Here is a 57,671-nt window from a genome sequence, read left to right as displayed (position 1 = left end):
CTGCAAGTAACGCCTATAACGCCTCAACCTATCGGGGTGCTATATTTATACCCAGGTATTAGCCGAGACGTAGTTAAAAGCTTAGTAAACGACAATATTAAAGCCTTGGTCTTACTTAGTTTTGGAGTGGGTAATGCACCTCAAGATCCAGAATTTTTATCGGTGCTAAGTGAAGCAAGTAAGCGCGGAATGGTCATCGTTAATTTAACCCAATGTTTAAAAGGTCATGTAAACATGGGGGTATGCAACAGGTAACGCATTATTAAATATTGGTGTTATTAGTGGATATGATATGACGTTAGAAGCCTGTTTAACTAAGTTGCATTACTTATTTAGTCAAAAGCTTGAAATTGAGACTATTCGCCATTTAATGCAAGACAATTTACGTGGTGAATTAAGCAGATAATAACGCACAACTAAAAACAAAAAGGCACGCTAATAAGCGTGCCTTTAAACTTTTAAACAATTGCTTATTATCTAACTTTAGCGTCTATCTCTACTAAATCTGTTAAATGGCACATTTCACCACTGTGGGTTTTAATACCGTGTTCACCAAAGTAATCACGCTGGGCTTGTACTAAATGCCCATTACTTGGTGTAGTTAACGTCGCTAAATAAGTTTGCGATGAGCTAAGCACTGGAAACGCTAAGCCAGACATAATTGCTTGGCCTGTTACCTTACGAAGTGCCGCAGCTTCTTTATCAAGAGAATCAATAAATTCAACGCCTTGCGCTACGCTATCTAAATAATCGGCGCGAATAATACAACCTGCGCGCCAAGTTTGTAATGTTTTAGATAAATCAACTTTCCATTGATGTGTACGCGATGCACCCTTTATAAGCGCTAAACCTTGGCGATAAGCCAATAAGCTTGCAAGCGTAAATGCATCTTTTAGCTCTTCTAAATCAATATCAACGTTGTTGGTTGATTTAGTTGCATATGTCATCTCTTGTGCGGCAGTTGTATCGCATGCATTGGTTAAATGGCGAGCTTGCACAGCAGCAACAAGTGAAGGGACAGCAATACCAAGTTCGAGTGCATTTTGCGCAGTCCAGAGACCGGTCCCTTTGGCGCCAACTTTATTATCAATTAAGTCCGCAAGCGGAACATTTTTTTGATTTTCAAGGGATAAGATATGGCTAGAAATCGAAAGCAGGTAACTATTTAATTGACCTTTTGACCAATCATCAAAAATAGCAGCCACTTCTTTGGGTGAACGGCCTGTGCCTAAACGAAGCAATTGGTACACTTCAGCGATTAATTGCATCAGTGCATATTCAATACCGTTGTGAACCATTTTTACAAAATGACCACTCGCAGACTGGCCTACACGCGCAAAGCATGAGTCGCCATTATAGCTTGCAGCTACTTTTTCAAACCAAGGTTCAATACGTTCCCAACCACCCTCAGAACCACTTGCCATCATTGCAGGGCCATGACGAGCGCCTTCTGCACCACCAGAAATACCCATAGTGGCAAATTCAAATTTATTTTGGTACTTAAGTTTACGCGTTATACCGTCTTTATAATTACTGTTACCACAATCAACAATCATGTCATTGCAATCAACGCCCGCATCCACCAGTTCATTACAAACTGTATCAACTAGCTCACCAGCAGGAACAAGCAGTAAGATTGAACGAGGTACTTCTAAACGCTTTACCATGTCTCTTAAATCAGAAACAATATGCAGTCTATCGGCCATACCTTGCGATTTAGCACAACTTAATAACTCTTCACCCGCATGCGGATTTTTGTCATAAGCGACTAGCGTAATCCCTTTTTCAATCAAGTTTAAAGCAAGATTTTTCCCCATAACGCCTAACCCGACTAATGCAACTTGCATTTAGTGTCCTCCTCGGTAACAACTATTTGGTTAGTGAATGTAAATAATACCGTGTGCATTATACTGATACAGTCATAAAAGACTAATCACATAACTAATACAACATGCTTTTTTAATATAGATAAATAAGCTACGCGATTATATCAAACATCAGTGCTCTCAGGGTGACAAAAAGCAATGCTATTTAAAATTTAAGAACATTGACGCATTCTGACACCGGTGTCATAATGATGACACAATAGTTTTGTATAAAATAGTGACAATAATACAAACATTGTCCATAACTAAAAATATTTTTACCTTTTTGTATTTGTATTTTAAATAACAAAACAACCGTTAACCCGCTTACATCTTAAGCACACAGGAGAATTTGATGCTAAGACGCACAAAAATAGTCGCTACCCTTGGGCCTGCTACCGATAGAGATAACAATTTAGAAAAAATTATTCGCGCCGGCGCCAACGTTGTACGTTTAAACTTCTCACATGGTATTGCACAAGATCATAAAGACCGTGCGCAAGCTGTACGCGATATTGCAAAAAAATTAGGCAAGCATATTGCCATCCTTGCTGACCTTCAAGGCCCTAAAATCCGCGTTTCTACTTTTAAAGAAGGTAAAGTAACGCTTGCTGTGGGTGCAAAGTTCACTCTTGATGCAAAAATGGAAAAAGGCGAAGGCGATGTTAACTCTGTAGGTATTGATTATAAAGAATTACCTAACGATGTTAGCCCTAACGACTTACTCCTCCTAAATGACGGCCTTATCCAACTAAGTGTTGATGAAGTAGCTGGGCACTTAGTACATTGTACTGTAACTGTTGGCGGTGTTTTATCTAACAATAAAGGTATTAACCGTTTAGGTGGTGGCTTAACTGCTCCAGCATTTACTGAAAAAGATAAAGAAGATTTAATCACGGCAGCTGAAATTGACGTAGATTATATTGCAGTTTCATTCCCTCGTAGTGGTGATGATATGCGCTACGTTCGCTCTCTAGCTGAAGCTGCTGGTTCAAAAGCACAACTACTTGCAAAAATTGAACGTGCTGAAGCCGTTGAAACACAAGAAGCGGTTGATGACATTATTTTAGCGTCTGACGCTGTAATGGTTGCTCGTGGTGATTTAGGTGTTGAAATTGGTGATGCTGCACTAATGGGCAAGCAAAAACTAATTATTCGTCGTGCTCGTTCATTAAACCGTACTGTAGTAACAGCAACGCAAATGATGGAATCGATGATCGATAACCCGATGCCCACTCGTGCAGAAGTTATGGATGTTGCAAATGCTGTTCTTGATGGAACAGATGCTGTAATGCTTTCTGCTGAAACAGCGGCTGGTGATTACCCTGAAGAAACAGTTGCTACAATGGCACGTGTTTGTTTAGGTGCTGAATCTCAAAAAGAAACACACGTTTCTAAACATCGTTTAGATAGTCGCTTTTCTAATAATGCTGAATCAATTGCCCTTTCTGCTATGTATGCAGCAAACCATTTAGATTCTGTTAAAGCAATCATCACACTAACTGAATCTGGCAGTACGGCTAAACTGATGTCGCGTATTAGCTCTGGTTTACCAATCTACTCGCTTTCACGTCATGCAAGTACGTTAGGTCAAACGGCACTTTATCGTGGTGTTTACCCAGTATTTTTTGATTCTACAAAAACTGAAAAAGACGGTATGGTAAAAGCAGCACTTGATACTTTAGTTGCTCAAGGCTCTTTAGAATCTGGCGATACAGTGATCATTACTCACGGTGACTCAATGGAAACCGTGGGCGCAACTAACACAATGAAAATCGTAACTGTTGTATAATTACTAAATATAAAAAATGCGAGCTTAGCTCGCATTTTTTGTGCCTGTAATAAAAACGTTGGCTTTAACTTGCTAATGCCGCTTTTACTTTATCTCGGTAGCTTCTGCTTACTTTTAGTTCTTGTCCATTTTCAAGCACCAACAAGTACTCACCACTAACTTGTGTAACCAATTTACTAATTTGTTTTGTGTTAACAATGGCACTTCGGTGAACGCGGACAAACAAATGAGGATCTAGCTCTTGCTCTAGCTCTTTCATTGTTTTACGTAAAATATGTGTTTGTCCATCTTGGCAATGTAGGCACATATAATCGCCAGCTGCATCTACCCATTGGATTGTTGCTGCCGGAACGCGAATAATTTCCCCCTGCTCTTTTACGGCTAACGACTCTGGGTAGCGTCTGTCTGTCAATGTATCGCCAGTGGCTAACTTCTTAAGTATTTCTTCGCAATTATTACCTGTAATACCGGCTACAAAACTCGCTAGTTTTTTCTTATGGGCGTTGTCTTGCTGCGTTTTTAAATAGGTATGCACTTTCTCTACCGCCTGTTTTAGTCTGTTATCGTCAACGGGTTTTAAAATGTAATCTAATGCATGAATCTCAAACGCTTTCACTGCAAATTGGTCAAATGCAGTTACAAACACAATCGCAGGTAATACTTTCGTACTTTCGCTAAGTGCTCGTGCGACTTCAAACCCATTCATGCCTGGCATTTGAATATCTAAAAATACCAAATCTATTTTTTCGTTTTTACATGTTTCAATTGCATCAGCACCAGAGCTACATAATTTAATTACTTCAATGTCTGTAAATTCTGCAAGCCTTACATCTAAACCTTTACGTGCCAATGGTTCGTCATCAACAATAAGTGTTTTTATTTTTATCATTTCTTCACAGCCTTCTCAAACGGTACTCGCAGATTAACTTTTAATCCACTTGGCGTATTATGTGATAATACAAACGAATAATTATTTTCGTAGAGCGTTTTTAATCTATCTTTTGTGTTTGCGACACCAACCCCTTGGGCATTGACGAGTTGGCCATCTTTTATTTCTGTTCCAGGACCATTATCGCCAACCTCTAACAGTAACTCATTAGCAAACACTTGCGCTTTAATATCAATCACACCGCCTTCTGTTAAGTGTGCAATAGCGTACTTAATTGAATTTTCTATAATAGGTTGCAAAATTAAGCTCGGCAATAATGCTTGCTTAGCTTCTTCGCTTACTTCAACGTTTACTTTTAATCGTTCGTCAAATCGCACACGTTCAATTTCAAGGTATAACATAAGCGCATGAAGCTCTTGCTCTAACGGAACTTTTTTAATCGGATCAGTATTCAATGTATAACGCAAAAAGTCACTAAGTTTAGAGACCATTAAATTAGCATCTTTATTTTCTTTCACCAAAATCAATGTAGAAATTGCGTTAAGTGTGTTAAACAAAAAATGAGGATTTAGTTGATATCTTAGCATTTTCAATTGCGCTTCATGTGCCATGGTTGTCGCTTTTAACGCCTTTTGCCGTTCACCTTGTAGCAATTGATAATACTTAACGCCAAAGTATAAACCACTCCAACACAGTATAATATAAACTGAATCTAAACCCTGTTGTAAGTAATAAAACCACTCTTCAGGTCTATATCCGTGTCGGTAAATTTCCCATAGATTGAACTTTTGAACCACCGCCCACAAAGTACCGGTTATGTAAGAGGCACCAAATACCACCAATATAAGCACCCAAGGGAGGCGTTCCATATTGTGCGATAGATATAACGAAGTGGCACTGTCATTAAACAGCCGGCATAAGCATTGAGTAAAATAACAAACACGTAAATATCACGCATTTCAAATACTTTAGAGCCGATGTAATTTACCAGTGCATAACCAATCCAGCCTGCAATTTGCAAAAGCCAAAAAAAGCGTTGTCGGTTATCAACTAACGATTGCCAGTTCAAAATTTACTTTTACTCCACAGTGTTAAAGCCTAATTATATAAAATCAACTTTTCGCTTGGCCTGATATTTTCTTATTTTGATAATAAAAAACAGCGTAAAATTAACTTTTAATAATAATTATATTTACACATTATATCGATTTATAAGAATGTTTAGCACTGCCAACTGTCTTAGTTTTTAAGAGCCTTAACGCAAAGTTCAGCACCGCTGATAATAAAAAAGCGAAAGGCCGTAACCTTTCGCTTTTTTAATGCTATTTATTGAATAAGTAATTATGCAAGCTTGTCTGAAGCAACTTTATAAGTTGGATCTTCAATAACATTCACTTCAACCAAATCGCGAGCTTTATGTAATAACTGAGTACAGTCTTTACTTAAGTGACGCAAGTGAAGTTGTTTACCGGCTTTTGTATATTTTTCAGCAAGCGTATCAATTGCTTCTATTGCACTGTGATCCGATACTCGGCTATGTTTAAATTCAACAATTACATTTTTAGGATCATTTTTTACGTCAAACAACTCAGAAAAGTTTTTAACCGAACCAAAGAATAACGGACCATGTAGCTCGTAGACTTTAGCGCCTTCTTCATCAATGTAGTTAGTTGTATATATTTGTTTAGCATGTTGCCAAGCAAATACAAGTGCTGAGACGATAACACCTACACACACCGCAATTGCTAAATCGGTAATAACCGTGACACCTGATACAAGCACAATTACAAACGCATCCGATAATGGTACACGCTTCATCATTTTAAAGCTTGCCCATTCAAATGTACCCAGTACAACCATAAACATTACACCAACAAGTGCAGCTAATGGGATCATTTCAATTAGGCTTGAGGCAAAAATAATAAAACCAAGTAACATAAGCGCAGCACTTATCCCTGATAAACGAGAGCGCCCACCTGAATTTATATTTATCATAGACTGGCCAATCATTGCACAGCCCCCCATTGCACCAAACATACCACAGGTAATATTTGCAGCGCCTTGACCTATACATTCTTTGTTGCTGTGGCCGCGTGTTTCTGTTATTTCGTCAATTAAACTAAGCGTTAATAACGATTCAATTAACCCAATAGCTGCTAAAATAAGTGCATACGGAAAAATAATTTGCAGTGTTTCAAAGTTAAAAGGCACCATAGGAATATGAAATTCTGGTAAACCGCCGGCTATTGTTGCCGCTTCGTCGCCCGTCATTCCTTTTAAGAAATCAAGCACGGTATGCGCTTCTAAATCAAAACCAATCACTAATCCTGTCACTGTTACTATGGCAACTAATGACGAAGGAACCGCTGTAGTTAGTTTTGGTAAAAAGTGAATTATTGCCATTGTCAATGCCACTAATCCCAGCATGATAAACAATGGACTGCCTGTCATCCACTCTTGCCCGCCCATACCGTCAGGCACTTTAAATTGCCCTAGCTGGGCTAAAAATATAACAATTGCTAAACCATTTACAAAACCCAGCATTACCGGATGAGGCACCATACGGATAAACTTTCCGAGCTTAAATATCCCCGCTAGTATTTGCAATATCCCCATTAGGAGTACGGTAGCAAATAGGTACTCTACACCATGATCAAGTACTAAACTTACCATAACAACAGCTAAGGCACCGGTTGCACCTGAAATCATACCAGGACGGCCACCAAATATAGCCGTAATTAAACCAACGATAAACGCGGCATATAGACCAACTAAAGGTTCTACATTTGCAACAAAGGCAAACGCAACAGCTTCTGGCACTAGGGCAAGCGCCACAGTCAATCCAGAGAGTATATCGTTTTTAGCAGAGCTTGGCGCCCTACTGAGTAAGTTAAACATTGAGTTCCTCAAATGGTATAATGGGTATAAAAAAGCGCTAAATTCTAACAAATTAGCGCTCAGTTAACAATTGTCATTATGTGGTTAAGCTAAACTAAAAGAGGTTTAGCTTTTAAAGAAGTGCTTTTATAAAGGAAGAGATGTACTACGTTTTACACATGTCATTGTTACATTAGAATGTACTTCTTGTACGTATTCCAAGCTTAGTAAATTATCGCGTACAAAGTGCTCATAACCTTCTATACCTTGTGAAATTATGCGTAGCATAAAGTCCATTGTTCCGGCCATGGTGTAACACTCTGTTACTTGATCATAACTCATTATAAGTTTTTCAAATTCAGCAAGGTTCTTTTTACCGTGATTTGATAAACGCACATGTGCATATACAAGCATATCAAAGCCAAGTTTTTTCTCATCTAAGAGAGCCACTTTGCTTTTTATATAACCATCTTGCTCTAGCTTGGCAATTCGACGCCAGCATGGAGATTGAGACAAGCCTACTTTATCAGCAATTTCTGCGGTTGATAAACTAGCATCTTGTTGTAAAAGTGCCAATATTTGGCGATCTACGTGATTTAGAGACATTTTATTTCTTATTTATCAAATAAACTGGTTAAATTATACAACCATTTTAAAACTCAGTCTGCTTATTTTTAATTTTTATGCAGTTTGCCAAACTTAAAATAAGTAACTTAACCAAACTTACCACTCACAAAAGGATTTGTTTGTTTTTCAAATCCAACCGTAGTGTCGCCCCCATGCCCTGCCAATATTTTAGTATTATCAGGTAAGGTTAGAATATGCGTCTTAATCGACTCTATAAGTTGTTCGCTGTTCCCCTTAGGGAAATCAGTTCGCCCTACTGAGCCTTTAAAAATAACATCACCTACAATAACGCATTCATAGTCTTGTTGATAAAACACAATATGACCAGGTGTATGCCCCGGACAATGCTTCACTAAAAAGCTAAGTTTACCTACGCTCACGGTGTCGTTATGGTTTAGCCAAATATCCGGATAAAAAGGCTCAATGGGTTTAAACCCGAACATTTGTGCTTGCATAGGTAAGTTTTCAAACCAGAAGTACTCATCTTTTTGTGGGCCAATAATTTGTACGTTAAATTGATTACGTAAAATATCAGCCCCACCCACATGGTCTAAATGCCCGTGCGTTAACCAAATAGCACTTAACTCTAGTTTATGCTCATTAAGGGCTGCTACTATTTTATCAGGGTCACCACCTGGGTCTATGACTACGGCTTGTTTAGTTTCACTACACCAAATAATACGACTATTTTGTGCAAATGCAGTGACGGGTATGGTTATAATTTGCATATTAGATTTCTTTATTTTTTTGATCCGGGATAACAACTTCTTCTTCGAATGACATCAGTATTGGGTACTTTAAATACGCTTGATCATAAAATGGGCTTTGCTCATATAACCAGTTTAATCTCGCTTCAGCGTCGCTTGCGAACAATTTATCTTTAAGCTTTTCATCAAACTTAAGCGCTAGCTTTGGATTATCTTTTAGCATTTGGCGTGCAAACGGAATTAGTGCATAGTTTTCCATATACTCAGTAGGCTGGAAAATAGTATTAAATTCCCCCATGCAAAAAACGAATCGGGTGCTTCAGGATGCAATAAATGCACAGCAAGCTCACCTGCTTTTTGTTGAGTATTGACTTGATACCAACCATCTAAATCTACATTTATAGCGGGGACATAATCGAAACTTGCTGACACTCTAAAACGGCCTTCAAATGGTGCTTTATCAAACGTATACTCTGCCACCTTTGCTACTTTTAAAGGCTGTGTGTTTGCCCCTTCAAGTTTATTAATAGAGACACCGTGTAACTTTAGTTTCTTAATAATATTGCGATATACAGGCGGAATAAAAAAAGCTTTAGGTACTTCAACTGTATGTTGTACATCTTTTTGCCAATAAATAGGTAAGTCGATATATGTATGTGCTTTACCTAAATATTTAACTTCTTTTTGGCCCGAGAGTGCACTCATGCTTGATGAATATTCGATACCTTTAAACTGCGCAATCGTGTCAGCATGCTTGGCATAGCCACGCTTTACTATTAACTGTTTAGGAACAAATTCTTGCTCTTTTTTTACTGCATTAGCTAACTCATGACTATGCTTTGATAGCGCAGTAATAGCACCATCTAAAAACACGTAAGTTCCTAATACACGTTGCTTGTAAGGTTTTAATGAATGATTTTCAACTAAAATAGTCGGTAATGACTTTAAATCACCCCAACCATTTGAAAAGCGCGGTGTAGCAACCCACCCCGCTAATCCTTTTTTAAAGTCGCGCTTATCCATAACAAAAATAAGTGGCCCTGGCATGTGCCCTTGCTTAGCGAGCGTATCGTCAATCAGAGGTTTAAAAAACTGGTTTAGTGCATCTGATACCGCAGGCGACTCGCTTGAAAAAACCGGGTTGTAGCCATAAGTCACATCGTATTGATAATCTGCGCCATCGGTAACGTGTACATCAATGTATAAATTTGGGTTGTAGTCGTTAATAACCTTTAAAACACTTCTAACTTCTGGGGTATCTAATTTAGTAAAATCACGATTTAAATTAAGGTTATTAGCATTTGTTCTAAAGCCCATTTTTGCAGGGCCCCGTTGATTAATGCGATTGAATGCACTGCTACGTTCGTGACCATCTACATTTAAAATAGGAATAAATAATATGTTTACCTTTTTTAAAATGTCACGGCGCTTACCCGTCGCTATATCTCTAAGCAGCATAAACATGGCATCTTTACCGTCTATTTCCCCAGAATGTATTCCTGCCTGAATAAAAATAGTTGGCTTAGTGCTATTAGCCATTTGCCTTGCTTCAAAAAAACCTTGCTCACTGGCAATTAGCATTTTTATTGCACGCTTACTATTACTATAGCCAATGGTTTGAGATTGAAACTGAGTAGGGTTTGCAGCAACTAATCTATCTACAAATGCCATTGTATTTGCATAATCGGGCGACGCTTCACCTTCTGACAACTCAAAGTCAGTAGTTAACGGCCCTTGTTTTTGTAAAAGCTCTACGCTTTTCCCCTGCCACTCAATGAGTGGAGGTAAGTGTGCGTCATACGCCACACTTACAGATAAAATTAGTAAACTTGCAAACATATAATTCTCTAACAAACGCCTTAATTATATAAATTATATCAACTAAATTTTTTATAATGAGGAAACTGCGGTGATTCAACAAAAAAATGCAGCCAACTACATGTCACTCATTCACACCTGTATTTTAAGGCTATATAACATTATTAATGTACAGTAATTCATTACATTACTATTTATACCAACTCGTAAAAATACTTAATCAATTTAAAGGATTACATCTGACGCTAACAGCGTCAAAAATGTCTGATATACGTCTGCATGGATCCAGGAGAGTGAGCAATGATGGAGCAATTGCCAAGAACAACTAAATAGTGAATTTCGCCCTGCTCTAACGTATCTTTTTATCGATAAATAGAGCTCATATAAGCAGATGGGTATTAATTTGAGAAAACTAATTTAGCTCAGCTATAAAAAAGTGTAAGTTATTAAATTACAGGCACAAAAAAAGGAGCCATAGGCTCCTTTTTTAATACTTATATGAAAAAGCTTAAGCGGCTAGGCCTTCTTTTGCTTTTTCTACAAGCGCTGCGAATGCAACTTGGTCATAAACAGCGATATCTGCAAGGATCTTACGATCGATTTCTACAGATGTCTTTTTAAGACCATTGATAAAACGGCTGTAAGACAGACCATTTTGACGTGAAGCAGCATTGATACGTGCAATCCATAATTGACGGAAAGTACGTTTCTTCGCACGACGGTCACGGTAAGCGTATTGACCCGCTTTAGTAACAGCCTGGAAAGCTACGCGGTAAACACGTGAACGTGCTCCGTAGTAACCTTTTGCTTGTTTTAAAACTTTTTTGTGACGTGCACGTGCGACAACGCCGCGTTTAACTCTTGCCATTTCTAAAACCCCTATTAAGCGAACGGTAACATACGTGAAACTAGACCATGGTCATTTTTATGAACCATCATCTTAGGACGTAGGTGTAACTTACGCTTAGAAGTTTTCTTAGTCAGAATATGACGAAGATGCGCTTGTTTACGCTTGAAACCGCCAGAAGCAGTCTTTTTGAAACGCTTAGCAGCGCCACTGTGACTTTTTAGCTTATAAGCCATTGCAATAACTCCAAATTGTATTGCTTTTAAATTAGTAAGCAGGCGTGAGATATATTTCTATAGCTCCACTTTTAGGCCTAACTTACTGCCATGTTCCGGTGAAGACCCAGCATAAATGCCGCAATCTTACTTTAATACCGGTTAACTCAGGTGAATATTCGCATATTACTTGCAGACCTGAGCTAATTTCGGTGCGTATTATCGCTTAAAAATTATTTTTTAGCAACAGGCGCCATCATCATAACCATTTGGCGACCTTCAACACGATTTGGGAAAGACTCAACTACTGCAAGTTCTTCTAAATCGGCTTTGATACGGTTTAATAATTCTATACCAATTTCTTGGTGAGCCATTTCACGACCACGGAAGCGGATAGTAATCTTAGCTTTATCGCCAGCTTCTAAGAACTTACGTAAGTTGCGAAGCTTAACCTGATAATCACCTTCATCCGTACCAGGACGGAATTTGATTTCTTTTATCTGGATTTGCTTTTGCTTCTTCTTCTGCTCTTTTAGTTCTTTGCTTTTTTCAAAGATGAACTTACCGTAATCCATGATTCTACAAACAGGCGGCTCAGCGTTTGGACTGATCTCAACAAGATCAACACCCGCTGCATCGGCCATAGTTTGCGCGTCTTGTAATGACTGAATTCCAGCTTGTTCGCCTTCAATGTCAATTAAACGAACTTCTTGCGCTGTAATTTCTTCGTTAATACGATTTTTTTGAGCTGTTTGTTGCCCTTTCTTGCCGCCTCTAATAGTACGTTCCTCCAAGAATATCAATAATATAAGCGTGTAATTGGCTGTTTGTTAATGCCTTACACGCTCGATTTTTACTGTCGATTTTTAATTTCTTCGCTAATTTTAGCTACAAAATCATCGACATTAAATTTGCCTAGGTCTTCACCTGTGCGAGTACGCACTGCTACTTCTTGTTGTTCAACTTCTTTATCGCCAACAACAAGCAAGTATGGAATACGCTTCAGTGTATGCTCACGGATTTTAAAGCCAATCTTCTCATTTCTCAAGTCAGCAGCGGCTCTAATTCCAAGTTTATTTAATTTTTGTACAACTTCTTTAACATAAGGAGCCTGTTTATCGGTAATATTCATAATTACCACTTGCTTTGGCGCAAGCCACGTCGGGAATAAACCAGCGTACTCTTCAGTTAAAATGCCAATAAAGCGTTCAATAGAACCTAAAATAGCACGATGTATCATTACAGGTGTACGACGTTCGTTATTTTCTGCTACATAAGTAGCGCCTAAACGACCCGGTAATGCAAAGTCTAATTGCACTGTACCACACTGCCACGCTCTGTCTAAACAATCGTATAAAGTAAATTCAATCTTTGGACCATAAAACGCGCCTTCACCCGGAAGATAATCAAATTCAATATCGTTTAGCTTAAGTGCTTCGGCTAAAGCAAGCTCTGCTTTATCCCACATATGGTCTTCACCAATGCGTTGTTCTGGGCGAGTAGATAGCTTAACTACAATCTTCTCAAATCCGAATGTTTCATATGTATCATAAACCATCTTAATACACGCTGACACTTCGTCCATTATCTGATCTTCGGTACAAAAAATGTGAGCATCATCTTGTGTAAAGCCACGTACACGCATTAAACCGTGTAGTGCACCTGATGGTTCATTACGATGACAACAACCAAATTCAGCCATACGAAGTGGTAAATCACGGTACGATTTTAAACCTTGGTTAAAGATTTGCACGTGACCAGGACAGTTCATTGGTTTAATTGCGTATTCACGTTTTTCAGACTCAGTGGTAAACATTGCTTCTGAATATTTTTCCCAGTGACCTGATTTTTCCCAAAGTGAACGGTCCATCATCATTGGACCTTTTACTTCTTCGTACTCATATTCGCGTAATTTTTCACGTACAAATTCTTCAAGCTCGCGGTAAATGCTCCAACCATCGTTGTGCCAAAATACCATGCCTGGCGCTTCTTCTTGCCAATGCCATAAATCAAGCGCTTTACCAATACGACGGTGATCGCGTTTTTCAGCTTCTTCAAGGCGTTTTAAATACGCTTTAAGTTGCTTTTTATCGCCCCACGCGGTGCCGTAAATGCGTTGTAGCATTTTGTTTTCTGAATCACCACGCCAATATGCACCCGCCACTTTCATTATTTTAAAGTTTTGGCAAAATTTCATGTTAGGAACGTGAGGTCCACGACACATGTCTACATATTCTTCGTGATGATATAACCCAGGACGGTCATCTTTAGCGATGTTTTCGTCCAAAATTTCTATTTTGTATGTTTCGCCACGCGCTTCAAATGTATCGCGTGCTTCTTGCCAGCTTACTGTTTTTTTCACTACGTCGTAGTTGGTTTTTGCAAGTTGCAGCATACGCTTTTCAATTGCTTCAAGATCATCTTGTGATAGTGAGTGTTCCATATCGATATCGTAGTAAAAACCGTTATCAATGGTAGGACCAATTGCCATTTTTGCGTCTGGGAAAAGTTGCTTAACTGCATGACCGATTAAGTGAGCACAAGAGTGACGAATGATTTCAAGGCCGTCATCGTCTTTAGCGGTAATGATCTCAAGACGAGAGTCATCACTAATTAAATCACATGCATCAACACGGTCGCCATTTACACGGCCCGCAATGGTCGCTTTAGCTAAACCAGGACCAATGTCGTTTGCAACATCAAGCGTGCTTACAGGGTTTTCAAAACTACGTTGACTTCCGTCTGGAAGAGTAATAACTGGCATTATAAATCCTTGCTACAGTGGTGACACCTACAATGTATCACGTGTATTTTTAATAAATTAAATGAGAATGACTCGACAACGCTTTTACGAATAAGCATTGACTAATATATGTAGATGAGGAGTCTATTCAACTACAAAGATATATTGTCGCGTGCCGCGCATTTAATTACAAGTTTAAAGGGGTGAAATCCACCCGTTTTATCCACAAAATGTAGCTTTTAAAGCAAAAAAATCATTTTATTAAAATATAAAAGCATCAATGCATTAATTACGCGCCTACAACTATACCCGCACTCGCATTTTAATGTGCGTTGCGTATAATACTGCGTAATTAAGTTATTTTAGAGAATAGACATGAGAACATGTGGTGTAGAAATTACCGGTAGTGATGTACTACTTTGTATTTTAAGTAAAGATAATGACGTATTTGATATTCGCGATGTGCGCCAAACACGCTTTACCTTAGGTAACGGTAACGACACTGAAGTAATGCGTAAATTTCAATTCGATTTTGCAAAACTAATGCAAGATTACCAAATTGATTCTGTTGCAATTCGTGAGCGTCAGCCTAAAGGTAAGTTTGCTGGCAGTGCAAAAGGCTTTAAAATGGAAACTGCAATTCAATTAATCGACAACTTAGATGTACGTCTATTTACTACAACTGAAGTTAAAGAGCAGTTAAAACGCAACCCCATCCCTATTGATTTTGAAGAAACAGGCCTTAAAAAGTACCAAGAAAATGCTTTTGTAAACGCTTACGTTTACATCATGAAAAAAACATACCGCAGCGACGAAATGTAAACTCATTACTCGTTTAAAAACGCGTACTTACAGTGTAAGACGCGTTTTTTTATGTCTAAAAAGTAGTATTAGCTTTTATTAATCTAATAATACATTAGTCTAACCGCACTTCTCTTTGTCGACAATATGTGTTTATTTTAACTTTGTAGTTTAATAACTCACACACATTTTCATGGAGAGAGCAATGCACACACACACTATTGTGGTAAAAGAAGTAGAACAAATAAATCACTTGCCGTTATCTCAAAGCTACTTTAAAGGTATACAAAGCACACCTTTAACAAATTCAACTATAGGCGAGTACTTTGACTTTATTGTCGACAAAAATCCAGGGGCGTTAGCTGTTGTAGTTCACCATCAGGGTATTCGCTTAACGTATAAAGAATTTCAAAAAGAAGTTAATCAGCTTGCTATGGGGTTACTGGCACTTGACGTAAAACCAGGTGAGCGCGTTGGTATTTGGTCTCCTAATAATATTGAGTGGTGCTTAACCCAATTTGCAACGGCAAAAATTGGCGCAATAATGGTGTGCATCAACCCGGCATATCGCCCTAACGAATTACAATATGCTTTAAATAGTGTTGAATGCTCTACTCTGATCACAGCATCAAATTTTAAAGGCAGTGATTACTTAGAAATGCTTAATTGTTTAGCGCCAGAACTTGCAACTTGCGATAAGTACACACTTAATTTAAAAGCACTACCCACTCTTAAAAATATAATCCGCATTGGCGATGAAGCATCACCTGGTATGCACTCTTTTAACGATGTTGTTAACTTGCCAACAGCTGCTCATGAGCTTGAATTAAAAGCAATAGGTGAAAACTTAAATGCTGAGCAAGACATCAATATACAATTTACATCAGGCACAACTGGCAACCCAAAAGGCGCAACGCTCACGCATAAAAATATTTTAAATAATGCGCTATTCGTCGCCGAATCTATGCACTTTACGAGCGATGACAAGTTATGTATCCCTATCCCGTTATATCATTGCTTTGCAATGGTATTGGGTAGCTTATTGTGTGTTAGTAAAGGTGCAGCAGCCATTTACCCTAGTGATTCGTTCGATGCAAAAACCACACTCGATGTAGTTCAACAAGAAGGATGTACAGCGCTGCACGGTGTACCTACTATGTTTATTAGTGAGCTTGAGCTGAGTAATTTTACCGATTATGACCTAAGCACTTTACGCACGGGTGTAATGGCAGGCTCTACATGCCCAGAGCAAGTAATGCGAAAAGTACAAACACAAATGAACATGCATCAAGTACTGATTGCTTACGGGCAAACGGAGTGCAGCCCCATAAACAACATTACCGAAACAGACTCTTCAATTGAGCGGCAAGTAACGACGGTTGGCCGCGCCCTTGCTCATACCGAGGTTAAAATAATTGACGAGCTGGGTAACATTCAAAAAATTGGTCAACCTGGCGAAGTGTGTAGTAAAGGTGCAGGCATAATGCGCTGCTATTGGAATGACGAAGCTAAAACAAAAGCCACTATAGATGACGAAGGGTGGCTGCACTCTGGCGATTTAGGTGTCATGGATACAGAAGGGTTTGTCACGATTGTTGGGCGTATAAAAGATATGATTATTCGCGGCGGCGAAAACATTTACCCTCGAGAAATAGAGGAAGTACTTTACACCTACCCGGGCATACAAGATGCTGCCATATTTGGTATAACTGATGAAAAGTATGGCGAGGAAGTATGCGCTTGGATCCAGCCAAAAGAAGATGCTGTGCTTGATGAGCAAGCAATTCGTGAGTTTTTGAAAGACAAGCTAGCCTATTTTAAAATGCCACGACATATCCGTTTTGTAGAAAATTACCCAATGACGGTAACAGGTAAACTGCAAAAATTTAAAATGCGAGAACAAATGCAAGAAGAGCTAAGCGACAAGGCCTTCTCTTAATTTTTCCTCTATAGAAAGCCTGAACTCTGAATAATAAATCTATCTCAAGTAATTCTTAAAAAGCACAGCCAATTGGCTGTGCTTTTTGTGTACTGAATTTATTATAAATTCAACATTCTCTTTTTTAAACGTTCTAAATCAATCGCACTCGAGCGCACTGTTAATTTAATATGGCTGTATTCATATTCTTCTTTAACAACACTCATACTCGATCGGATTTCGCCCACAATACCTTTGGCTGTGTACGGTATAACAATCTCTTCTTCAATCATGTCCTCTTGAGCAATACCAATAATGTATTTGTGCAATTTACTAATATCATCTGGATTACGCGTAGAGGTCATCATCGCATCAGGAAATTCATCCATTAGCGACTGCTGCTGCTCAGTACTTAATTGGTCTGACTTATTCAGTACTAATAATTTTTTGCTACCTTCTACCCCAACTTCTGCCAGTACTTTATGTACTACTTCAAGCTGTGAGCGAAAAGAAGGATCTGAAGCATCTACAACATATAACAGTAACGATGCATCATGTGCCTCAGCGAGCGTTGAATGAAATGAAGCAACCAAATCATGAGGTAATTTTTTAATAAAACCAACTGTATCTGAAACCAATATACGAGGCTGGGTAATCGGATACAGCGCGCGAACAGTGGTATCTAGCGTTGCAAAAAGTTTGTTTTCGCCTTCTACATCACTACCAGTAATTGCGCGCATCATTGACGATTTACCCGCATTGGTGTAACCAATTAAAGCCACTGAGAATAGCTCAGAGCGCTGCGTACGTCTGTCCATCATTACATCTTGAACACTAACAAGTTCGCGCTTTAATTCTGCTAACTGATCGCGCACCTTACGGCGATTAAGCTCAAGTGTGGTTTCACCCGCACCTTTACCCATTTGGCGTTCTTTATCACCTGTTGATGTTTCACGCAGTCGTGGCGCGACATAATTGAGGCGAGCAATTTCAACTTGTAATTTTGCAGTTTTAGTACGCGCATGACGGCTAAATATTTCAATGATAATACCTGTGCGATCAAATACTTCTACACCTAATTGGTTCTCAACATTACGCAGTTGAGAGGGCGTTAAATCGCAGTCAAATACCACTACATCGGCACATGCAAAATCTAAATCGTTTGATGGGATTTCTGACGATATTTCGGTTAAAGGGTCTTCATCAAGTAAATTATCTTCTTGCTCGTCTTCAACCATCCCTTTATTGCCGGTAAGGTGAGCTATTTCAGCTAGTTTACCTGAGCCCAGTACATTAACTTTTTGAGTTGAGCTTTGCTTTTGCGATTGCGTACCTACTACTTTAAATCCTAACGTAGTCACCAAACGCGCAAGCTCTGCAAGCGACTCTGTTGCTTCGTCACCTTTAAATTGTGGTGTGCTAATAGAAATAAGTAACGCATTAGGAAGTGATGGTTTTGCAGTTAGTTGCATAATTTTTTATATGTTAATGCACCTAAAGTGCAAACCTAATTTTCATTCGAAAGTAAGCTGATCCTACGCTGTTATGGCCGAGCTTTACAGCGTTATAGCTTACGAATACAATTATTATCTTCATTTTGCAAAAATTAGAGTAAATCTATGAACTATTTATACGGGGGCATTATAATTTTTACACGCAAGTAAACCAATAAGTAACTTGGTGTTGTTATAAATGTATTTAATTATTAAGTGTTGGGGTTTACCATTGATAATAGGCTTTATGTAGCATTGCGCATACACAAGCCCATTAACTAAAAACTAATTAGTTTTTAACTAATTAGCTAAAATCAATTACTCAGCAGACTCTTCTGGACGATGCTGCTTTTGTACACCGGTTAAAAACAAGCGTAATATTTGATCGTTACAAACACGGTAATGTTTGTTATCTACTTTACGAGAAAAAGCGCTTAACTCATGTTTACTTAAGTCAAAATCAACAAGTGCAAGTGTTGCTATAACATCTTCTGCTTTCATGTTTAAAGCAATACGTAGCTTCATAAAGATAATATTGTTGTTTAGCTTTTTCTCAGGTTCTGGTTGCTCACCTTCGCGTTTGCCACGTTGGGTATTAATAAACCCATTTAAAAAGCTAGCAAACTCAGTATCACTTATTGGGGTAAAAGCCTCTTCACCTTCTTTAGTTAACCATGCAATTACTTGCTCTTTAGTGACCGTATGCTCTGCTGATGCAAAAACATTGACCATAGCAGTATCAGTTAAGTTAAAAGTGTAGCGAATGCGGCGTAAAATATCGTTATTAGTCAAAGTAAATCCCAAAGTGAGGTATAGCAACCAAGCAGTTATTGCTTAATTTTAAATAAGCACCTAGTTTAACAGGTTTACTAATACCACCCTATTAATTTTTATCTGAGCTTCTTATACCTAGTTACCAAGCACCTTGGCAGGATCTACGCGCGTTGCTTGCCATGCAGGATAAATAGTAGCAAGTATCGCAAGCACAAACGTAACAATCACTGTAATACCAATGTCTTCAAGTACTAATTTACTTGGTAAAAACTCTATAAAATAAACGCCCTCAAGTGGATTAGCTCCAAATAATTGGCTTATCCACGTAAAAAGCTCACTTATATTAAGCGCTAATACCACGCCAATTAGTGTTCCTAGTGCCACGCCTACAAAAGCTTGCATTAAGCCTTGCATTACAAAGGTGGCTAAAATAGTACTGTCTTTCGCGCCCATGGTTTTTAAAATTGCGATATTGCCTTGTTTTTCGCGTACTTCCATTACCAAGGAGGACACAATATTAAAACTGGCTACCGCTATAATTAAAAACACCACAATATAAACAATGGTACGCACCATTTGAATATCTTGATAAAGGCTACCTTGGGTTCTAAACCAACTAGAAACATACACATAGTCGTCAATAGTTTGGCCCACTTTTAGCGCTATTTGATGCGCCGAAAACACATCATCAACACTTAAGCGCAGCCCTGTTACTTGAGTTTCATCGTAACCCAATGTTTGCTGTGCTTTGTTAAGATGTATAAACGCAGCGGTGCTATCAATGGGGCCGCCCATTTCTATAACACCTGCAAGGTTAAGTGTTACGCGTTTAGGCGCTAATAATGATTGACCTTTTTGACTAATTTGCGGAATAAGTAACGTAATGTTGTCGCCTACTTTGGCATCTAACTGTTTTACTATTTGCTTGCCTAATATAACGTCATCAAAGCCTAGCTGGCTGACTAATTTACCACTGGTAAACTGGTTTACCGCCGATACATTACTCTCGAACAATGGCTCAACACCCCGAATTTCTATCGCTTTTAGTTGGCTTTTATATTGCGCCATTCCGTTAACGGCAATAAATGGCGCAGCCCCTGTTACATTCGGTTGTGTTTGTAAATCCTCAACCTTTTGCGACCAATTCGCGATGGGTCTACTTGGTGCTACATATTCAACCTGCGGCACAACACTTAGCAATCTATGTACTAGTTGCTGCTCAAAACCATTAATTACCGACAGCGCCACAATTAAAACCGCGACACCTAATAAAATACCAATAGTCGACGCTTTAGCGATAAAACTAACAAAGCCGTTTTTTTCATCTTTGTGGCCTGAATAGGCTCTAAAACGTTTACTTAAAAATGCACTAAGCAACATGCTGCGACTCTTTAATAGCTAGTTTTCCATCGTCTAAATAAGCTATTTTGCCTAGCTTATCGGCAAGTTCTAAATCGTGTGTAACTACCACAAAACTGGTGTTTAAGCCTTGGTTAAGCTCATTAATTAAATCGTAAATTTTAATCGCATTTTGTTTATCTAAATTACCGGTTGGTTCATCAGCAAGCACAAGCGCAGGTTTTGTAACCAGTGCACGGGCAATAGCCACGCGTTGGCGCTCTCCACCAGAAAGCGCAGACGGTTTATGCGAGCTGCGATGTGCAAGGCCTACTTTTTCGAGCATATCGAGCGCTTGAGCTTTGGCTTCTTTTGCACTCAAGCCTTTAATTAGTAATGGCATAGCCACGTTTTCGACTGCGCTAAACTCCATTAATAAGTGATGAAATTGATAGATAAAGCCCAAATTTTGGTTTCTAAATGCGGCTTGCTCTGTTCGCGAAAGTTTTGCAACTTCTTGGTTTTTAATTTTAGCGCTACCTGAGCTTGCGGTATCTAATGTGCCAAGTATGTGTAAAAGCGTACTTTTACCAGAGCCAGAACTCCCCACAATAGCGAGCATTTCACCTTGCTGAAGCGCTAAATCAACGCCTTTTAATACTTCAACTTGGTTGCTGCCATCTTGATAAACCTTACTTAAATTTTCACAACTAATTACTAAATCATTCATAACGTAATACCTCTGCTGGTTTTACTTTTGCGGCTTTACGCGCAGGATATAAGGTAGCTAAAAAGCTCATAGCAATACTGGCAAACGCTATTATTACTAAACTCAAAATATCAAATTTTACCGGAAGCTCTATACCCGCCAATAAGTTTAAGCCCACTAATACAAGTAGCTCATTTATATATAAACTAAATATTACACCTAAAAATGCGCCTATTGCGGTACCAATTACGCCGTTATATAAGCCTTGCACCATAAACACTTTTTGCACTTGCGAAGGTGTTAAACCTAACGTTTGCAGTATGGCCACTTCACCTTGTTTTTCGCTTACCATCATGGTTAATGCCGATACAATATTAAATACAGCCACCAATACAATGAGGGCAAGCAACATAGACATAATGCGCTTTTCCATAGCAACGGCTGCAAATAGAGTACCTTGGGTACTGCGCCAATCACTGTAATTGTGATCTTTTAAAATACGTTGGCTTGCTTCAATAAATTCATCTAGTTCGAAAGGTTCGTGCAATGAAACACTTAAATTTGGGGCGGTGTTTTTATCCAGCTTTAATACCCGCTGTAGTGAAGCGCCACTCGTAAACGCAAGTGCCATATCTATCTCAGATCCGGTTTCGTATATTGCGGCAACTTTAAATAAACGCTGGCTGGGTACTCGCCCAAGAGGTGTATATGTTGAAGCATTAGGCATAATAACGCGAAGCTTATCACCCACGCTAACGCCTAATTTACGACTCAAATAACGGCTTATAGCAATGTTGTAATTTTTGTTTAATACAGTTTTCCAATCGCCTTGCACTATTTTATCGGTAATTTTATATAAAGAACCGCTGTCGTTATAAAGGCCTTGTAATAAAACGCCGTGCAAGTCTTTATTCGTTTGCAAAATAGCTTCGCCGTGGCGATATAAGCTTACATGATCAACATAAGGAGATTGTTCAAGGTCGGTTTTAAGGGTGTTCATTTGGGTGGCAGTGTTTTTACCTGCGCTAACTTCAACATGCGGAATAAGTCCAAGCATATTGGTTTTTAGGCTATTTTCAAACCCGTTCATTACACTGCTTACCGTAAATAATGCCATTAAACCAATAGCGATACCGGCAATAGAAAAAAACGAAATAAACGATATAAACGCATTTCCTTTAGAAGAGCGACTATATCTAAGCCCTATAAATAAGCTAACCGGTTGAAACATATTATTTTTAACACTTATCGTAAAAGTATTGAGCAATAGTAGCACGAAAAAAGTGCCTTTGGGTATGGCGTAAAATGTAAGAAATAATTTAAAAATCTGATACTTGGCTATATTTACAGCAATACATGTTTAACCATTAATTCGCGGTTAAGTTTTCAACCCTTTAACTAAATAATCGAGCAATACCCGTACATTAGTGGCCACAAACTGCCTTGGTGGATATACGCCCCATACCCCTTCTTGCTGTGGTTGATAGGGTGTTAAAATAGGCACCAATTGCCCTGAGTTAATTTCGTTCTCAATGTAGTAGTCTGGGAGTTGCACAATACCAAGCCCCTTTTTGCGCCATCCACCAGCGCCCAACCACTATTACATTGTAGCCGCCCCGCTATTTTAATGTGTTTATCGCGCCCATTTTCGTTTACACGCCAGTAGCTACTATTCCCAATTAAGCATTCATGGCTGTTTAGCTCGCCTAAAGTATGCGGCTCACCAAATCGCGTTAAATACTGTGGTGCCGCGCACATAATAAAACGCCGCGCACTTAACCTACGCGCTTTTAAGCTCGAATCTTTTAAATGCCCTAACCTTATGGCTAAATCAAATCCGCCCTCTAACAAATCTTCTTGTTCGTTACTTAATGTGGCAACAACTTCTACCTCGGGATGATCCTTCATAAAATTATGCACTATAGGCATAATGAACGTTTCCCCATACATAACTGGTGCTGTGAGCTTAATTTTACCCTTTGGTGTACTTTGTTGCTGAGCAAGGCCTTGAGTTGCCTCGTCCATGGCGTGTTGTAAGTGCTTTATTTGATGTAAGTACACTTCGCCTTCTTTGGTTAAAACCACTTTACGGGTTGTACGAGTTAATAGTTGTGTATTTAAACGTTGCTCAAGCGCTGTTACATGACGGCTAATATGCGCAACCGAAAGCCCAAGCGTTTTTGCAGCCGCAGTAAAGCTGCCCTCCTCCCCTACAGCTATAAACTCATCTATTCCATTCCAACGCGCCATTATTACCATACTGTAAAAGTGTTTTAATAAAATTGAGATTATCATTATTTGAGAAACAAATACAATAAGCCCATCACCCAAGCAAATTGGGTCTACAATTATTTTTTAATAGCCAGTTAAAGGAAATAAAACACATGTCTGAATTTATTAAATCAAAAGCTGCCATTGCTTGGGGTCCTAATCAACCACTTAGTGTTGAAGAAATTGATGTGATGATGCCTAAAAAAGGCGAAGTAATGGTAAAAATTACCGCTACAGGTGTGTGTCATACCGATGCATTTACATTATCGGGCCAAGATCCTGAGGGCATATTTCCTGCTATTTTAGGTCACGAAGGCGCTGGTGTTGTCTATGCTGTTGGCGAAGGCGTAACGAGTGTTGAAGTTGGGGATCATGTTATTCCTTTATACACTGCAGAATGTGGCGTGTGTAAAATGTGTACCTCAGGTAAAACTAACCTGTGCTCAGCCGTGCGCGAAACACAAGGTAAAGGCCTAATGCCAGACGGCACAACGCGCTTTTTTAAAGACGGCCAACCAATTTATCACTACATGGGTACATCAACATTCTCTGAGTACACAGTATTGCCAGAAATCTCACTCGCTAAAGTAAATAAAGAAGCATCACTAGAAGAAATTTGTTTACTAGGCTGTGGTGTAACAACCGGTATGGGTGCGGTAACCAACACAGCTAAAGTAAAGGCTGGTGACACCGTGGCTATATTCGGCTTAGGCGGTATTGGTTTATCGGCCATTATTGGCGCAAAAATGGCCGGAGCAAGCCGTATTATTGGTGTTGATATAAACACCACTAAATTCGATTTAGCTACAAAACTAGGTGCAACTGATTTAATTAACCCAAAAGATTTCGACAAGCCAATTCAAGACGTTATTGTGGAAATGACCGACGGCGGCGTTGACTACTCGTTTGAATGTATTGGTAATGTTGACGTAATGCGCTCAGCACTTGAGTGTTGCCACAAAGGCTGGGGTGAGTCGGTAATTATTGGTGTGGCCGGTGCAGGCCAAGAAATATCAACCCGTCCGTTTCAACTGGTAACTGGGCGTGTATGGCGTGGTAGCGCATTTGGTGGTGTTAAAGGCCGTTCTCAACTACCTGAAATTGTTGAGCGTTACATGGCAGGTGAATTTGCTCTTAGCGACTTTATTACTCACACAATGAGCCTTGAAGATATTAACGACGCGTTTGATTTAATGCACGAAGGCAAAAGTATTCGTACAGTCATTCATTACTAATAAACTGCATTCGTAAAATAGCTTATTAATAAGCCGTAATACTTTTAAGTTTACGGCTTTTAAGGATTAAGTATGTTAGAAAATATCTCAAGTGTAAAAGTGTCTGGCGGTTGGCATAAGCAATATACTCACAGCTCGAAAAGTACACATTGCACTATGCGCTTTGCCGTATTTTTACCACCTGGCGCAAGTGAAGCAAATAAAGTACCGGTACTTTATTGGTTATCGGGTTTAACCTGCACTGACGAAAACTTTATGCAAAAAGCAGGCGCATTTAAAAAAGCAGCAGAGCTGGGAATTGCAATTGTAGCGCCTGACACTAGCCCGCGCGGCGAAAACGTACCCAATGAAGACAGTTACGACTTTGCACAAGGTGCAGGCTTTTACGTAAATGCTACGCAAGCTCCTTACAACACACACTTTAATATGTACGATTATGTTGTTAATGAATTACCAGCACTTATTGAACAACATTTTCCGATAACAAGCACAAAAGCAATTAGCGGTCACTCTATGGGCGGGCACGGCGCTTTAATGGTCGCGCTTAAAAATCCTAAAGCATACGTTAGTGCATCTGCGTTTAGCCCTATTGTTAACCCAATAAACTGTCCTTGGGGCGAAAAAGCATTTACTGGTTATTTAGGAAATGATAAAGCGCTTTGGGCACAGTATGACAGCTGCGAGCTGATGAAAAACGCAGAGCAGGCTCATTACTTACCCATGTTAGTGAGTCAAGGTGATGCCGATGGTTTTTTACAAGAGCAACTTAAGCCAGAAAACTTAGTCGCTATTGCTGATAAAAAAGCTACCCGCTTACACTTGAAATGCAAGCAGGCTACGATCATAGCTACTTTTTTATAAGCAGCTTTATTGACCAACACTTATTATTTCATCATCAGTTTTTAACTGCTTAGCCTCATTAGTGTGTAGAGATGACTTTTCTACCTCTACACACTCTTTTAGACTTTTAGTGACCTGCCTACATACTTGCGTAGTAGTGCTTTCCCCTTTAACTAGGCTAACAAGAGCCGAATCTATCTTTAATCCCATATCAGTAAAGTTAAATCCGTTTTTATCTGTAGGTACTGGCTCTAGTGGGTTTTTATAAGGTGTTGACTGCGCCGGGCTAATACTATTTTTATCATTACGCGCCTGAGATTGTGCTTGCCCATCAATAATAGCGCCCGCAACTGTACAGCCAGAAAGGCAATAAAAAAACAAAAGTACAATAATTGTTTTCATCATTCATCCTTAACAAAATATTACCTAAATTGTATACGTTTTTTATTGTAACTCTGTAAAAAAATGTAAGTATTACTACCTAAAATCATTTATAAACTTTCTTGTAACACCCACCAGCTGCAATATAAAAAATGGCGACCCTAAATAACCTAAAATTTTATTAATGGTAGGTTGTAAGTGTTCTGTGAGAAGTTCAGGAAATAAAAAGCAAAAACAGATAACCCAGCGCAAAATAGTAACGCTGTTTTTTCAAGTTTAGTGGGTGTGATTAATGTTTTATTTAAAGGCAAAAGGTTCACATAGGTGTCTTTTAGGTATGATAAAAGAATACGGGGCTTTAAAACTCAGATCAAATTAACTATCGCGTAAAATAGTAATAAAAACATGTAAAAGTTTCCTCAATAATTTTTATTAAACTCAGCTTCCTACAATAAACCATTGATTATTAGTTATTTATGCAACGGCCCACTGTTTGCTTATTATTAACAAAATTAACCCGCATAGGCTCAATAATGGAAATTGATTTACAGTGGAATGAAATCATCGATAACTTAATACATTTAGGTATTGCATACCTACTTGCGCTACCTATGGCTTACGACAGAGAGCGTAGCCATGATGGTGCAGGCCTTCGTACCTTTCCTCTTGTTGCTGTTGCATCGTGTGGGTATGCATTAATAGCGATGTCGGTTTTAGATGGCGCAGAAGCTCAATCTAAAATGTTGCAAGGCATCATTACTGGCATTGGTTTTATTGGCGGTGGCGCAATTTTGAAAAATAACAAATCAACCTCCGGTACAGCAACCGCAGCCAGTATTTGGAATATGGGCTTAATTGGTATAGCTGTAGCCTATAGCCGTTACGAAATAGCCATTTTGCTCGCCATTATTAATTTTATAACGCTAAGGTATGTAAAAAAGTTTAAGTGATAATTAGCTGTATCATTACAAGTAATGCGAGCAAATATTGGTCGTATTATGTGTATAATCACTGGCAAAATATAAATACACGATTTCAATTTGATACAATATAACATATAATAAATACAGTTTTAAATCACTCTATATAGCTCTCTTATGTCGCTACCTTCAACCGATAACCGCTTACATCATATTGATATATTACGGGGCATTATAATTATATTTATGGTTATTGACCATGGTATGTATTATTGCCTTAATTACTCAGTTACCGATCCGATGACCATTCCAGGGACTGATCCCGTTACCTTTTTTACGCGTTTTGTTTCTCACTTTTGCGCACCACTCTTCGTATTCTTAGCAGGTCTATCTGCGGCTATAACAGAGCATAAATATGTATCCACTAAAGCATTTTCACAAAGCTTGATTATTCGTGGTTTAGTGCTAATTTTGTTTGAATTTACTATTGTTTCGTGGTCTTGGAGCTTTAACCCACTATACCCAATGCTATACGCACAAGTTATTTGGGCTATCGGCTGGGGCTTTGTTATTTTAGGACTGCTGCGTTTCCTGGGCATTTATGCCATTTTTGTAGCAGGCTTATTACTCGTGTTTGGGCATAATTTATTTGATGGAACAAGCTTTGAGCCTAATACATTTGCACATACTGCTTGGTCTATTGCACATCAAAAAAATGTACTTGATCTCCCTTTTGATTTTCAAATTAGAACAACCTACCCAGTTGCCCCTATTGTTGGCTTAATGGCATTGGCATATTGCGCTGGTGTTTATTACAAAGCGCAACAATACAGTAAAAAAGTGATGAATCACGCATTGTTATTAGGGGTTACTTGCCTTGCGCTTTATGGCATTTTACGTGGGTTTAACTTATACGGTGACATGTCACAGTTTGCTATACATACAAGCTCATTACTCACTGTTATGTCGTTTCTAACCCCAACAAAGTATCCGCTTTCGCTGCAGTTTATGTTACTTACTGTTGGCCTTGGGCTTATTTCTTTAAAGGCATTAAGTGGTTTAAAAACCGATTTTTCGCATAACTTTTTACAAGTACTGGGTAAAACAAGTATGTTTTCATACCTTGTGCATTTGTATTTATTACATGCTATTGCTTGGTTACTTATACCTATTCTTGGCTTTAATTTTAGCGATATGACCTACGCAGATACGCTCGTTGGTTTGCCTGAAGGTTATGGCATGAGTTACACAGCAACACTTTTATTTATAGCCGTTGTAATAGGGCTAACAACCCTACTCGCTAAGCGATACATTGTTTGGAAGCGAAGCCACAAACATAGCTTAATTGCTAAATATATATAGCGTTTATACAAGTTAGCACAAAATAATAGACATTAAAAAAGGCGCTTAAAAAGCGCCTTGCTAACAAGTATGTGTGCTTAAAACATATCTTGATAGGAGTTTGTTGTGCTAAACGTAATTGCTTTTTCAAAGCCTGGTAACTGAATACTTTGCTCGTCTATTACAATGTCGTTGTCGTCAATAAGTCCGTCGCCAAAGCGATAAATAAGTTCGTACTGCCCTAAATCTGCTTGCGTTTGATACGTTTTCTGCGAAGCGCTAACCACACTATTTTTCTGTGTGTAACTAGTCATAACATCATCGCCATGGCGCTTAGCAAGCATTTGCATTGTTACTTTTTCAGAAAGTACAGTAGCTGTTGCATTATTTCCGCCAAAGCCTTTTGAATTTATAAAAGCAATATCCATATCAGCGCACTCGTAATGGCTATTACGAATATCAAGATGGTCGCTATAAACATCATCAGCCACTTTATCGATTGTGGTAATACCCGGCATAATGTTATGACTAAATATGCCTAACGCAATTGCTAACTGGTCACCACTTGCAGGTGCAATAGTATGGCCAACATACGCTTTTGGCGCTGTTACTTTCCAGTTATCAATAGCAAACGTTTGCGCTACTTTATGATAAATCAAAGACTCTGTTACACGGTTTTGCGGTGTACTAGAACCATGGGCTAAAATAAAGCTACGCTCTTGTAGTGCTTCTTTACCCAATAAGCTGCTAGCAAGTGCGGCTGATTTTGCCATTGTAATATAGTTACCAGGTCCAGGTGATGTAATCGACTTCTTAACGCCATCTGCATTTACAAACACATCCGGTACGCTGCCCATAATATCAGCGCCCAACTCAAGGGCTAAAGCATCATCCATTAAAATAGCAACTTGCGCGCCTTCACCTAATGTAAAGCCACAGTTATCGCCAAATGGGCGGCTGCTATTACGGTAATCTGGTTCTTCATCATTTGATAAGTTATCTAAACGACGCAGCCCTTCAACATTAGCAAGCGCGCTCATGTTACCAAAGCCTTCTACAACTTCTGGTGTAATAGCGCACTCAACACTTGCGACAACCGCAACGCGTGTACGCCCTGCTTGTATGTCGTTAACCGCTGCACGTAAATTATATAAAAACGTTGCACATGCGCCCGACGTTGAAAATGTTGTACCTACATTGCCCGTAACATAGGCGTTAATAAAATCGGTAGACATTGTATTTAAGCCCAGTGCTAACTGCTTAGTGCTAACACGGTCGCCTTGTTGGCGCGCCTTTACTAAACCGCCTAGACCTTTGTCGTCCATTTGGCCAATTACCGATGCTGAATAGGTACCAATTTTATCTGGCTCTACGCTATTCATAATATGCTGCCAATCAAGCCCAGTTGATTTAATCGCATCAGTAGCTGCAAAAATAGTGGCTTGCAAACCACGAGGCTGATAGCGGCTGTTATACATAACTGATGGATCAAACCCAGTCGGAAATTGCCCAGCAGATTTAATTGGGTTATCGCGTGTTGAATCGTGCTTTACGTCTAAGTCGGCTGCAATAGTTACTTTAACTTTTTTGCCTTCAAGCTCTTCAACTTGCCAGCTAGCTGGAACAGGTACAGGTAAGTCGCGAGCGCGCGTTTCAAACACAATTGCGTTATCGCTTGATGCGGTTAGTCTCATTTTTTGCTGCCACGGTGTGGCATCGGCATCAAAGTGTTCTTTTTCAATTTTACGAATAAGTGTACCTGCAATAATTTGCTCACCAAAGCGTGCTTCTATGTCGCTTTGCTCAACATTATTACCTTGTGTATCTTGTAATTGGCCGTTTACAACGCTTACTAGATTCATCAGTGTGGCGAGGCCTAAAAATGTTTCACTGCGATCTTGAGCATTTAAACTATCTAACACGATACGGCGATAACCTTGATGAAAAGAAGTACGGCCAGCGGCGTTAATGCCACCCATGCCTACTATAACGGGTAATGCTGTCATAATTTACCTTTTAGAAACGTGTTATAAGGAGAAGAGGTAGTTTAAATGGATTATGCACCACACATTGTGCTTTAATAGCCAAATATTCAGCACAAAAGGCCAAAAGATACTGGTCGGAGCATTTATATGACTGATAAACACACTAATCCACCACTAAACATTGCTATAGCGGTATATCCGCATTTGTTAGTGACTAGTTTAACGCTGCCTATAGAAATGCTAAGAGCCGGCGAGGCCTTTGCTAAAGGGCATCTTGATAAGCAAAGCTTTAGGCCACTTGCTATAAATTTAGTGGCTAAAAATGCAGAATTTATACCCACCCGCGCAGGCCTTGCTATAAATCCTGATTGCATAACAACTAACGCGCCCTACAGCGATTTGATTATAGTGCCGGGTATTTGGCGAAATCCGCGCCCTGTGGTACGTACAAATCAAGAGGTAGTTGATTGGCTAAGCGAGAGCTTTAGCGCAGGCAGCCATATAATTGGTGTAGGCACTGGCAACTGCTTACTAGCTGAGGCTGGCTTACTTGATGGGCACCCTGCTACCACCCATTGGCATTACGCCAAACAATTTAGCCACGACTACCCGCTGGTGCACTTAAAGCCCGACTTTTTTATAACCCAGTCAGAGCGCATGTATACCGTAGCAAGCCTTAATGCCCTTGCAGATGTGATCGTACATATTATTAGTCAGTACTATACAAAAGCCGCCGCTCAACATGTAGAGCGTAATTTTTCGCACGAAATACGCAAACCCTATGAAGATCAACGCTACTTAGAAGGTGCAGTAGACCGCCACCCCGATGAGCTAATTGCGCAAATTCAATTTTGGCTAAAAACTAATTTAGCCACCGAGCTAAACTTGCAAGAAGTTGCTGCCCAATTTAGCTTAAGCTATCGTACTTTTACCCGCCGTTTTAGAGCCGCTACTAATCAAAGCCCTATTGAGTATTGGCAGCAATTACGTGTAGAAAGTGCGAAGGAGTTATTAGCATCATCAAATTTATCAATTCAAGAAGTGGCTTTAGAAGTGGGATATAACGACCAAGGGCATTTAACCCGCGTGTTTAAAAAAGTATTAAGCCAAACGCCTAGTGGTTATAGAAAAGTAGTTAGGAGAAAGTTATTTGGCTAATTATAGTGCTTGTTCGAATAGTACTAATTTCAATAGCACTAAAAAACGCCACTTTTAGTGGCGTTCTGATTCGTTAAATTCTTTTCGATAGTAACGTTTTTGATAGTTTTTTACTTTAGTGTGTACGCCTTTGCTTAAGCTTTTAAATTTAGCTTCGAGTACGTCTACACCGTATAAAATACCGACTACCAGCACCGAGAGTTTTATTGCAGCGCCAAGGTTTTCGGTCGCTATCATAACGCCTATTGATGCAAGCACCCAAATGGTTGCAGCAGAGGTTACGCCAACTACCGCACCATCTTTTGCGAGCATAACGCCTGCCCCTAAAAAGCCAATACCTGTAATTATTTGCCCAACTACACGAGAATGATCTATTACATCCCCTTGTAAATTAAACGCAGTGGATAAAAACAAATACGTACCCAAAGTTATTAACGCTGATGTACGAATCCCTACAGGTTTGCCGCGCAATTGGCGCTCTATTCCAATAATAGCACCGCAAAAAGCCGCAGTACCAATAGCTGCCCACGAATACGGGGCTACATCAATTAAATCTAAAAAAGTCACTGTTAACCTTATATTTTATTAGCTATAGCCACCGCCGTTCTTAAACGTTGGCTACCAAACGCTGACATTTTACTAAAATCACTTCGTGCAATAGGTACATATTGGCAATCTATTGCGAGCTGTTTATCGTTACCGGGCTCACAAAATGGGTCGTGAACATACACGCAGTGCTCATCAAGGTGCGTAACACACACCCAGTGTGGCGATTTTTTACCATCAAAACTGTATGTACTAATTAATAACAGCACACTAAAGCCTTTACTTAACCACTGCTCAATATGCTCAAGCTCTACATCTTTATGCGTAAGCGGTATATTTGCTTGCGCTATACTATCTACAAATTGTTGATGCACGGTGGCAAGTACCACTTTTTTGTTTTCGTTGCGTACGCCATCTAAAAACAAAGGCTCGGTGGTATTAACCATTACCTCGCTTTTAAAACCACGCTTATTAGCGGCAAGTGCCAAACCAAACGGATGGCAACCACCATGACCCGATGTCATAAAAATGGTGGTACCTTCACGCCAAAGTGCTAACTCATGTGATTGGCTAAGCTCAGTTGTTGGCTCAAGTGCCCCCATTGCCATTAATAGCGCAGCAGGTCCGCACGTAAACTCGGTAGTTTGCTGATACCACGGCGTTAAACGCGACACTTTTAACTCACTTGTTTGTCGAATGTTTTTTTGCATTCGTAATGCGTCACTGTGGTCATCATAATAATCGCTGTATTGACCAAATACTCTGTAACCTAAGCTTTTATAAAGCCCAATCGCACCTTCGTTATTTACAGCCACTTCTAAACGAAGGTAAATGCGCCCGCGCTCACACGTTTCTTTTTCAAGGTTTGTAAGCAGTGCTTTTGCAATCCCCTTACCTTGCATTATGGGTTTTACAGCAAGCGAATATAAACGCGCTAAACGAGTCCCTTTATGGCACCACACTAACCCGTAACCACATACTTGCTCGCCATTTTCTGCAACGAGTAAAATACCGTGTTTTGCACTAAGCCAGCGTTTTAGACTGCGCGGGCTCAATTTATCGTTATTAAAGCAAGCATTTTCAACGTCAATCAGTGCATTTAAATCACTGCTAAGCGCCTTTCGAATAACAAGGTTGCTCATGTTATTACCCACGGCCTCGTGCTTCTAAGCGTTGTTTAAACTCATCCATAATGATCATGTATAGCTCATCGCCTAAATAGCCGTCTTCTACTTTGTGATCAATACTTGGGTTGTCGTTTACTTCAAGCACGTATGCTTTGCCTTGATGCTCTTTAACATCTACGCCATATAAACCCCTACCCACTGTTTTACATGCTTTTAATGCGGCATCTAATACCGCTTTTGGTAACTCAAAGGTTGGCAATGTTTCAAAGCCACCAGAGAAAAACCGTTTAGCGTCGTGGTTATAAATTTGCCAATGGTTACGCGCCATTAAATAGCGACATGCATAAATTGCACGGCCATTTAACACACCCACTCGCCAATCGTATTCGGTATACATGTATTCTTGTGCAAGCACTAATGCGCTAAATTCAAACAGCTCTGTAAGCTTAGCTTCAAGCTCATCACGGTTTGATACTTTATAAACACCTTTTGAGAAAGACCCTTCAGGCATTTTTAAAACAAGCGGATACGTAAACGCTTCTTCTAGCTGCTCAAGCGTTTCATTTGACTGATCAGCCACTACAACCGTTTTTAAACTTGGCACTTTCTGATAATTAAACGCATCGTGTAAATACACTTTATTACAACAACGTAAAATAGACTCAGCGTCGTCAATAACCACTAAACCAAGGCTTTGCGCTTTGCTTGCAAGGCGGTACGTTGGATGGTCAATCGCTGTAGTTTGGCGAATAAATAATGCATCAAACTGGGCTATGTTATCAATTTCGTCAAAGCTTAATGCTTGTGCATTAATGCCGTGTTTAGCGGCGGCTTTAATAAAGCGTGCAATGGCGTCTTTATCGCTCGGCGGTACTTTTTCGTTATGATCAACAAGTATTGCCATGTCCCATCTAAAACGACGTTGCACTGAGCCAATACGCCACTGCGTTTTAGTAAAGTTATCTAGTTTAGCTACAAATTCGCTGTACTGCTGCTCGTTTAAAGACGACAACGACCCTTGTTGTAATAAGCCTTGTTCATCAACAAATAAAATAGGCGTTGGGTATTGTTTAAATACCGACTTTGCCGCTTTTGATTGTAAATCGTTTTGTGTATTACCAAAGTAAAGTGTGCCATCTATTTGGCCCACATTTAACATAGGGGCTTGACCACTACGCAATGCGTTTATTGTTTTTACACTTGGCAAAACTTGGTGCTTGCGCGCCTCTGCAAGTAATGAGCAATAGTAACCTTTGCTCAAGTATTGGCTTGAGTCGCACAAATTAATAATGCGTGTTTTTGGCTCATTTTGTTTTGGGTAATCACGTAAATAAGTATTAAACGTAATTACATTTTCGAACGATTGAGCAAGCGTTTGCTCGTTGTTATCAACCACAATTAAGGTTTTAAACACGACTTTTCCTAGTTAAGTCAAAATATAAAAAGCATGCTTAGTAAAATACTCAGCATTATAAATAGAAACACCCATCGTACTAAGTGGGCATTGCGCGTATCACTTAATATGATGGGTGCTTTAACAGGTACCTACTGTACGAGTTAGCGCTTAAATTGCTTAAGCGACATGTGCTTTATATGCCTTTTTTTAAAAACGCACAAACGAGATATTTTTAGCGTGAAGATGAAAAATATTGATTAACTATATTTTCCACCTAATGCAGATTAAAATACGCAAAACAGTACTTTATAAGAGTTTAAAAATGTCGCTGCCTGCTTGCCCAAAATGCCAATGTGAATATGTTTACGAGGACCAACAACTGCTTGTTTGCCCCGAGTGCGCCCATGAGTGGAACCCTAATAATACAAACGATGAACACACAATTTTAGTTAAAGATGCCAACGGCACATTACTTAATGATGGCGACAAAGTGACAGTAGCCAAAGATTTAAAAATTAAAGGCAGCTCGCAAGTAATTAAAATTGGCACCAAAGCGGTTGTTAGAAGAGTGCTTGATAAAAAAGATCACGAACTTGATTGTAAAGTAGATGGCATTGGCGAAATGATGGTAACAGCAAAGTTTGTGAAAAAGACTAATTGAGTTAAGTGTTTAACAAAACTAATTCACCTAACCTCCTCAAAGGAATGAGGAAGTGTTCACTAAAGCAAAATAACAATATTGCCCCTATTTACTTGCTTATTATATTGCGTTTTTAGCCAAGCCTTGGTTGATTTTATGTTGTATATAAATAACATGGAAAATTGACGTAATAAAAGGATTTAACCAAAGTTTGTCACCTCTATTAGAGTCCGCTATTAAGTTAATACGATTACGAACCATGACAATCCAAGTTACATCGAAAGCACTAGATATAGCATGAATACCAATTGAGCTTTTTAGAATAGCAAGGTCATGATAATTAGCTAAACCATAAATTAAACTACCTAAAGAAATAATAAATAAAACAATGGTAGTTGTAATAAATAAGTTAGGTATTTTAAGTTCGGTATGAAGATTGATCTGGCTCGTAAATCGGTAAAGCTTATATATTAAATGTGAGCCTATAGTTAACACACATAAAACGACAGTCTTTAGTACAGAATCCGTTTCAAATATACCCGCAAATCCTTTGTTCATTTATTCTCCAGAGCTGAATAGACTGAGCTTACGTAGAAATCTAACAAAGCATTAATCGGTCAATAGCTTGCCAAAATATGAAACGAAGTGGAACCGAGTAAACTGTTAGCAGTCACGCTTTATTTTCTAGTTAGGTGTATTTTAAACTACTCTGTCCAAAGAGCACCTTCACTTATATCCGCTATAGAGCTTCGTACAGTATTTGGAATGTGAGGGCTTTCTTGGGAAAGTTGGTCTATCTTTTCTCGAATAGTATCAAGTAAGGCCCAGTTATCTTCTTGTGCTAAAAGTTGCTCCAACTCACGCCCGATTGCATTATAACGTGCGCCTGCAGTTCTATGCTTTTCAGTTTTATCTGAATAATTTAGAAATGACTGTAGTGCAGATAGTACGGCTGCGGTAATGCTCATTAAGCCTACTGTGATTTGCAACCAAATTTCTGGCTTTTGTTGGAGTGTAGCAAAAACCGTTGTTCCAACAATTGTTGCGAGTAAAACTGTTGGTAAGCCAAGCCAAAAATGGAGTCGAGAGTATCTAGATGCAGCGAGATAATGGCCATGTGCTACTGCAGCCACACGATTACTCCATTCTAATGCAACCTTTCGATGATTCACAGTTATCTCCTTTGCACCTAACGAGCCTGTAGAGTAACTCGTTTTTATTTGTTTTTATTGATAAACAAACCATATCTGAGTTCCTATTTTTGTTCAATCTATTACTGTACTTTTACACAGGATATAAAAAGTGTAGTGGTACAGTGGCAAGAAAGAATGGATACACTGGCGATATTCGTGCACTAAATTTTTAAGGCAAACATTTGTGGAATGGGCAGGATTATCTGTGCGTTATTCATTTTGGGCTAAAGCATATTATCGCCAGCAAGAAGCCAAAGGAAAAACCCATAATACCATCATTAGATCATTGGCATTTAAGTGGATGCAAATCCTATTTAGGCGCTGGAAACACATACGCCCTACGATGAATCAACTTACTTAACTGCATTGAAAAGTAAGGGTTCACCGCTGTTAAAATTTGCGGTGGAAAGTGAGCTTTAGCGCTTGCTGTCCACCTCAGGGCGTGTTGTTAGCTGTATATTACGTTAGCAACAAAAATTTTCGTAAGTCTCGTTCTTGTCTCATTACGTGCAAAATATATACTTTATCGTTATCTTTTTTGTAAAATATACGACAAGGATTCACGACCAGTTCAAGATAATTTAGGTTAGCTAACTCAATTGGTTTTTTACCTGATTCAGGAAAGAGTTCGAGACGTTCAACTTTTTCAAATATTTTGGAAACCAATTTTTTCGCTGACTGCAAATTGCTTAATGCGATATATTCAGCGATATCGTTAAGATCATTCAAAGCTGGATTAGTCCAAATTATTTCAGCCATTTATTCATTTTATCTTTAGCTTCAACATTCGACATGTTTTCACCACGACTTATTGCTTGCTCTCCTTTTGCAAGAGACTCAAGAATTTGCATACGCTTTTGCATAAATTCATAATCATCAACATCTACTAAGTATGCAGATGGTTGCCCATGTTCAGTTATCAACACAGGTTCTTTAGAGGAATGAAGTTCAGATAATATCTTCGTTGCTTGACGCTTCAATGTTGTTACTAGTTCTACTCTCATAATAATCCCCAAACAGATGTATCACTATAGTAGCACCGAGTAGCCAACTTGGGAAATACAACTAACGAGGCTGTATAACCACTAAACTCAATTAAAAAGGAAGCACCTAACGTCAACCCTGCTCACTTTTAAACTATTAGGTACTTCTCATTATATGCCTTTGTAGAAATTGAAATACACACCACGTTACGCTATAAAAACATAGCTGTAGGTTGGATAAATGGCGGAGCCATGCCATCCGACAATTAATTTATGAATATAAATAAGCGATTATTACGTTGGCATAGCTTTGCCAGCAAACGCTTCTCTTAAAAACCAAAGCTTTATAAGATCTCTACCACAACATATTCGTGGGCTTTACCTGCAATTGTTAACGTAATTTCATCATAAATCTGTTTATTTAGTAACTGCTTACCCATTGGTGCGCCGGGTGTTACAACAGCAATTGCGTGCTGTTTAACGTTTACTGTTAAACCACCAGCTGCAGGGCCTAAATAAAACCATTTTTGGGCTGCGTTATCATCTTCTAAACATACCAGCGAACCGATAGCTATTTTGTCGGTTGGTTTTTCGTTGAAGGCAGGCTCAAACAATTCTATGCTTTTATAGCAATCGTTTACGCGCTGGGCTTGGCCTTGTGCTAAATAAGCGGCTTCGAGCCCTAGGGTATCGTATTTGTTTTCGGCTATGTTTTCTTCATGTGTGGCGGTGTCGTGCGCAGTTTTTGCCGCTACTTTTGCTGTTGTAAGCTGCGCTTCTAGCGCAAAACGAAGATGTTCGATAACGTGGGTTTTATTCATGGGGATTAATACAATACTGGCAGTAAAAATAAGGCAGTTAGTTTAACATTTTTGCTAGGCTTAAAACCATTGTTTTAAACCCCGCAAGTTTGGTGGGAATACTAGCGGGGTTTAAATAAGCATTAAACAAGCAAAGAGCTGTTGGTTGGTGCAGCTCTTTGCTTATCCTTTATTAAAAACTTTATGGCATATCTAATAATGTTTGCGTGTGGGCATCTACTTTAACTTCGTAGTTTTTAGCGCTTAAGCCCAATAGCTCTGGCAAGGTTGCCGCTATACAAATAGACGAGAACGTACCCACTACAATGCCGGTAAATAATGCAATAGCAAAACCTTGCAGTGGTGCGCCTGCAAGTAACCAAACGCTCGCAACCGTTGCAAGTGTGGTACCCGACGTTATTAAGGTACGTGTTAGTGTACTTTTAATCGCATTATTAATAATAGTTGCAGGGCTAAGTATATTGTTTGATGGAACACGTAAAAGCTCGCGCACTCTATCTCCCACTATTATTGAGTCGTTAAGTGAGTAACCAATAATAGCCAGTAAACTTGCCAGCACGGTTAGGTTAAACTCAATTTGTAATAGTGAAAATAACCCAAGTACGAGTATTAAATCGTGCACTAGCGCAACCACAGAGCCAACGGCTAAGCGCCACTCAAAACGCACTGCAAGGTAAATCATTACTGCAATCATTGCAGCAAACATGGCTAAACAGCCTTGATCAAATAACTCATCGCCCACTTGTGAGCCAATATAAGCTGACGATAAAACCTGTGCGTTTATATCATCGTTTTGTGTAACGGCGCTTTGCCAATCAGGACTATTAGCTGTTGTTGATGTAGTTGATGCACTTGGCGCTTCTCTTAATTGAAAATGGCTATTCCCTTGTGCGGTTAGCTCAAACTCACCGTTGTGATTTTTAGCAATAAACGATTGAAGCTCTTTTAGCTCAACGCTTTGGCTAGTTGTAAACTCAGTTAAATAACCGCCGGTAAAATCTAGGCCAAAATTTAGACCTTTTTGCGCAAGCGTAAATACGGATAGCAGCACTAAAATGGCGCTTAAAAGCATGCCCATAAAACGTAAACGTGTGCCCTTTTCACCTTTCAAAAAAGTGTTAAGCATGTGCTTTTACTCCTGCTTTTTTACCCATTTTTAAATACAACGTTTGGCTTAATATTTTTGATACGTACACACCTGTAAATACAGACGTTAAAAGCCCCAGTGCTAATGTAATGGCAAAACCTTTAACGGGCCCATAGCCTATGCCGTATAAGATAAGTGCGGTGATCATGGTGGTTATATTGGCATCAAATATTGTATTTGCGGCTTGTTTATAACCCTCTTGAATAGCTTGATATGGTGCACGGCCTTGGCGACGTTCTTCTTTAATGCGTTCAAATATTATTACGTTAGTGTCTACCGCCATACCTATGGTTAATACTAGGCCAGCGATACCCGGCAGGGTTAACACAACCCCTGGTAATAATGACATTAAGCCCACAAGCGACGTTAAATTTAATATAAGTGCTACGTTTGCAATAAGGCCTAAACGGCGATACCAAAGCGCCATAAATGCAAGCGTAATACCCATGCCTAACATAAGCGCGGCTAAGCCATTACTAATATTTTCGCTGCCGAGGCTTGGGCCTATTGTTTGTTCGTGCACAATTGTAACGGGTGCGGTAAGCGAGCCTGCACGTAGTAATAATGCTAGGTCGGCTGCCGCTTGTTGGCTTTTCATATTGGTAATACTAAAACGCGAACTTAAATGCTGAGCAATATTGGCAACATTAATAACTTCGCTTTTTTTAACTACTTCGCCTTTAGCATTTTGAGAGTACTCAGAGTAAACCGTCGCCATTGGCTTACCAATATTGGCTTTTGAAAACGCCGACATAGCATCCCCACCTTGGCCGTCTAGGCTTAGTTGTACAAGTGGTTTACCCCAATCGTCGCGGCCTATGTTTGCATTATTAATATGATCGCCTGTAAAAATTGGCACAGGATCGAGCTTTATCGTTCCGCCCGATTGCATATTAAATGTTTGTCCGCCTATTTCTTTTAATTGATAAAAACCAAGCGATGCTGTTGCACCAATAATACGCTTAGCTTCGGTTGGATCTTGTACGCCAGGAAGCTCTATACGAATGCGATGTTTGCCTTGTTGCTGTGTTACCGCTTCGGTAATGCCTAACTCTTCAATACGTGAACGAAGGGTTGTAAGTGTTTGCCCCATTACTTCTTTATCAAAGCTGCTGCGGCCTTGCTCTGAATAACTAAATTTGGCAGTTTTAACGCTGCCATTATTACTTGTTACAACGGCTAAATTAGCAAATCGGCTTTGTAGCTCTTTAATAACGGGGGTTAACTTGTCGGTTGCATTAGGCAATGCGTTTATTTCAAACCCGTGCTGAGTTTGCTTCGCTTTTACGCCATGTGCTTTTTGCTTAATAATGATTGATTTAGCTTGTTGATACGCACTGACTAATTGCTCATCAACGGCTTTATCTAAATCTACGTCTAGTACAAATAGCACACCGCCATTTAAATCAAGGCCCAGCTTTATTGGTGATAAACCAAAATCTTGTAACCATGTAGGGCTGGTTGCATGCTCAACAATTTTTACTTGCGTGTTTGGATATTGCGCTTTTATAGCCACTTGCGCCTGAGCGCTTTTAGTTGGCTCGTTTAAAAGTACATTAATAGTCGATTGCTTATCTAAACCCTGCTCAACCTCAAGCCATTGGTTATTTAAAAAGGTAACTAGGGTTTTAGTGCTTGGTAAAGATTGCGTTTCGCTGTGCGGGGCAGCACTTATGTGCAACCACGATTTGTTTGGATATAGGTTTGGTAATGCGCTGATAGCTAATAAAACCAATACTATTAGCATGGCTATATAGCTTAATTTGAACTTAGCCGTAGACGGCTTTTTATCTTTTTTAAAACTTAACATGTTTAATCCTTATTGCCAGAAATGCTAGCAACGTACTTTTTAAAAGCACAATTAATCTGCAGGCTAAAACTTTAAAAGTTAAAACCTAATAAAATTAAATAAGGAAAATTAAGCGTGGTAGGTAGTTACGGCAGTGTAGAGTAAGTTAACATCTTTCCAGCCACTTAAGCGCGACTTTTTACTATTAGTTACAAGCGTATACCAAGGTTGTATACGGTTAACGGCTCTTGGTGGTAAGAATATATGCCTAACAAGATTTTGAGCAAAAAATTCAAAAACCACATCGTATTCTGGCTCATTTTGCACAGTGTGCAAAAACAAAGATGAATTATTGGCAGTTAATCTTGGTTGGTGCGCGTCAAAATCGGTTTGATGCGTTTTTTTATGTTGCGAAGTATCTACAGACTTACTAATAGGCTGTATTTTAGTTAAATCGGCAATATCAGTAGGCGAAACCTGCGTGCTAATATTTATATTTAAATTTTGTGAGGCGCCCATAGCATTGCTCTGCACACTAAAAAGTGCAGCAAGTAGCAAAAAGGCAGTTAAAAACACTCTAAATTTAAACATTCACGTTTTAAAACTAAAATAAGGGATGCGTAGTATATAAGGGCAAACATTTAAAATACAATGCTTATTAATTAAGTATTTAGTTTTAACAGAGATCGCTAATGCGCCCCAGACAAAGCACAGAAAAACGACCAGACGCCATGAATTTACGCCAAAGTGTAAAAACACTGTGGCCCTACCTTACAAAATTTAAAGGCCGTGTTTTTATTGCACTTATCGCGCTTATAGGCGCAAAAGGTGCCACGCTTTTAATGCCTTGGGCGCTTAAAGAAATAATAGACTCTGTAGATAAGTCGATTAACCCACTGTTAGTTATTCCTGCTTTATTGCTATTGATGTACGGTGGACTGCGTTTTGCTAGCGTATTTTTAGGTGAGGTAAGAGATGCTGTATTTTCTCGGGTAACCGAGCACGCCATGCGTGATATTGGTTTAAAAGTATTTAAGCATTTGCACTCACTTGAGCTGGCTTTTCATTTAGATAGGCAAACCGGTGGCATTAGCCGCGATATAGAACGCGGTACAAGCGGGTTAAGCTTTTTAATGCGTTTTTTAATGTTTAACATTGTGCCTACTTTATTTGAAATACTGACCGTTGCGATTATTTTTGGCACGTTGTTTTCTGTTTGGTTTGCGCTTATTACATTATTGGCAGTCGCTATTTATATTACCTTTACTGTGGTGGTTACTCAGTGGAGAAACCGCTTTATTCGCGAAGCAAACGCTGCCGACAACCAAAGTAATACCCGCGCTATAGACAGCCTACTTAACTATGAAACTGTAAAATATTTTAATAATGAACAGTTTGAAGCTAAAACGTACGACACCTTTTTAGCAAACTGGGAAAAAGCCCGTTTAAAAAATAGAATGTCGTTGCTCGCCCTCAACTCAGGCCAAGCACTTATTATTGCCTGTGCTATTACCGCGTTAATGTGGTTGGGCTCAACCGAAGTAGTTGCAGGAACTCTCTCTATTGGTGAACTTGTGATGATCAACGCGTATATGATTCAGCTATTTTTACCGCTTAACTTTTTAGGTTTTGTGTACCGCGAAATAAGGCGCGCACTAACCGACCTTGAAAACATGCTTGGACTACTTAACAAAAAACCACAAATAACCGATACACTTAATGCAAAAGAGCTCAATATTAGCCAAGGTGAAATAACATTTAATAATGTAAGTTTTAGTTACGATGCGCATCGCCCTATTCTTAATAACCTTAGTTTTAGTGTTAAAGCTGGCAGCAAAGTAGCCATTGTTGGTGCCAGTGGTGCAGGTAAAAGCTCATTGGCGCGACTGCTTTATCGTTTTTATGATGTAAGCACCGGTGAAATTAGCATTGATAATCAAGTAATAAACTCAGTAACACTTAATAGTTTACGAAAAGCCATTGCAATAGTCCCGCAAGACACCGTGTTGTTTAACACCACGATTCGTGAAAATATCGCTTACGGTAGACCAACAGCAAGCGATGCTGAAATTGACGACGCCATTGCAATGGCGCATTTAAAAGACTTTATAGGCACACTTGATAAAGGCGATAAAACATTGGTTGGCGAGCGTGGTTTAAAAGTATCCGGCGGCGAAAAACAGCGTATTGCTATTGCGCGCGCCATTTTGAAAAAGTCCCCTATTTTAATTTTTGATGAAGCAACATCTGCACTCGACTCTCATTCTGAGCAAGCAATACTTGCTGCAATGCGCGAAGTTGCCAGTAATCATACGAGTATTGTTATTGCTCATCGCCTTTCTACTATTACCGATGCAGACACCATTATTGTGCTCAAAGCCGGGCAAATTATTGAGCAAGGTAAGCACGATGAGTTACTTACTCTCGACGGAGAATATGCCCGTATGTGGGAGCTCCAGCATAAAAAATAAATAGTGTGTAACCCCTCTTAGCTCGGATACTTTTAAGTATTCGAGCTAAATAAAGCGTTTATAGCACCTATTAGCCTTTCTCTTTTCCTCTATCTTAGTTTTATCGAGCACTGTGGTAATTCACCTCAAAAGGTTTGTTTGTCTGATTAATATCAATAACAATCGATAAGTTAAATATTCGTAACAATAAAAATGATTCACTGCTGCTTTAATTCAATCAGTGATACTCAGGAGTAAGTAATGAAAAAGAGTTTAATTGCCGCAGCATTAGCTGCCACATTTATTACCGGTTGTTCAGAGCCGCAAACAACAAAAACAGAAGAGCAACAACTTAAAGTAGCCACTGCAGCAGTGACACAAAAAGCAGAGTTAGGTAATTTTGGTGTTGACCTAACAGCGCGTAACGAAGCTGTTAAACCAGGCGATGACTTTTTTATGTATGCCAGCGGCACATGGTATGACAACTACGTAATGCCTGCAGATAAAACCCGCTATGGTGCATTTTCAGGATTAGCTGAGCGAAGCGAAGACGATGTTAAAGCTATTATTGAAGAAATAGCCGCACGTAAAGATTTAAACGCAGAAGAAAAACTCGTTGCTGATTTTTACAATGCCTATATGGATACCGAAACACTTAATAAACGAGGTGTGGCGCCAATCAAGCCATTATTAAGTGAAATTAATGATATATCGTCAACTGACGATTTAGCTGAGATGTTTGGTAAGTCTTGGTTAACCGGTAATAAAGCCCCTTTTGGCGGCGGCATGTGGTTTAATCGCCTAGACCCTAATAAATATGAAATGTCACTAGGTGCTGGTGGTTTAGGTCTACCCGATCGTTCTTACTACCTTGAAGACGCTGAGCGTTTTGTAAAAACCCGTACAGCTTATGTTGCTCACATTGCTGATATGCTTGAGTTTGCAGGAGTAGAAAATACCGCTGAGCGCGCTCAAGCAATTGTTGATCTTGAAACCAAAATTGCACAAGGCCATTGGCCTCGTGAAAAGCGCCGTAATCGCGATTTAACGCTAAACCAAATTGAACGCGCCGATTTAAGCACTGCTTATCCTGGTTTTAACTGGGATTTATATTTTGCGCAAACAGGTTATAAAGTACCTCAGTTAAATGTCTCTCAACCTGAACCTATAAAAGCGATGATTGAGCTAATCAATCAAGAAGATATTGCAGTATGGAAAGACTACCTAACGTATCACGCTATTAGCGGTAACGCAGGTTTACTATCAGAAGACGTATTTAATACTAACTTTGCTTTTTTTGGTAAAGAACTAAACGGACAACAAGAGCCTCGCCCTCGTTGGAAACGTGCAATAAGTCAAATGTCAGGCACAAGTTCGCTTGGTTTTGCTATTGGTAAAATATACGTAGCACGTTACTTCCCTGAATCATCAAAACAACAAATGTCAGAGCTGGTTGAAAACCTTCGTACAGCCCTGGGTGAACGTATTGATAACCTAGAGTGGATGGGCGATGAAACTAAAGTAAATGCGCGCGCTAAACTGGCTGCATTTGTACCAAAAATTGGTTACCCCGATGTATGGCAGTCTTATGAAGGTTTAAGCATTACTAAAAATGATTTGATTGGTAATGTGAAAAACATGCGTGAGTTTTTCCACGCAGAAAGTGTTGAAAAAGAGCTACAAAAAACAGATCGTAACCGCTGGGGCATGACGCCACAACGCGTAAACGCTTACTACAATAGCTCGTTTAATGAAATTGTATTTCCGGCTGCGATACTACAGCCACCTTTTTTCGATCCAAATGCTGATCCGGCTGTAAACTATGGCGGCATTGGCGCTGTAATTGGTCACGAAATGGGTCATGGGTTTGACGACCAAGGTTCAAAATCAGACGAAAACGGTGTGCAACGTAACTGGTGGACTGATGCTGACCGCGCTGCATTTGACAAAAAAGCCGAACAACTGGCTGCGCAGTACAGTAAGTACGAGCCAATTGAAGGTAATTTTGTTAATGGTCGAAATAGCCTTGGCGAAAACATTGGTGATGTAGGTGGGTTATCAATGGCCTATCACGCGTACAAGCTGAGTTTAAATGGTAAAGAAGCGCCTGTTATTGACGGTGTTACTGGCGATCAACGTTTCTTCCTAGCGTGGGCACAAGTATGGAAAGAAAAACGTACTGAGCAAAGTATGCTTAACCAACTTCGTGGTGGCACACATGCTCCAGGTCGCTTTAGAGCACAGGCGCCACGTAACCACGATGCATGGTACAAAGCGTTTGATGTAAAACCAGGCGATGCGTTATACCTTCCTGAAGATGAACGTGTGCGTATTTGGTAAGTAACACTTACTTTTTATTACTTAGTAAGGCAACCTGTTATACAGGTTGCTTTTTTATTGAATTAAATTTACACATAATAGATATAATTCCAACGTCTAGAACCCTCGATGATCCCATTAATAAAATACACTTTAGATGGACTTTAAACGTTACCGTTTTAATCTGTTTTAATACTTACTAGCCCTTGAATGCATTTACCTTTAGAATACGCATTATAATTTTATTCTATTATTTACATATATTAAGGCGAAACGCAGATGGGAAGAGCTTACCAAAACAAAAAAGATTCAATGGCTAAGACTGCGGGTGCTAAAACTAAAGTTTATTCTAAGTACGGCAAAGAAATTTATATTTGTGCTAAAAACGGCGGTGTAGATCCAGATGGTAACTTATCATTACGTCGTTTAATTGAACGCGCTAAAAAAGACCAAGTACCAGCACACGTTATTGACCGCGCAATCGACAAAGCAAAAGGCGGCGGCGGTGAAGACTACGCAGCAACACGTTACGAAGGTTACGGCCCTGGTAACAGTATGATTATTGTTGACTGTTTAACAGACAACAACAAGCGTACCTTTGCTGATGTACGTGTTTGTTTTACCAAAGCAAATGCTAAAATTGGCGCTCAAAACTCTGTTTCACATTTATTTGATCACCTTGCTATTTTTGTATTTGACGGTGATGACGACGAAGCAGTACTTGAAGCTCTTATGATGGCTGATGTTGATGTAACTGACGTAGAAGTAGATGACGGTAAAGTTACTGTTTTTGCTCCTCATACAGAGTACAACAATACACGTACAGCGCTTGAAGAAATGGGCGTGACTGAATTTGACGAAGACCTAATTAGCTTTGTGCCACAAATTGAAACGCCGATTGAAGGCGAAGACGTTGAAGTTATGGAACGCTTTTTAGCCATGTTAGAAGATTGCGACGACGTACAAAACGTTTACCATAACGCGCAATTCTAAAGAGCGATTTAGTAAGTTAGAACGACTTTAAGCCAACAGCTATGTTGGCTTTTTCATTTTTAGAACATGGTATTAATATGAACTCCCTTAAAGAGCTTAAAAGTGGCAAACTTGTTGGTGCTACTCGCCTGCAATTGGTAGAAGAGCTAACGACATTTCCTGAAGAAATCTTTAGCTTAGCTGACACGCTTGAAGTTCTCGATTTATCAAATAATAACTTATCAACACTACCTGATGAATTTGCCTGTTTAACACATCTGAAGCGTGTGTTTTTATCGTTTAATCAGTTTAAGCATATTCCCAAAGTGCTCGCTAAATGCCCTGCTTTAATTATGGTCGCGTTTAAAGGTAACCAAATTTCTGAATTTGCTTTAAACAGCCTGCCAAAAAATATTGAGTGGCTAATACTCACCGATAATACGTTAAGCGAATTGCCTGAAGATTTTGGTAATTATACCCAGTTTAGAAAGCTTGCGCTTGCAGGCAATCAACTTAAGCAACTGCCAAGTAGCATGGCGCAGTGTAAAAACCTTGAGCTTGTTAGGCTCTCTGCTAATAACTTAACACACGTAGACGACTGGCTGTTTGAATTGCCTAAACTTGCTTGGCTTGCGTTTGCCGGTAACGATTTTAATAAAGCTCAGTGCCTTACAAAAAGCTGCTTAGAAAATAAGCCTCTTAACGATTACACACTTAGTGATGTTATTGGCCAAGGTGCATCGGGCGTTATTCATTTAGCACAAGCTATTGAAAGTGCTGTAGCGATTAAATTATTTAAAGGCGCAATTACCAGCGACGGCTATCCGCTTGATGAAGTAAATTGCTGCTTACAAGCAGGCGATCACGCTAATTTAATTAAAGTACTTGCCTACATTGAGCAAAGTGATCAGCTAGGTTTAGTAATGGAGCTAATAAATAAAAGCTTTGCTAATTTAGGCCTGCCTCCAAGCCTTGAAACCTGTACGCGTGATACATTTAATGATGATTGCCGTTACTCAACTCACGCTATTTTAAAAATTGCACAGCAAATGGTAAGTACCTTACATCACTTACATGTTCGTAAAGTAAGTCACGGCGACGTGTATGCGCATAACACCATGATAAACAAAGATGCTGATTTATTATTTGGTGATTTTGGTGCAGCCACAAACTTAGCCATGTTAAGTGATTATCAACAAAAGCAAATCGAGTTAATTGAAGTACGTGCATTAGGGTGTTTAATTGAAGACTTATTAGGCACGGTAACTGGCGATGATAGACATAGTGAGCTCTTTATTAAAATGTCCGATATGGCAAAATGTGCCATGCAACCTACACTAAATCAAAGACCTACATTTACTGAGTTATTAGCAGAGCTAAAATAAATTTAATATTAATAATATAAGCGAGCAAAATGTAACACCTTGCTCGCTTTTATTTTATGTTTATTCGGATTTTCCGAACTTATTTAGCGCGCTTAAACGGGTAAACCTGTTGTTTAAGCATACCTACGGGCATGTAATCCCCGACTACACCATACGCTTGTGGCCACTCTTTTTGGCCTTTAACAGCAGTACCGAACACGTAGTCTAAAAACGAAAAATGCGCAGCGTAATTGCGGTCAATCGCGGCTTTATCTGACGCATGATGCCAATGATGAAACTGCGGTGTAACCATAAAATATTTTAGCCAGCCAAATTTCACACGTACATTTGCATGGTTAAACACAGCCTGCAAACCCACAATTATTACGTACAAACTAATTATTTGCTGTGAAAAACCAAGCACAAATATAGGCGTGAGCACTAAGCTGCGCGTTACGAGTATTTCAAGAATATGCTGGCGAGAGCCCGCTAACCAATCCATTTCTTTAGCACTGTGATGTACGCCATGAAAGCGCCATAATAAAGGGACTTCGTGATAGGCACGATGCACCCAATACTGCATTAAATCTGCCACAAGTATTATTAAAAACAACTGCACTATAAAGGGTGTTTGCTCTATATAACCTTGTACTGTAGATGATACAGCCCAGCCAAAGCCATAATGCACAAAGTGGTTAGTAACGAGTAATACAAAACCAATAATTAAATGATTTACAAAAAAATGGTTTAAATCGCCCCGCCATTCACTACGTAATATTTTTTGATCTTTACGATGAGGTAATAACTTTTCAATCACAATAAATATAAGTGTTGAGCCGAGTAAATCTAAAATAAACCAATCAAGCCCTATATAAGGTGTATCAGAAGCAAATTCGTTTACTTCAACGTTTGGTCCGCCAAACATAATAGCGAGTAAAATAAAAAACCACGCTGTAGCCCCTAAACGCTTATTGGTATTACGTGCAAAGTTAAGTAATCCTAGACTGCCCGAGACCAATAATGATGCAAACATAAGCTGACGTAAAAAGTCGACGCTGTAGCTTTTTCTCAGCTCTGGTGTGGTTAAGTATTCAGGGAAGTGAAACGCTAATACGCCTAAGCAACTCAGTATTGCTAAAAAGCAGGCTATGTAGCCACTTATGTTGCCCTCACCTATCTGAAGATGATTTGTGCGAAATACTTTTCGCGATAAAGCTCTGATCATTTTTATTATTCCTTGCGTCGTTGAGTTGATTAAATACAACGAAATTCCATTGATTTACACACCCACATATTAACAAAATTTAGGGTATAAAAAATACAAATAGTTCCCTGCTAATTTTGAATTGCAAATATACAGATAAACCAAACGCAAAAAAGCCACGCAATGCGTGGCTTGGTTGGATAAAGCTAAACTTTTACAAGGTCAATTATAAGTACTGACCTAATGCTTTAACTTGGTCTAACATGCGGTTTGAGAAACCCCACTCGTTGTCGTACCAAGCCATTACTTTAACTAGTTTGCCATTGGCTTTAGTTTGCGTTGCATCAAAGATAGACGACGCTGGGTTATGGTTAAAGTCGATAGAAACAAGCGGAAGCTCGTTATATTCTAAAATACTCTTCATTGAACCCGTTGATGCTTCTTTCATGATTGCATTGATTTCTTCTGTAGTCGTATCACGCTTAGTAATAAACGTAAAATCAACTAAAGAAACATTGATTGTAGGTACACGTACCGACATACCGTCTAATTTACCAGCAAGTTCTGGTAATACTAAACCAACAGCTGCCGCAGCACCTGTTTTAGTTGGGATCATAGATTGAGTTGCACTACGCGCACGGTATAAATCTGGGTGGTAAACGTCAGATAAGTTTTGATCGTTGGTGTAAGCGTGAATAGTTGTCATGCTACCTTGTTCAATACCTACAGTGTCGTTAATTGCCTTTGCAATTGGCGCTAAACAGTTAGTAGTACAAGAAGCGTTAGAAATGATATTGCTATCAGCATTAATTACGTCGCTGTTTACACCATGTACTACTGTTGCATCTAAACCAGTACCTGGAGCAGATACGATTACTTTTTTAGCGCCTGCAGTAATGTGCTTAGCAGCGTCATCACGTTTAGTGAAAAAACCAGTACATTCTAAAACGATATCTACGTTTAGCTCTTTCCACGGTAAGTTTGCAGGATCACGCTCTTGCGTTAACGTAATTACGTCATCACCAATTAGCATAGTGTTGTTTTCAAGTGTTACTTTTTTAGAAAAAATACCATGAACTGAGTCATACTGCGTTAAATGTGCATTTACGTTAGCTGGTGCTAAATCGTTAATTGCGACAATTTTAATTTCGTTGTTTTGAGCTGACTCGTAAAGTGCACGTAATACATTGCGACCGATACGGCCATAACCGTTAATTGCTACATTAATCATTTTAGACTCCTATTTAAGTTCACTTGCTTGGCGAGCAAGCGCTTCAATTGCTTGCCAGTCTTTATTTTCAATTAGTTGTTTATCTAGCATCCAAGTACCACCAACACAAATAACGTTGTTAAGCGCTAAATAATTAGGTGCAGTTGCTAGGCTAATGCCGCCAGTTGGGCAAAAAGTAATATGTGGTAATGGGCCACCGATTGATTTAAGCATTGCTGTTCCGCCCGCGGCTTCTGCAGGGAAGAATTTTAAAAACTTAAAACCATGCGACGCAAGCTGCATAACTTCACTCGCCGTTGCAGCGCCTGGTAAAAATGGTATATCTGACTCTTTTGCTAAAGCAATCAGCTCATCGCTAACACCTGGGCTCACCATAAAATCAGCACCCGCAGCCACTGAAAGCTCAAAGCTTGCTTTATCTACAACTGTTCCAGTGCCAACATATGCTTCTGGTACTTCCGCTTTCATTAGCTTTACAGCTTCTGCGGCAATTGGTGTACGTAGTGTAATTTCTAAGGCTTTTAAACCGCCGTTATATAACGCTCTAGCAAGTGGTGCAGCATCTTCTAATTTTTCGATTACAACCACTGGCACCACTGGTGCCGATGCTAAGATTTTTTCAATACTCATTACTTGTTCCTCATTACCCAGTATGGCTAATTTTTATTCAAGTCCAAAAGCACTCGCCCCTAAATCGGCACTGCTTACGATATTTCTAAACCCTGTAAATAATTCACGACCCGTACCAAATGTTGCACTTGGTTGGCTAAGTTCTAGTTCACGTTTTGCAAGTTCTTCATCGCTAACATGTACTTTCAAAATTCCGTTTGGCGCATCAAGCGTCACTAAGTCACCTTCTCGAATTTTAGCTATAATACCGCCCTCAACAGCCTCTGGCGCTAAGTGAATAGCTGCAGGTACTTTACCTGATGCACCCGACATACGGCCGTCAGTAACAATGGCGACTTTAAAGCCTTCATCTTGAAGCGTTGCCATTACTGGCGTTAGCTTATGTAGCTCTGGCATGCCTTTCGCTTTAGGGCCTTGCTCTTTTAGCACAGCAATAAAGTCTTGGTTTAATTCGCCACGCGTGTATGCATCTTGCAGAGCACTTTGTGAGCTAAATACTTTCGCAGGAGCAGTAACAATCTGATGTTCTTCAGCAACCGCTGACACTTTGATAACAGCTTTACCTAAGTTACCCGTTAGAAGTTGCAGACCACCTTGCTTACTAAATGGGTTGCTCACTGGGCGAAGTACTTCTTCATCGTGTGAGTTTGCTGGGCAATCTACCCATTTAACTTTAGTTGGGCCGGTTGAGTTACTCATGATCAAGCTATCGTCTTTATCTAAACGAGGCTCTGTCATGTAAGGTGCTAAACCATCGCCTAGCATTGTTTTAACGTCTGTGTGTAAGTAACCAGCGCTTGCTAGCTCTCGCATTAAGAAACCCATCCCGCCAGCTGCTTGGAAGTGGTTTACATCAGCTGAGCCGTTAGGATAAATACGTGTAAGCAGTGGTACAACTTCTGATAAATCAGACATATCTTTCCACGTAACCTGAATGCCGGCAGCTTTTGCTATCGCAACAATATGGATTGCATGGTTAGTAGAGCCACCTGTAGAAAGCAGGCCCACTAAACCGTTTATAATCGTTTTTTCACTGATCACATCAGCTAAACACGGACTTTCTTTATCATCGGTAAGCTGCTTAAGCATGGTTTCTACAGCATTACCAGTAAGGCCATCGCGAAGCTCAGTGTAAGGATTAATAAACGAACTACCCGGAAGGTGCAACCCCATTATTTCCATTAACATTTGGTTTGAGTTTGCAGTACCGTAGAACGTACACGTACCTGCACTGTGATAAGACTTACTTTCAGCTTCAAGTAAGTCTTCGCGACTCACTAAACCTTGTGCAAATTTTTGACGAATACGTGCTTTTTCTTTGTTAGGAATACCTGATTGCATTGGACCTGCTGGTAAAAAGAACACAGGTAAATGACCAAACGACAATGCACCAATTAATAAACCAGGAACAATTTTGTCACAAACGCCTAAACAAAAAACGCCATCAAACACATCGTGCGAAAGCGATATTGCTGTAGACATAGCGATTACGTCACGAGAAAATAACGAAAGCTCCATGCCGTCACGCCCTTGCGTAACACCATCACACATTGCAGGAACGCCACCAGCAACTTGAGCTGTAGCATCGTATTTTGTTGCAATGTCTTTAATTAAATCTGGGTAGTCTTTGTATGGCACATGAGCCGATAACATATCATTATATGAGTTAATAATAGCAAGATTTGGCTGCTCATCAGCCTTTAAGCGGGCTTTGTCATCACTGCTACATGCAGCCATAACATGCGCAATATTACCGCAACCTAATCCAGCACGAACTCTTGTTTGTTTTTTTGCGTGCGAAATACGATCTAAATAGGCTTGACGGGTATTTTTACTGCGTTCGATAACGCGCTGGGTAACTTCTTGAATACGAGGGTGCAACATAATTTAACTCATCTCTATTAGTTAGAGGATAAAGGCTCAGTAGCAATTACAGACTCCACGTAAATAACTGTACTGAGCATCTTTGATTTACCCGTTCAAAGGTACGCTACCAGGGAGCCTCTCACAACAACCCTGACACCGGTGTCACTGTATTAACGCATGACCATGACACCGGTGTCAACCCTGAGTAATAAAAATAGACTAACTTTTTAACATGACCGATTAATGAACATTATAATTTTTAGGTATAAGCGGCTTTTTAGCAAGTTTATAAAAATAAAAAAGCCCAAATATGCGTCACTCATATTCGGGCTACTGTGAAAAAGAATTTAGACTATTTTTTAACTTGAGCTGTTGATTCACGTGTGATCAAACGAGATTCAAGAATTACCTGAAATGGTTCATCTTGAGGCTGTGCTATATGAGAAATAAGTTGAGTAACAGCCTGCTTAGTCATTTCCTCAACAGGTTGTGCAATTGTTGTTAATCCTGGCCAGATATGGCGTGCAATCGGTGCATTATCAAACCCTGCTATTGAAATATCATCAGGCACTCTTAATTGACGCTGAGTTGCTAATTTAAGTACTGCTGCAGCCATGTAATCGTTTGAAGCAAATACAGCGGTTGGCCTTGGTGACAAATCTAAAATACTACGCGCGCTATCCACACCAGAGTGATAACTAAAGTTACCCTCCTCTACTAGGCGTTCGTTAAATTCTATACCATGGCTGGCAAGCGAACGTCTATAACCTTTAAATCGTTGTTGCGTAGCACTATGATCTGGATGCCCCTTGATAAAAGCAATTGACTTATGACCAAGGCTTATCAAATGTTCTGTTACTTCAAATGCACCTTGCTCATCATTACTGCGCACAGAGATTGAATCATCTTCTAATATTGCTGATGCCACTCTGGCATAAGGAATTTTTTTGATTTTAAAAAATTAACCAACTCAGCAAAATCACCAAATGGTGGCGTCAGAACAATTCCATCTAACCGTGATGTTTGTAATAATTGCTCAATATTGTTGATAAGAGCTTCACCTCTAAATTCACAAGGGTGAATTAAAAGGTTGTAATTATTCTCTTGGCAAGCAGCTAGCGCACCTGTTTGCACTCGCGTAATGTAACTTTTACTTGGGTTATCGTAGAGGCAACCAATGATAAAACTGCGATTTTGAGCAAGCCCACGTGCTATTGGGTTTGGGGTATAATCAAGCTCTTTGAATACTGCAAGCACCTTTTCACGCGTAGCCACACTAACATTAGGTTCGTTATTTAAAACGCGTGATACCGTTTTTTTAGAAACACCAGCATGGCTTGCTACGCTGTTGATTGTTACTTTTTTCATCACTCTATTTTCCAAATGCAAACAAGGAAACGACCTTATTTACTGTTGTGCAAACATGCTGCGGCACCAATTAACGGGATGTTATCTTGCGTTACAAGCGTAACGGGAATTTGCCCTGTATATTGCGACATAATACCCTTTTGCGAAAAACGTTCAACAAAACGACTTTCAAGTAAGCGAGATTGCATGCGAGGCAAAATACCACCACCAATAAACAAACCACCTAATGCGCCATAAGCCAATGCTAAATCACCTGCCACGCTGCCTATCCAATCACAAAATTGATTGAGAGTTGCATCGCACACTTCACACTCACCACTATTAGCTAAGCTACTAATTTGCGCCGCATCAAGGTTTTTTGCAGTAACACCTTTAACTGCAGCCATTGCTTTGTATAAATGTGTAATGCCTGGACCAGAGAATACGGTTTCTACAGATACATGCTGATGCTCTTTTCTGAGTTCTGTAATTAGTGCGGTATCTAATTCGTTAACCGCCGCAAGCGATATATGACCACCTTCAGAACTTAATACTGACGTAGAGTGAGCTGTTCTTACTAAACACGCAGCACCAAAGCCAGTACCGGGCCCCATTACACCAATATTTGCATTTTCATCAGCTTGCCCTGATTTCACAGTCACATTTTGCAGAGGATCTAAATAAGGCGACGCATACGCAAAAGCAGCAAAATCGTTAATAACATCTAATTTTTCTAAATTAAAATGTTGTTTAAATTCGTTAACACTAAAATGCCAGCCTAAATTAGTTAAATGCACTTGCCCTGCTTTTATAGGGCCTGCAACTGCTAAACATGCGCGTTTAGGTTTAATATGAGAGATGGTTGATAAGTAACGCTCTAATGCATTTTCAAGCGAACCAAAATCAGCACTGGGAAATGTGTTGTTATGCTCTATAATAAATTGGTTTTTGCCTCGTCAAAAGCTGTAATTAGAGCAAAACGAGCATTGGTGCCGCCGACATCAGCAACTAGGATAGGATCAAATTTGGTAGAAGAGTGTAAGCTCATGGTGTTATCTCTTTTGTTTAAGCGATTAATGCTTATTATTCTACAACGGTAAACCATTGGTATTTATTTACTTTAGGCTATCACCCTAAAGCAGCTATCACAGTAAAAATGCTGCCTATAAGAATATAGACAGCCAATACGTTTTGACAACAAAATGATAAAACGCCCACATTATGACACCGGTGTCATGGTCAAATCAATAAATAAATGCCTTTAACCATAAAAAGCTTGAAAAAATCCATTAATAAACGAGAATGGCACAATTATTTATTACTTTAATTAAGTTGTAACAATGAAAGGTAAAGCTACTTCATTCGACATTGCCCACTATGCTGGAGTGTCTCAATCAACCGTTTCTCGTGCTTTACGTAATAGCCCTCTGGTTAATGAAGAAACACGCAAACGTGTTCACGATGTAGCCAAACAACTTAACTACAAAGTAGATAAAAATGCCAGTAATCTTCGCACGCAACAAAGTAGTACACTCGCGTTGTTATTATTTGAAGACCCAACCTCAGATGACTCACAAATTAATCCATTTTTTTGGCTATGCTAGGTAGCATAACTCGCGCGTGCGCTAAAGAAGGCTATGACTTATTAGTTTCATTTCAATCTGCTAGTGCTGATTGGCAAGCTGACTACGAAGATAGCCACAGAGCTGATGGCATCATTTTATTAGGTTATGGTGATTACATCGACTTTCAACCAAAGTTTAAAAGCCTACTTGAACAAAATACTAAATTTGTATGTTGGGGAGCAACGGTTGATAACCGCCCTGATCTAACCGTATGCTGTGATAACTATGGTGGAGGTAAGCAAGCTGCAGCCCATTTTATTGCACATAATCGTAGCGATTGTGCGTTTATAGGTGATGCTTCAGATCATAGTCCAGAATTTTTTGCACGCTTTCAAGGCTTCAAAGATGAGCTACTTGCTAATAAAGTAACAATAAACGAAAGAAAGATGGCCAACGCTATATCTACAGAAGAATCTGGATATCACGCCACCCGCTCCCTTATTGCTAATAATATAAAGTTTAACGCCTTATTCGCTGCAAGCGATTTAATCGCCATTGGCGCAATACGAGCGCTTAAAGAAGCAAATATCAAGGTACCTAAAGACGTAGCTGTTGTCGGCTTTGATAACATTGCTATTGCGAGCTATGTAAACCCACCACTTACGACCATAGAGCAAAATACGACGGTTGCAGGACAAATGCTAGTTGAAAATTTATTAAAACTCATACGCGGGGAAGAAGTGCAAAGCACTTTATTACCGCCGCTATTAATTGCCAGAGGCTCAAGTTAATTTAATTGTAAACTTTAGGGCTCATTTTTTACAAATAACTTATTAAATAACATTCCACATTGTTTAAGCCCATCATCCGTTAATACGATAGATTTAGCTTTACCAATAGGGTTACAGATTAAACCTTTTTCAAACAACCGGTTGGTTACTTCCCAATCAACTTGCTTCCAAGCTCGATTGTGCTCATGTAATGTGAGATACATCAACGCTAATGCAGCTTCATCTATTTTATTTTCATCAATATTCATTACTAACTCCCAATCATTAGAACTCTTGAATTCAAGTTTTAAATTATTTACCTATCCAATAAAACCTTTGTAGCGAGGCTTTATTCATTAAACCCTTTTATTTTTATAACCAGGACGTGCAGTTCTGCTTTTTCATCACTTCGTCTATCTGCTACTGGTTTAGCTTCATTCTTGAACCAGAGAATGAAGAAGATAAAATAATTGAGCAATATAATTGCCACTGAAACCATTATTTCTAATTCAAACTCTGTGATAATAAGTAACCAGAGTTATTAAGTAATCGACTTTTTAGTTCTTTGCTGTAAGTACGGCTTACTTTCATAGATTTATCATTTTTTAAAATAGCATTGTACTCACTATTTCGCAGAGGTTCTAAACGCTTTACATGCTTCAGATTTACGATAGCTGATTTATGTATGCGTACAAAATCAGCTGGGAGTGTATCTTTTTCGAGACTTTTCATTCGAGCGCGCATCACAAATGTTTCTTGTTGAGTAT

45 protein-coding genes and 9 pseudogenes (2 of these 54 only partly in view) are annotated in these 57,671 nt (G+C 39.4%); 16 read left to right on the top strand and 38 right to left on the bottom strand.

Annotated elements, in window-relative coordinates; genetic code table 11:
• Nucleotides 1-406, top strand: a pseudogene (gene ansA / locus P4S65_RS12815) (asparaginase); it begins 603 nt to the left of the window's first position.
• A 67-nt stretch (nt 407-473) separates the two neighbouring features.
• On the opposite strand, the gene gndA reads toward ansA, so the two are convergent.
• On the bottom strand, nt 474-1,847 hold the full coding sequence (gndA, locus tag P4S65_RS12810; protein WP_007378052.1) for an NADP-dependent phosphogluconate dehydrogenase: 1,374 nt from the start codon (nt 1,845-1,847) through the stop codon (nt 474-476).
• A 373-nt stretch (nt 1,848-2,220) separates the two neighbouring features.
• On the opposite strand from gndA, the gene pyk reads away from it, so the two are divergent.
• Entirely contained in the window at nt 2,221-3,657 is a 1,437-nt protein-coding gene (pyk, locus tag P4S65_RS12805; RefSeq protein WP_007378051.1) for a pyruvate kinase, read from the top strand.
• A 64-nt stretch (nt 3,658-3,721) separates the two neighbouring features.
• Here the strand turns inward: pyk and P4S65_RS12800 are convergent, their stop codons facing one another.
• The 10 genes and pseudogenes from P4S65_RS12800 to thrS all read right to left on the bottom strand — a co-directional run bounded on the left by P4S65_RS12800 (nt 3,722) and on the right by thrS (nt 14,401).
• Complete coding sequence (locus P4S65_RS12800) at nt 3,722-4,546, bottom strand: LytR/AlgR family response regulator transcription factor (RefSeq protein ID WP_007379105.1); 825 nt, start codon at nt 4,544-4,546, stop codon at nt 3,722-3,724.
• Nucleotides 4,543-5,615 (bottom strand): annotated as a pseudogene (locus P4S65_RS12795) (sensor histidine kinase). Before P4S65_RS12795 ends, P4S65_RS12800 begins: the two are co-directional and overlap by 4 nt.
• A gap of 272 nt (nt 5,616-5,887) precedes the next feature.
• Nucleotides 5,888-7,444, bottom strand: coding sequence for a SulP family inorganic anion transporter (locus P4S65_RS12790; RefSeq protein WP_008133998.1), 1,557 nt, complete (start codon nt 7,442-7,444; stop codon nt 5,888-5,890).
• A 126-nt stretch (nt 7,445-7,570) separates the two neighbouring features.
• Nucleotides 7,571-8,029 (bottom strand): Lrp/AsnC family transcriptional regulator, encoded by a 459-nt coding sequence (locus P4S65_RS12785; RefSeq protein ID WP_007375323.1) that lies wholly within the window; start codon nt 8,027-8,029, stop codon nt 7,571-7,573.
• Between the two features lie 107 nt (nt 8,030-8,136).
• Nucleotides 8,137-8,778 carry an MBL fold metallo-hydrolase gene (locus P4S65_RS12780; protein ID WP_096793003.1) on the bottom strand — a complete coding sequence of 214 codons (642 nt, stop codon included), beginning with the start codon at nt 8,776-8,778 and terminating at the stop codon, nt 8,137-8,139.
• 1 nt (nt 8,779) lies between these two features.
• Nucleotides 8,780-10,596, bottom strand: a pseudogene (locus P4S65_RS12775) (M14 family metallopeptidase).
• Between the two features lie 487 nt (nt 10,597-11,083).
• On the bottom strand, nt 11,084-11,443 hold the full coding sequence (rplT, locus tag P4S65_RS12770; RefSeq protein WP_002960711.1) for a 50S ribosomal protein L20: 360 nt from the start codon (nt 11,441-11,443) through the stop codon (nt 11,084-11,086).
• A 14-nt stretch (nt 11,444-11,457) separates the two neighbouring features.
• The gene (rpmI, locus tag P4S65_RS12765; protein WP_002960713.1) at nt 11,458-11,658 is read right to left on the bottom strand and encodes a 50S ribosomal protein L35; all 201 of its coding nucleotides are present in this window, start codon (nt 11,656-11,658) and stop codon (nt 11,458-11,460) included.
• A 212-nt stretch (nt 11,659-11,870) separates the two neighbouring features.
• Nucleotides 11,871-12,431 carry a translation initiation factor IF-3 gene (gene infC / locus P4S65_RS12760; protein WP_002960714.1) on the bottom strand — a complete coding sequence of 187 codons (561 nt, stop codon included), beginning with the start codon at nt 12,429-12,431 and terminating at the stop codon, nt 11,871-11,873.
• A gap of 59 nt (nt 12,432-12,490) precedes the next feature.
• Complete coding sequence (gene thrS, locus P4S65_RS12755) at nt 12,491-14,401, bottom strand: threonine--tRNA ligase (protein WP_337120299.1); 1,911 nt, start codon at nt 14,399-14,401, stop codon at nt 12,491-12,493.
• A 354-nt stretch (nt 14,402-14,755) separates the two neighbouring features.
• Here thrS and P4S65_RS12750 point away from each other — a divergent pair, with 354 nt between their 5' ends.
• Both P4S65_RS12750 and P4S65_RS12745 read left to right on the top strand, forming a co-directional pair.
• The gene (locus P4S65_RS12750; RefSeq protein WP_002960715.1) at nt 14,756-15,202 is read left to right on the top strand and encodes a DUF3010 family protein; all 447 of its coding nucleotides are present in this window, start codon (nt 14,756-14,758) and stop codon (nt 15,200-15,202) included.
• A gap of 184 nt (nt 15,203-15,386) precedes the next feature.
• The gene (locus P4S65_RS12745) at nt 15,387-17,120 is read left to right on the top strand and encodes an AMP-binding protein (RefSeq protein WP_337120298.1); all 1,734 of its coding nucleotides are present in this window, start codon (nt 15,387-15,389) and stop codon (nt 17,118-17,120) included.
• A gap of 101 nt (nt 17,121-17,221) precedes the next feature.
• Here P4S65_RS12745 and hflX read toward each other — a convergent pair whose 3' ends face one another.
• From hflX to P4S65_RS12715, 6 genes and pseudogenes are all read right to left on the bottom strand, one after another.
• Nucleotides 17,222-18,571 carry a GTPase HflX gene (gene hflX, locus P4S65_RS12740; RefSeq protein WP_007375328.1) on the bottom strand — a complete coding sequence of 450 codons (1,350 nt, stop codon included), beginning with the start codon at nt 18,569-18,571 and terminating at the stop codon, nt 17,222-17,224.
• Nucleotides 18,572-18,910: 339 nt separating this feature from the next.
• The gene (locus P4S65_RS12735; protein WP_002960721.1) at nt 18,911-19,384 is read right to left on the bottom strand and encodes a DUF1456 family protein; all 474 of its coding nucleotides are present in this window, start codon (nt 19,382-19,384) and stop codon (nt 18,911-18,913) included.
• Nucleotides 19,385-19,501: 117 nt separating this feature from the next.
• Nucleotides 19,502-20,746, bottom strand: a complete 1,245-nt coding sequence (locus P4S65_RS12730; RefSeq protein ID WP_337120297.1) for a lipoprotein-releasing ABC transporter permease subunit — start codon at nt 20,744-20,746, stop codon at nt 19,502-19,504.
• Nucleotides 20,736-21,434: a lipoprotein-releasing ABC transporter ATP-binding protein LolD gene (gene lolD, locus P4S65_RS12725; RefSeq protein WP_337120296.1), complete on the bottom strand. Its 699-nt coding sequence runs from the start codon at nt 21,432-21,434 to the stop codon at nt 20,736-20,738. The genes P4S65_RS12730 and lolD overlap by 11 nt, the downstream gene beginning before the upstream one ends.
• Nucleotides 21,427-22,644 carry a lipoprotein-releasing ABC transporter permease subunit gene (locus P4S65_RS12720; RefSeq protein WP_337120295.1) on the bottom strand — a complete coding sequence of 406 codons (1,218 nt, stop codon included), beginning with the start codon at nt 22,642-22,644 and terminating at the stop codon, nt 21,427-21,429. The genes lolD and P4S65_RS12720 overlap by 8 nt, the downstream gene beginning before the upstream one ends.
• Nucleotides 22,645-22,791: 147 nt before the next feature.
• Nucleotides 22,792-23,663, bottom strand: a pseudogene (locus tag P4S65_RS12715) (LysR family transcriptional regulator).
• 134 nt (nt 23,664-23,797) lie between these two features.
• Between P4S65_RS12715 and P4S65_RS12710 the strand changes: the two are divergent.
• Nucleotides 23,798-24,919 carry an S-(hydroxymethyl)glutathione dehydrogenase/class III alcohol dehydrogenase gene (locus P4S65_RS12710; RefSeq protein WP_337120294.1) on the top strand — a complete coding sequence of 374 codons (1,122 nt, stop codon included), beginning with the start codon at nt 23,798-23,800 and terminating at the stop codon, nt 24,917-24,919.
• 72 nt (nt 24,920-24,991) lie between these two features.
• A pseudogene (gene fghA, locus P4S65_RS12705) lies at nt 24,992-25,833 on the top strand (S-formylglutathione hydrolase).
• Here fghA and P4S65_RS12700 read toward each other — a convergent pair.
• Nucleotides 25,787-26,161: a hypothetical protein gene (locus P4S65_RS12700; RefSeq protein WP_096792994.1), complete on the bottom strand. Its 375-nt coding sequence runs from the start codon at nt 26,159-26,161 to the stop codon at nt 25,787-25,789. The pseudogene fghA and the gene P4S65_RS12700 overlap by 47 nt on opposite strands.
• Before the next feature lie 512 nt (nt 26,162-26,673).
• Here P4S65_RS12700 and P4S65_RS12695 point away from each other — a divergent pair.
• Together P4S65_RS12695 and P4S65_RS12690 are read left to right on the top strand one after the other, a co-directional pair.
• Entirely contained in the window at nt 26,674-27,090 is a 417-nt protein-coding gene (locus P4S65_RS12695) for an MgtC/SapB family protein (protein WP_002960738.1), read from the top strand.
• 147 nt (nt 27,091-27,237) lie between these two features.
• Entirely contained in the window at nt 27,238-28,422 is a 1,185-nt protein-coding gene (locus P4S65_RS12690) for a DUF1624 domain-containing protein (protein ID WP_337120293.1), read from the top strand.
• A gap of 77 nt (nt 28,423-28,499) precedes the next feature.
• On the opposite strand, the gene P4S65_RS12685 is transcribed toward P4S65_RS12690, so the two are convergent.
• A complete protein-coding gene (locus tag P4S65_RS12685) occupies nt 28,500-30,407 on the bottom strand; it encodes a beta-ketoacyl synthase (protein WP_337120292.1) in 1,908 nt (635 codons plus the stop codon).
• Between the two features lie 126 nt (nt 30,408-30,533).
• Here P4S65_RS12685 and P4S65_RS12680 point away from each other — a divergent pair, with 126 nt between their 5' ends.
• Nucleotides 30,534-31,544 carry a GlxA family transcriptional regulator gene (locus P4S65_RS12680; RefSeq protein WP_337120291.1) on the top strand — a complete coding sequence of 337 codons (1,011 nt, stop codon included), beginning with the start codon at nt 30,534-30,536 and terminating at the stop codon, nt 31,542-31,544.
• A gap of 54 nt (nt 31,545-31,598) precedes the next feature.
• Here the strand turns inward: P4S65_RS12680 and P4S65_RS12675 are convergent, their stop codons facing one another.
• Genes P4S65_RS12675 through P4S65_RS12665 form a run of 3 tightly spaced genes read right to left on the bottom strand, consistent with a single transcriptional unit; the run spans nt 31,599 to nt 34,631 of the window.
• Nucleotides 31,599-32,111 carry an MgtC/SapB family protein gene (locus P4S65_RS12675; protein ID WP_002960746.1) on the bottom strand — a complete coding sequence of 171 codons (513 nt, stop codon included), beginning with the start codon at nt 32,109-32,111 and terminating at the stop codon, nt 31,599-31,601.
• Nucleotides 32,112-32,119: 8 nt separating this feature from the next.
• Nucleotides 32,120-33,232 (bottom strand): GNAT family N-acetyltransferase/peptidase C39 family protein, encoded by a 1,113-nt coding sequence (locus P4S65_RS12670; protein ID WP_337120290.1) that lies wholly within the window; start codon nt 33,230-33,232, stop codon nt 32,120-32,122.
• A 4-nt stretch (nt 33,233-33,236) separates the two neighbouring features.
• A complete protein-coding gene (locus tag P4S65_RS12665; RefSeq protein ID WP_077537974.1) occupies nt 33,237-34,631 on the bottom strand; it encodes a RimK family protein in 1,395 nt (464 codons plus the stop codon).
• A 304-nt stretch (nt 34,632-34,935) separates the two neighbouring features.
• Between P4S65_RS12665 and P4S65_RS12660 the strand changes: the two genes are divergently transcribed.
• The gene (locus P4S65_RS12660) at nt 34,936-35,274 is read left to right on the top strand and encodes a zinc ribbon domain-containing protein YjdM (RefSeq protein ID WP_337120289.1); all 339 of its coding nucleotides are present in this window, start codon (nt 34,936-34,938) and stop codon (nt 35,272-35,274) included.
• Between the two features lie 99 nt (nt 35,275-35,373).
• Here P4S65_RS12660 and P4S65_RS12655 read toward each other — a convergent pair whose 3' ends face one another.
• Together P4S65_RS12655 and P4S65_RS12650 are read right to left on the bottom strand one after the other, a co-directional pair.
• A complete protein-coding gene (locus P4S65_RS12655) occupies nt 35,374-35,811 on the bottom strand; it encodes a hypothetical protein (protein ID WP_096792987.1) in 438 nt (145 codons plus the stop codon).
• Nucleotides 35,812-35,957: 146 nt separating this feature from the next.
• A complete protein-coding gene (locus tag P4S65_RS12650; RefSeq protein ID WP_188085494.1) occupies nt 35,958-36,425 on the bottom strand; it encodes an SLATT domain-containing protein in 468 nt (155 codons plus the stop codon).
• Between the two features lie 142 nt (nt 36,426-36,567).
• On the opposite strand from P4S65_RS12650, the pseudogene P4S65_RS21935 reads away from it, so the two are divergent.
• A pseudogene (locus P4S65_RS21935) lies at nt 36,568-36,866 on the top strand (IS110 family transposase); the annotation flags it as partial.
• 39 nt (nt 36,867-36,905) lie between these two features.
• Here P4S65_RS21935 and P4S65_RS12640 read toward each other — a convergent pair.
• From P4S65_RS12640 to P4S65_RS12615, 6 genes are all read right to left on the bottom strand, one after another.
• Complete coding sequence (locus P4S65_RS12640) at nt 36,906-37,205, bottom strand: type II toxin-antitoxin system RelE/ParE family toxin (protein WP_002962733.1); 300 nt, start codon at nt 37,203-37,205, stop codon at nt 36,906-36,908.
• A complete protein-coding gene (locus P4S65_RS12635; RefSeq protein ID WP_096792985.1) occupies nt 37,193-37,450 on the bottom strand; it encodes a type II toxin-antitoxin system Phd/YefM family antitoxin in 258 nt (85 codons plus the stop codon). The genes P4S65_RS12640 and P4S65_RS12635 overlap by 13 nt, the downstream gene beginning before the upstream one ends.
• Before the next feature lie 323 nt (nt 37,451-37,773).
• Nucleotides 37,774-38,250: a GreA/GreB family elongation factor gene (locus tag P4S65_RS12630; RefSeq protein WP_096792984.1), complete on the bottom strand. Its 477-nt coding sequence runs from the start codon at nt 38,248-38,250 to the stop codon at nt 37,774-37,776.
• Nucleotides 38,251-38,431: 181 nt separating this feature from the next.
• Entirely contained in the window at nt 38,432-39,376 is a 945-nt protein-coding gene (gene secF / locus P4S65_RS12625) for a protein translocase subunit SecF (RefSeq protein WP_096792983.1), read from the bottom strand.
• Entirely contained in the window at nt 39,369-41,207 is a 1,839-nt protein-coding gene (secD, locus tag P4S65_RS12620; protein WP_337120287.1) for a protein translocase subunit SecD, read from the bottom strand. Before secD ends, secF begins: the two co-directional genes overlap by 8 nt.
• 108 nt (nt 41,208-41,315) lie before the next feature.
• Nucleotides 41,316-41,777, bottom strand: a complete 462-nt coding sequence (locus tag P4S65_RS12615; RefSeq protein ID WP_096792981.1) for a hypothetical protein — start codon at nt 41,775-41,777, stop codon at nt 41,316-41,318.
• Between the two features lie 101 nt (nt 41,778-41,878).
• Here P4S65_RS12615 and P4S65_RS12610 point away from each other — a divergent pair, with 101 nt between their 5' ends.
• The 4 genes from P4S65_RS12610 to P4S65_RS12595 all read left to right on the top strand — a co-directional run bounded on the left by P4S65_RS12610 (nt 41,879) and on the right by P4S65_RS12595 (nt 48,312).
• On the top strand, nt 41,879-43,657 hold the full coding sequence (locus P4S65_RS12610) for an ABCB family ABC transporter ATP-binding protein/permease (RefSeq protein ID WP_337120286.1): 1,779 nt from the start codon (nt 41,879-41,881) through the stop codon (nt 43,655-43,657).
• 240 nt (nt 43,658-43,897) lie between these two features.
• Nucleotides 43,898-45,976: a M13 family metallopeptidase gene (locus tag P4S65_RS12605; RefSeq protein ID WP_337120285.1), complete on the top strand. Its 2,079-nt coding sequence runs from the start codon at nt 43,898-43,900 to the stop codon at nt 45,974-45,976.
• A 258-nt stretch (nt 45,977-46,234) separates the two neighbouring features.
• Nucleotides 46,235-46,948, top strand: coding sequence for a YebC/PmpR family DNA-binding transcriptional regulator (locus P4S65_RS12600; RefSeq protein WP_008134050.1), 714 nt, complete (start codon nt 46,235-46,237; stop codon nt 46,946-46,948).
• Between the two features lie 41 nt (nt 46,949-46,989).
• Nucleotides 46,990-48,312, top strand: coding sequence for a leucine-rich repeat-containing protein kinase family protein (locus tag P4S65_RS12595; protein WP_337120284.1), 1,323 nt, complete (start codon nt 46,990-46,992; stop codon nt 48,310-48,312).
• A 79-nt stretch (nt 48,313-48,391) separates the two neighbouring features.
• On the opposite strand, the gene P4S65_RS12590 is transcribed toward P4S65_RS12595, so the two are convergent.
• From P4S65_RS12590 to glk, 6 genes and pseudogenes are all read right to left on the bottom strand, one after another.
• A complete protein-coding gene (locus P4S65_RS12590) occupies nt 48,392-49,516 on the bottom strand; it encodes a sterol desaturase family protein (RefSeq protein WP_337120283.1) in 1,125 nt (374 codons plus the stop codon).
• Nucleotides 49,517-49,721: 205 nt separating this feature from the next.
• Nucleotides 49,722-50,726 carry a type I glyceraldehyde-3-phosphate dehydrogenase gene (gene gap / locus P4S65_RS12585; RefSeq protein WP_007375359.1) on the bottom strand — a complete coding sequence of 335 codons (1,005 nt, stop codon included), beginning with the start codon at nt 50,724-50,726 and terminating at the stop codon, nt 49,722-49,724.
• A gap of 9 nt (nt 50,727-50,735) precedes the next feature.
• Complete coding sequence (gene eda / locus P4S65_RS12580) at nt 50,736-51,356, bottom strand: bifunctional 4-hydroxy-2-oxoglutarate aldolase/2-dehydro-3-deoxy-phosphogluconate aldolase (RefSeq protein WP_337120282.1); 621 nt, start codon at nt 51,354-51,356, stop codon at nt 50,736-50,738.
• A gap of 33 nt (nt 51,357-51,389) precedes the next feature.
• Nucleotides 51,390-53,240 (bottom strand): phosphogluconate dehydratase, encoded by a 1,851-nt coding sequence (gene edd / locus P4S65_RS12575; protein WP_337120281.1) that lies wholly within the window; start codon nt 53,238-53,240, stop codon nt 51,390-51,392.
• 334 nt (nt 53,241-53,574) lie between these two features.
• Nucleotides 53,575-54,590, bottom strand: a pseudogene (locus P4S65_RS12570) (LacI family DNA-binding transcriptional regulator).
• 35 nt (nt 54,591-54,625) lie between these two features.
• A pseudogene (glk, locus tag P4S65_RS12565) lies at nt 54,626-55,617 on the bottom strand (glucokinase).
• Nucleotides 55,618-55,909: 292 nt separating this feature from the next.
• On the opposite strand from glk, the pseudogene P4S65_RS12560 reads away from it, so the two are divergent.
• Nucleotides 55,910-56,925, top strand: a pseudogene (locus tag P4S65_RS12560) (LacI family DNA-binding transcriptional regulator).
• Between the two features lie 14 nt (nt 56,926-56,939).
• On the opposite strand, the gene P4S65_RS12555 reads toward P4S65_RS12560, so the two are convergent.
• Together P4S65_RS12555 and P4S65_RS12550 are read right to left on the bottom strand one after the other, a co-directional pair.
• Nucleotides 56,940-57,173: a DUF6429 family protein gene (locus P4S65_RS12555; protein WP_337120280.1), complete on the bottom strand. Its 234-nt coding sequence runs from the start codon at nt 57,171-57,173 to the stop codon at nt 56,940-56,942.
• A 235-nt stretch (nt 57,174-57,408) separates the two neighbouring features.
• On the bottom strand, nt 57,409-57,671 hold the end of the coding sequence (locus P4S65_RS12550) for a LytR/AlgR family response regulator transcription factor (RefSeq protein ID WP_337120279.1). Its footprint extends 565 nt past the window's final position; only the last 263 of its 828 coding nucleotides appear in the window; the start codon falls outside the window, past its right edge — the gene reads right to left on this strand; its stop codon occupies nt 57,409-57,411.

The organism is Pseudoalteromonas sp. B131b, assembly GCF_037162545.1.
GTDB lineage: Bacteria > Pseudomonadota > Gammaproteobacteria > Enterobacterales > Alteromonadaceae > Pseudoalteromonas > Pseudoalteromonas fuliginea.
The sequence above is the reverse complement of the archived record's forward strand: the minus strand, read 5'-3'. Positions and strand labels throughout refer to the sequence as shown.

Excerpts from the sequence above, each read along its gene's own strand:
- lolD (WP_337120296.1), bottom strand. The coding sequence starts at position 21,434 with ATGAATGATTTAGTAATTAGTTGTGAAAATTTAAGTAAGGTTTATCAA.
- P4S65_RS12700 (WP_096792994.1), bottom strand. The coding sequence starts at position 26,161 with ATGAAAACAATTATTGTACTTTTGTTTTTTTATTGCCTTTCTGGCTGT.
- thrS (WP_337120299.1), bottom strand. The coding sequence starts at position 14,401 with ATGCCAGTTATTACTCTTCCAGACGGAAGTCAACGTAGTTTTGAAAAC.
- P4S65_RS12680 (WP_337120291.1), top strand. The coding sequence starts at position 30,534 with ATGACTGATAAACACACTAATCCACCACTAAACATTGCTATAGCGGTA.
- P4S65_RS12695 (WP_002960738.1), top strand. The coding sequence starts at position 26,674 with ATGGAAATTGATTTACAGTGGAATGAAATCATCGATAACTTAATACAT.
- P4S65_RS12635 (WP_096792985.1), bottom strand. The coding sequence starts at position 37,450 with ATGAGAGTAGAACTAGTAACAACATTGAAGCGTCAAGCAACGAAGATA.
- P4S65_RS12615 (WP_096792981.1), bottom strand. The coding sequence starts at position 41,777 with ATGTTTAAATTTAGAGTGTTTTTAACTGCCTTTTTGCTACTTGCTGCA.
- P4S65_RS12595 (WP_337120284.1), top strand. The coding sequence starts at position 46,990 with ATGTTGGCTTTTTCATTTTTAGAACATGGTATTAATATGAACTCCCTT.
- P4S65_RS12720 (WP_337120295.1), bottom strand. The coding sequence starts at position 22,644 with ATGTTTCAACCGGTTAGCTTATTTATAGGGCTTAGATATAGTCGCTCT.
- P4S65_RS12690 (WP_337120293.1), top strand. The coding sequence starts at position 27,238 with ATGTCGCTACCTTCAACCGATAACCGCTTACATCATATTGATATATTA.
- P4S65_RS12605 (WP_337120285.1), top strand. The coding sequence starts at position 43,898 with ATGAAAAAGAGTTTAATTGCCGCAGCATTAGCTGCCACATTTATTACC.
- gndA (WP_007378052.1), bottom strand. The coding sequence starts at position 1,847 with ATGCAAGTTGCATTAGTCGGGTTAGGCGTTATGGGGAAAAATCTTGCT.
- P4S65_RS12730 (WP_337120297.1), bottom strand. The coding sequence starts at position 20,746 with ATGTTGCTTAGTGCATTTTTAAGTAAACGTTTTAGAGCCTATTCAGGC.
- P4S65_RS12685 (WP_337120292.1), bottom strand. The coding sequence starts at position 30,407 with ATGACAGCATTACCCGTTATAGTAGGCATGGGTGGCATTAACGCCGCT.
- rplT (WP_002960711.1), bottom strand. The coding sequence starts at position 11,443 with ATGGCAAGAGTTAAACGCGGCGTTGTCGCACGTGCACGTCACAAAAAA.
- P4S65_RS12785 (WP_007375323.1), bottom strand. The coding sequence starts at position 8,029 with ATGTCTCTAAATCACGTAGATCGCCAAATATTGGCACTTTTACAACAA.
- pyk (WP_007378051.1), top strand. The coding sequence starts at position 2,221 with ATGCTAAGACGCACAAAAATAGTCGCTACCCTTGGGCCTGCTACCGAT.
- P4S65_RS12800 (WP_007379105.1), bottom strand. The coding sequence starts at position 4,546 with ATGATAAAAATAAAAACACTTATTGTTGATGACGAACCATTGGCACGT.
- P4S65_RS12780 (WP_096793003.1), bottom strand. The coding sequence starts at position 8,778 with ATGCAAATTATAACCATACCCGTCACTGCATTTGCACAAAATAGTCGT.
- P4S65_RS12745 (WP_337120298.1), top strand. The coding sequence starts at position 15,387 with ATGCACACACACACTATTGTGGTAAAAGAAGTAGAACAAATAAATCAC.
- rpmI (WP_002960713.1), bottom strand. The coding sequence starts at position 11,658 with ATGGCTTATAAGCTAAAAAGTCACAGTGGCGCTGCTAAGCGTTTCAAA.
- P4S65_RS12640 (WP_002962733.1), bottom strand. The coding sequence starts at position 37,205 with ATGGCTGAAATAATTTGGACTAATCCAGCTTTGAATGATCTTAACGAT.
- P4S65_RS12670 (WP_337120290.1), bottom strand. The coding sequence starts at position 33,232 with ATGAGCAACCTTGTTATTCGAAAGGCGCTTAGCAGTGATTTAAATGCA.
- eda (WP_337120282.1), bottom strand. The coding sequence starts at position 51,356 with ATGAGTATTGAAAAAATCTTAGCATCGGCACCAGTGGTGCCAGTGGTT.
- hflX (WP_007375328.1), bottom strand. The coding sequence starts at position 18,571 with ATGCAACTAACTGCAAAACCATCACTTCCTAATGCGTTACTTATTTCT.
- P4S65_RS12600 (WP_008134050.1), top strand. The coding sequence starts at position 46,235 with ATGGGAAGAGCTTACCAAAACAAAAAAGATTCAATGGCTAAGACTGCG.
- P4S65_RS12630 (WP_096792984.1), bottom strand. The coding sequence starts at position 38,250 with ATGAATAAAACCCACGTTATCGAACATCTTCGTTTTGCGCTAGAAGCG.
- P4S65_RS12555 (WP_337120280.1), bottom strand. The coding sequence starts at position 57,173 with ATGAATATTGATGAAAATAAAATAGATGAAGCTGCATTAGCGTTGATG.
- secF (WP_096792983.1), bottom strand. The coding sequence starts at position 39,376 with ATGCTTAACACTTTTTTGAAAGGTGAAAAGGGCACACGTTTACGTTTT.
- gap (WP_007375359.1), bottom strand. The coding sequence starts at position 50,726 with ATGATTAATGTAGCAATTAACGGTTATGGCCGTATCGGTCGCAATGTA.
- P4S65_RS12590 (WP_337120283.1), bottom strand. The coding sequence starts at position 49,516 with ATGATCAGAGCTTTATCGCGAAAAGTATTTCGCACAAATCATCTTCAG.
- secD (WP_337120287.1), bottom strand. The coding sequence starts at position 41,207 with ATGTTAAGTTTTAAAAAAGATAAAAAGCCGTCTACGGCTAAGTTCAAA.
- P4S65_RS12790 (WP_008133998.1), bottom strand. The coding sequence starts at position 7,444 with ATGTTTAACTTACTCAGTAGGGCGCCAAGCTCTGCTAAAAACGATATA.
- P4S65_RS12750 (WP_002960715.1), top strand. The coding sequence starts at position 14,756 with ATGAGAACATGTGGTGTAGAAATTACCGGTAGTGATGTACTACTTTGT.
- P4S65_RS12710 (WP_337120294.1), top strand. The coding sequence starts at position 23,798 with ATGTCTGAATTTATTAAATCAAAAGCTGCCATTGCTTGGGGTCCTAAT.
- P4S65_RS12610 (WP_337120286.1), top strand. The coding sequence starts at position 41,879 with ATGCGCCCCAGACAAAGCACAGAAAAACGACCAGACGCCATGAATTTA.
- edd (WP_337120281.1), bottom strand. The coding sequence starts at position 53,240 with ATGTTGCACCCTCGTATTCAAGAAGTTACCCAGCGCGTTATCGAACGC.
- P4S65_RS12660 (WP_337120289.1), top strand. The coding sequence starts at position 34,936 with ATGTCGCTGCCTGCTTGCCCAAAATGCCAATGTGAATATGTTTACGAG.
- P4S65_RS12655 (WP_096792987.1), bottom strand. The coding sequence starts at position 35,811 with ATGAACAAAGGATTTGCGGGTATATTTGAAACGGATTCTGTACTAAAG.